29 protein-coding genes and 1 pseudogene are annotated in these 46,725 nt (G+C 42.1%); 20 read left to right on the top strand and 10 right to left on the bottom strand.

All coding sequences use genetic code 11. From position 1 onward, the window contains the following. Positions 1 to 201 precede the first annotated feature (201 nt). Positions 202 to 1,623: an NADP-dependent isocitrate dehydrogenase gene (locus HWQ38_RS38260; RefSeq protein WP_292805082.1), complete on the bottom strand. Its 1,422-nt coding sequence runs from the start codon at positions 1,621 to 1,623 to the stop codon at positions 202 to 204. Positions 1,624 to 1,898: 275 nt separating this feature from the next. Between HWQ38_RS38260 and HWQ38_RS38255 the strand changes: the two genes are divergently transcribed. From HWQ38_RS38255 to HWQ38_RS38240, 4 genes are all read left to right on the top strand, one after another. After that, positions 1,899 to 2,627 carry a GUN4 domain-containing protein gene (locus HWQ38_RS38255; RefSeq protein WP_292805079.1) on the top strand — a complete coding sequence of 243 codons (729 nt, stop codon included), beginning with the start codon at positions 1,899 to 1,901 and terminating at the stop codon, positions 2,625 to 2,627. 25 nt (positions 2,628 to 2,652) lie between these two features. Then, entirely contained in the window at positions 2,653 to 2,823 is a 171-nt protein-coding gene (locus tag HWQ38_RS38250; protein ID WP_292805076.1) for a type II toxin-antitoxin system HicB family antitoxin, read from the top strand. Between the two features lie 422 nt (positions 2,824 to 3,245). Next, positions 3,246 to 4,352: an ABC transporter ATP-binding protein gene (locus tag HWQ38_RS38245; RefSeq protein WP_292805073.1), complete on the top strand. Its 1,107-nt coding sequence runs from the start codon at positions 3,246 to 3,248 to the stop codon at positions 4,350 to 4,352. A gap of 111 nt (positions 4,353 to 4,463) precedes the next feature. Continuing rightward, complete coding sequence (locus HWQ38_RS38240; protein ID WP_292805070.1) at positions 4,464 to 5,231, top strand: superoxide dismutase; 768 nt, start codon at positions 4,464 to 4,466, stop codon at positions 5,229 to 5,231. Positions 5,232 to 5,608: 377 nt separating this feature from the next. On the opposite strand, the gene HWQ38_RS38235 is transcribed toward HWQ38_RS38240, so the two are convergent. After that, the gene (locus HWQ38_RS38235; RefSeq protein ID WP_292805067.1) at positions 5,609 to 8,266 is read right to left on the bottom strand and encodes an ATP-binding protein; all 2,658 of its coding nucleotides are present in this window, start codon (positions 8,264 to 8,266) and stop codon (positions 5,609 to 5,611) included. A 1,205-nt stretch (positions 8,267 to 9,471) separates the two neighbouring features. Between HWQ38_RS38235 and HWQ38_RS38230 the strand changes: the two genes are divergently transcribed. From HWQ38_RS38230 to HWQ38_RS38215, 4 genes are all read left to right on the top strand, one after another. Next, positions 9,472 to 9,831, top strand: coding sequence for a Mo-dependent nitrogenase C-terminal domain-containing protein (locus HWQ38_RS38230; RefSeq protein WP_292805064.1), 360 nt, complete (start codon positions 9,472 to 9,474; stop codon positions 9,829 to 9,831). A gap of 36 nt (positions 9,832 to 9,867) precedes the next feature. Further along, entirely contained in the window at positions 9,868 to 10,128 is a 261-nt protein-coding gene (locus tag HWQ38_RS38225) for a cupin domain-containing protein (protein ID WP_292805061.1), read from the top strand. Positions 10,129 to 10,301: 173 nt separating this feature from the next. After that, a complete protein-coding gene (locus HWQ38_RS38220; protein WP_292805059.1) occupies positions 10,302 to 11,048 on the top strand; it encodes a creatininase family protein in 747 nt (248 codons plus the stop codon). 245 nt (positions 11,049 to 11,293) lie between these two features. Beyond that, positions 11,294 to 12,328 carry a PDDEXK nuclease domain-containing protein gene (locus tag HWQ38_RS38215; protein WP_292805056.1) on the top strand — a complete coding sequence of 345 codons (1,035 nt, stop codon included), beginning with the start codon at positions 11,294 to 11,296 and terminating at the stop codon, positions 12,326 to 12,328. 4 nt (positions 12,329 to 12,332) lie between these two features. Here the strand turns inward: HWQ38_RS38215 and HWQ38_RS38210 are convergent, their stop codons facing one another. Further along, positions 12,333 to 14,057: a Na/Pi cotransporter family protein gene (locus tag HWQ38_RS38210; RefSeq protein WP_292805053.1), complete on the bottom strand. Its 1,725-nt coding sequence runs from the start codon at positions 14,055 to 14,057 to the stop codon at positions 12,333 to 12,335. 369 nt (positions 14,058 to 14,426) lie between these two features. Here HWQ38_RS38210 and menB point away from each other — a divergent pair, with 369 nt between their 5' ends. Then, positions 14,427 to 15,260, top strand: a complete 834-nt coding sequence (gene menB, locus HWQ38_RS38205; protein WP_292805050.1) for a 1,4-dihydroxy-2-naphthoyl-CoA synthase — start codon at positions 14,427 to 14,429, stop codon at positions 15,258 to 15,260. A 244-nt stretch (positions 15,261 to 15,504) separates the two neighbouring features. Here the strand turns inward: menB and HWQ38_RS38200 are convergent, their stop codons facing one another. Then, the gene (locus HWQ38_RS38200) at positions 15,505 to 15,813 is read right to left on the bottom strand and encodes a hypothetical protein (protein WP_292805047.1); all 309 of its coding nucleotides are present in this window, start codon (positions 15,811 to 15,813) and stop codon (positions 15,505 to 15,507) included. A gap of 713 nt (positions 15,814 to 16,526) precedes the next feature. Between HWQ38_RS38200 and HWQ38_RS38195 the strand changes: the two genes are divergently transcribed. Next, on the top strand, positions 16,527 to 18,017 hold the full coding sequence (locus HWQ38_RS38195; RefSeq protein ID WP_292805044.1) for a glutamine synthetase family protein: 1,491 nt from the start codon (positions 16,527 to 16,529) through the stop codon (positions 18,015 to 18,017). A gap of 92 nt (positions 18,018 to 18,109) precedes the next feature. Here HWQ38_RS38195 and HWQ38_RS40720 read toward each other — a convergent pair whose 3' ends face one another. From HWQ38_RS40720 to HWQ38_RS38185, 3 genes are all read right to left on the bottom strand, one after another. Then, positions 18,110 to 19,774 carry a CHAT domain-containing protein gene (locus tag HWQ38_RS40720; protein WP_366933399.1) on the bottom strand — a complete coding sequence of 555 codons (1,665 nt, stop codon included), beginning with the start codon at positions 19,772 to 19,774 and terminating at the stop codon, positions 18,110 to 18,112. Positions 19,775 to 19,780: 6 nt separating this feature from the next. Beyond that, positions 19,781 to 20,929: a tetratricopeptide repeat protein gene (locus tag HWQ38_RS40715; protein ID WP_366933398.1), complete on the bottom strand. Its 1,149-nt coding sequence runs from the start codon at positions 20,927 to 20,929 to the stop codon at positions 19,781 to 19,783. A gap of 147 nt (positions 20,930 to 21,076) precedes the next feature. Next, positions 21,077 to 21,283, bottom strand: coding sequence for a hypothetical protein (locus HWQ38_RS38185; RefSeq protein ID WP_292805041.1), 207 nt, complete (start codon positions 21,281 to 21,283; stop codon positions 21,077 to 21,079). 352 nt (positions 21,284 to 21,635) lie between these two features. On the opposite strand from HWQ38_RS38185, the gene HWQ38_RS38180 reads away from it, so the two are divergent. Then, positions 21,636 to 25,301 carry a filamentous hemagglutinin N-terminal domain-containing protein gene (locus HWQ38_RS38180; RefSeq protein ID WP_292805038.1) on the top strand — a complete coding sequence of 1,222 codons (3,666 nt, stop codon included), beginning with the start codon at positions 21,636 to 21,638 and terminating at the stop codon, positions 25,299 to 25,301. Positions 25,302 to 25,382: 81 nt separating this feature from the next. Here the strand turns inward: HWQ38_RS38180 and HWQ38_RS38175 are convergent, their stop codons facing one another. Then, positions 25,383 to 25,571, bottom strand: coding sequence for a hypothetical protein (locus HWQ38_RS38175; RefSeq protein WP_292805085.1), 189 nt, complete (start codon positions 25,569 to 25,571; stop codon positions 25,383 to 25,385). On the opposite strand from HWQ38_RS38175, the pseudogene HWQ38_RS38170 reads away from it, so the two are divergent. The 5 genes and pseudogenes from HWQ38_RS38170 to HWQ38_RS38150 form a co-directional block, all read left to right on the top strand. Next, a pseudogene (locus HWQ38_RS38170) lies at positions 25,478 to 25,680 on the top strand (ShlB/FhaC/HecB family hemolysin secretion/activation protein); the annotation flags it as partial. The gene HWQ38_RS38175 and the pseudogene HWQ38_RS38170 overlap by 94 nt on opposite strands. An 84-nt stretch (positions 25,681 to 25,764) precedes the next feature. Next, positions 25,765 to 30,054, top strand: a complete 4,290-nt coding sequence (locus HWQ38_RS38165) for an amino acid adenylation domain-containing protein (protein WP_292805035.1) — start codon at positions 25,765 to 25,767, stop codon at positions 30,052 to 30,054. 239 nt (positions 30,055 to 30,293) lie between these two features. Then, positions 30,294 to 33,566, top strand: a complete 3,273-nt coding sequence (locus HWQ38_RS38160; protein ID WP_292805032.1) for an amino acid adenylation domain-containing protein — start codon at positions 30,294 to 30,296, stop codon at positions 33,564 to 33,566. A gap of 287 nt (positions 33,567 to 33,853) precedes the next feature. Further along, positions 33,854 to 35,383, top strand: coding sequence for a glycosyltransferase (locus tag HWQ38_RS38155; RefSeq protein ID WP_292805029.1), 1,530 nt, complete (start codon positions 33,854 to 33,856; stop codon positions 35,381 to 35,383). A gap of 96 nt (positions 35,384 to 35,479) precedes the next feature. Further along, positions 35,480 to 35,887, top strand: a complete 408-nt coding sequence (locus HWQ38_RS38150) for a hypothetical protein (RefSeq protein WP_292805026.1) — start codon at positions 35,480 to 35,482, stop codon at positions 35,885 to 35,887. A gap of 21 nt (positions 35,888 to 35,908) precedes the next feature. On the opposite strand, the gene HWQ38_RS38145 is transcribed toward HWQ38_RS38150, so the two are convergent. Continuing rightward, the gene (locus tag HWQ38_RS38145; RefSeq protein ID WP_292805023.1) at positions 35,909 to 37,009 is read right to left on the bottom strand and encodes an alpha/beta hydrolase; all 1,101 of its coding nucleotides are present in this window, start codon (positions 37,007 to 37,009) and stop codon (positions 35,909 to 35,911) included. Between the two features lie 583 nt (positions 37,010 to 37,592). Between HWQ38_RS38145 and HWQ38_RS38140 the strand changes: the two genes are divergently transcribed. The 4 genes from HWQ38_RS38140 (at position 37,593) to HWQ38_RS38125 (ending at position 46,421) form a co-directional block, all read left to right on the top strand. Beyond that, positions 37,593 to 42,344 carry a non-ribosomal peptide synthetase gene (locus tag HWQ38_RS38140; RefSeq protein ID WP_292805020.1) on the top strand — a complete coding sequence of 1,584 codons (4,752 nt, stop codon included), beginning with the start codon at positions 37,593 to 37,595 and terminating at the stop codon, positions 42,342 to 42,344. A 241-nt stretch (positions 42,345 to 42,585) separates the two neighbouring features. Continuing rightward, complete coding sequence (gene argJ / locus HWQ38_RS38135) at positions 42,586 to 43,749, top strand: bifunctional glutamate N-acetyltransferase/amino-acid acetyltransferase ArgJ (RefSeq protein ID WP_292805017.1); 1,164 nt, start codon at positions 42,586 to 42,588, stop codon at positions 43,747 to 43,749. A 503-nt stretch (positions 43,750 to 44,252) separates the two neighbouring features. After that, positions 44,253 to 45,455, top strand: coding sequence for an AAA family ATPase (locus HWQ38_RS38130; protein WP_292805014.1), 1,203 nt, complete (start codon positions 44,253 to 44,255; stop codon positions 45,453 to 45,455). 129 nt (positions 45,456 to 45,584) lie between these two features. Beyond that, the gene (locus HWQ38_RS38125; RefSeq protein ID WP_292805011.1) at positions 45,585 to 46,421 is read left to right on the top strand and encodes a GNAT family N-acetyltransferase; all 837 of its coding nucleotides are present in this window, start codon (positions 45,585 to 45,587) and stop codon (positions 46,419 to 46,421) included. A 19-nt stretch (positions 46,422 to 46,440) separates the two neighbouring features. Here the strand turns inward: HWQ38_RS38125 and HWQ38_RS38120 are convergent, their stop codons facing one another. After that, positions 46,441 to 46,572 carry a hypothetical protein gene (locus HWQ38_RS38120; protein WP_292805008.1) on the bottom strand — a complete coding sequence of 44 codons (132 nt, stop codon included), beginning with the start codon at positions 46,570 to 46,572 and terminating at the stop codon, positions 46,441 to 46,443. Positions 46,573 to 46,725 lie beyond the last annotated feature (153 nt).

Below are 46,725 nucleotides of genomic sequence, written 5' to 3'. Positions count from 1 at the left end.
AGAGAGTTGATACGGCTGTTCGTTTAGCGTCCTAACCTATACTTCGATTGCTATAAAATCAGTTTGTGTAGGGATTTGAACGCAAGTATAAATATAAAGAATCGTGGGACGCACGATCTTAAAGCTCAAATTATGTCCTCAATGAGGAGTCTTTGAGAAGCCTACACTTACTCGTTAGAGAAGTGTAGGTACGTCACTGTATTAACCAAAATGCTGAATAATTGCCTCGGCAAATTCCGAACATTTTAATGGTTCAACTGGCGGTTCTAGCAACCGGGCTAAATCGTAGGTGACTTGACTATTTGCGATCGCATCGCTTAAACCTTTCTTAACTAAGTCTGCGGCTTCTTGCCAACCCAAAAATTCTAACATCATCACCCCAGACAAAATCAGTGAACCAGGATTAATACGATCTAAACCGGCGTGTTTGGGTGCGGTGCCGTGGGTAGCCTCAAATATGGCACTAGCATCACCAATATTTGCCCCTGGCCCCATTCCTAAACCGCCAACAATGGCGGCGGCGGCATCAGATAAGTAATCGCCGTTCAAGTTCATCGTCGCCAAAATCGAATACTCATCCGGTCTAGTTTGGATTTGTTGAAAAATACTGTCAGCAATCCGGTCATTCACCAAAACTTTATCTTTCCATTTGCCATCGCCGTGGGTTGCCCAAATTGAGTTAAGAATAGTTTCAACTTCCTTGATAATTTCCGCTTTTTTCTCTTCGGTGAGAGAATCAAATCCCGGATCAATCTGGCGGGCGTTTTCTTCTAAGGAAATATTCGGATTTTTTTCCTTATTACTCAAAATCCAAGATTCCCGTTCAGTGACAGTTTCTGAGCGAAATTCATTGATTGCTAATTCATAACCCCAATCACGGAAAGCGCCTTCGGTGTACTTCATGATGTTGCCCTTATGCACCAAAGTCACTTGTTGCTTGTGTTTGGGCAATAGCAAAGCGTGTTTGATCGCACGTCTGACTAGGCGCTGGGAACCAGTTTTGCTGATCGGTTTGATGCCAATACCAGAATCAAGAGGAATTCGTTTTTTCCCATGTTCTGGGGTGGCGGGGATCAATTCTTCATTGATAATTTTAATTAAGCGATCGCCGATTTCGCTACCTTGTCGCCACTCAATCCCTAAATAAATATCTTCCGTATTCTCCCGATAAACAATTACATCCAGCTTTTCGGGATTTTTATGGGGTGAGGGCGTACCTGCATAGTAACGACAAGGACGCACGCAGGTATACAAGTCAAAAATTTGCCGCAGCGCCACATTTAAAGAACGAATTCCCCCCCCAACGGGAGTAGTCAAAGGTCCTTTAATAGCTACACCATATTCTTCAATTGCCGTGAGAGTATCTTGAGGTAAATACTGATAAGTACCGTATAAATCGCAGGCTTCATCCCCAGCGTAAACTTTGAACCAACTAATTTGACGCTGACCCTTATATGCTTTGGCTACCGCAGCATCTAGCACTTTTCGAGTAGCAGGCCAGATGTCTATACCTGTGCCGTCGCCCCGAATAAAGGGGATAATTGGATCGTCCGGTACGATTGGTTCACCATTTTTGAAGGTGATTTTTGCTCCAGTTGCGGGGGGGGTAATCTTGTCGTACATAGTTCACACACTCCTAATGGATACGCTGCTAGTCAAAAAATCCTTATGTGGCAAGGCTTGCATATTTTACTATGTCTTTTGTTTACCAAGTTATCAGGCGCAGATTTTCCCCCTATTTCCCTTGTACATTATTTCGGGATTAAGTGTGGGATTCAGTGAAGCGATCGCAATTTTGTACGATCAAAAATAGTAAACTACTTTTCGCTATCAGTGCTTCACCTTGGAGAAGCCCAATAGCTTACCACTCTTTCACTGACCGCTAATACGAGAATGGCATGACAGACCCAATGATTTTATCAAGCCCTGCTAATGACATTGACTCCCTCCGACGACCGTTAATCGCTGGGTCTGAAAAAGTCCAACAGCAGATAATCCCACAGCTAGCTGAGTTGGGTAATGAAGGATTAGACGTGTTGATGGAATTTTTACTGAAACGACGTGAGAACCCAGCGACTTGGGTTGATGGCAAAGCTTACCAAGTCCTCTACAACTCTGATGCACCTCAAGCTAAAGAATTTCTATGCTCCTGTTTTCCTGAAGGAATTGTACCTCTAAAATCAGAGTGCGGGATTAACTACAATTCTTTGCAACAACTACTGGCGGCTCAAGACTTCCAAGCAGCCGATCGCGTCACCATCGAAAAAATGTGTGAACTATCAGGGACAACGGCTGTACAGCGAAAATGGTTGTATTTTAGTGAGGTAGAAAATGTCTCGGCTGTTGACTTGCAAACTATTAACAACCTCTGGTTAGTCCACTCCGAAGGTAAATTTGGCTTTTCAGTCCAGCGAGAAATCTGGTTAAGTTTGGGTAAAAATTGGGAGAATTTCTGGCCGAAAATTGGCTGGAAAGCAGGTAACATCTGGACGCGATACCCTAACGAGTTTACCTGGAATTTGAGTGCGCCTAGAGGTCACTTACCCCTCTCTAATCAACTTCGGGGGGTACGAGTCTTTGCTTCTTTACTCTCTCACCCAGCTTGGTCGGAGAATGCAGAAAAATGATTTTCAGCCTAGGTACAAATAGATTATGATCAATCCCAACAACCGAGAATTCTACGTGATCATTGAACGGGATGAAGATGGCTACTATGTTGGAGAAGTCCCTCAGTTAAAAGCCTGTTACAGTCAGGGAGAAACAATTGATGAGTTGATGGCTAATATCAAAGAAGTAATTGAACTTTGTTTAGAGGATGTCTGAAAAGTCAAAAATTTCATGCTGTAGTCTGCGATCAGAGTATGACTTAAAGAGCCTAAAAGTCAGAAAGTTCGGACCTGAACGAAAGAGCTTTGGTAAGACAACAATTCGTTTAGAACCTGATGTTGCAGAGGTTTTTCCTAATGCCGATGCTGTCAATGAGGCTCTAAGATTTTTGATTACAATTGTGCAGGAAAACCAAGTTTCTGCACTTACAAAGCAGCCTCACAGTTCCTCAGAGGGGACAAATAAAAGCCCCTAGTACCGCTTCTCTACGAGACGCTACGCGAACGCGTAATTCGTAATTACGTTATAGCAAGGGTTTCAGACATTAGAAATGGGTGGCTTATTTACGCCGTGCTGTACTAGTGCTGAGTTGGAGGTTACTTGGCGCAGATCCCAAACTGAAAATATCAAATCAGATAATGGCAAACGTTCGTTTAGAAGATATTAAGCGTCGATTTAATAATGTCACCGCGATCGAGGATATTACCTTTGAAATTCCTGATGGCGAGTTTTGGGTTTTAGTTGGGCCATCGGGTTGTGGTAAGTCTACAATTTTGCGAACGATCGCGGGTTTAGAAACCGCCACATCTGGTAAACTCTTTATTGGCGATCGCTTGGTGAATAATATCCCAGCCAGACAACGGGATGTGGCGATGGTCTTTCAAAACTACGCTCTCTATCCTCACATGAGTGTGGCGCAAAATATCGGCTTTGGCTTGCAAATGCGTCAGGTTGACCGGAAAATCATTCAAGAACGGGTGATGAATGTGGCGCGATCGCTTTCTCTAGATCACCTGCTAGATCGTAAACCCAAACAACTCTCTGGGGGACAGCAACAACGGGTAGCATTAGGGAGAGCGATCGCTCGTGAACCACAAGTATTTTTACTTGATGAACCTTTATCTAATTTAGATGCCCAATTGCGCGATGATACCAGGGCAGAATTGAAACAGCTACATCAAGAATTAGGCATTACAACTATTTACGTCACTCACGATCAAGTTGAAGCAATGACTTTGGCTGATAAAATTGTCGTGCTAAATCGTGGGCGGATTCAACAAATCGGCGATCCCCAAACTATTTATGCAAGTCCCATTAATCAGATGGTGGCAAGTTTTTTAGGCAGTCCGCCAATGAATATTTTGCCTGTAATCTATCAAAATAACGGTTTTAATGTGAGTGGACAGTTATTAGCAATTCCAGCAGTTGTGAAAGAAAAATTACAGTTGCGTCAGGGAGACAGTTTTGATTTGGGGATTCGTCCAGAGCATATAAAAATCAACACTGACTCAGAACTGAGTACTCAAAACTCAGGACTGTTATCGGTTGAAGTTAAACTGGTGGAACCTTTGGGGAGGGAAACTTTGATTCGGGCTGGTTTATCTGGTTCGGCGGTGGTGTTGAATATTCAGGTAGGCTCTGATGTGCGTTTGCGTCCAGGCGATCGCCTTTCTCTACAACTCGATTTAAATCATTTGTTTATATTTGATTCCAAAACTGGCGACAGAATCTTACCTCATGAGTGACTCTGGTTTGAAACTGCCAGAAATAATTGCCAATTCCCAATTTCTTGTAGCCATAATCTAAGAAAATAAAAATTGCAATAGAAATTTAATGGATTCGTCCCAAAAACTTATATGACTATTAATCGACGCCATTTCTTGTTCTTATTTACAGCAGGTGCAGGTACTTTTGCATTAGATGCTTGTGCATTGGCAGATAAATCTCCTAAGGCAAACACTGCAACTGCCGACACAACAGCAAATACAACAGCAAATACAACAGGTGCTATCCAACTACCGCCTTTAGCTTACGCCTACGAAGCACTGGAACCACACATTGATGCTAAAACGATGCAGTTTCACCATGATAAACACCATGCAACTTATGTAAAAAACCTGAATGCAGCCTTAGACAAACACCCAGAACTCAAAGGCAAAAGTGTTGAAGAACTGTTGCAAAAACTTGACAATGTGCCAGAAGATATCCGCAAAGTAGTACGCAATAATGGCGGTGGTCATGTCAACCACTCAATGTTCTGGAAAATTATGAAGCCGAAAGGTGGGGGAGAACCAACAGGAAGTATAGCCACCGCGATTAATCAAAATTTTGGCTCTTTTGCAGCTTTCAAAAAACAGTTTAACGAAGCTGGTGCTGCCCGTTTTGGTAGTGGTTGGGTTTGGCTAGTGCGTAACAAAGGTGGCAAGTTGGAAGTCACAACTACAGCTAACCAAGATAATCCCCTAAGTGCAGGCAAATATCCCATTCTGGGTAATGACGTATGGGAACATGCCTATTATCTAAATTACCAGAATCGCCGCCCCGATTATTTAAATGCTTGGTGGAATGTGGTTAATTGGGATGAGATTAACAACCGGTTTGCAGCCGCAAGTAGATTTGCGTGAAACCAGACAACAATTTAGAGTTATAAGCGCTGAAAAACTGGCAATAGAAATTATTTCTGCTGCCAGTTTTTTGATGTGATAGCAAATGTGGAAAGGATGTATAGCAATCCTATTTGATGTGTGAAAATCGCAAGACTCAGATCCCTGACTTCTTAGAGAAGTCGGGGATCTTGTTGTTCACGAATGATTAAGGGACTTCCAACAAATAAATTATCCAATCTTGTGGGGCGGGCAAGATGCCCACCCCACAAGAAGTAGTTGAGTATTTTTTTATTTGGAAATCCCTAAGTAGGGCTATATTGTTTCACCAAACATGAAAACTGCTGTAATAATTAATTCTAACTCCCCACTCTCATTCGGCTACGCTCACGGCAAGCCTACTCCCCAACTTTTTTCCAAGGAAGTTTGACTGTAAATCGACTACCTTTCCCTAACTGACTTTCAGCATGGACAGTCCCACCGTGCAACTCGACAATTTTTTGTACCATCACTAATCCTAAACCGGTGCCTGTAGAACGTCGCGTAGAGGAATTTTCAACTTGCATAAAAGGTTGAAATAATTTGAAAAGGTCATCGGAAAGCATACCAATCCCCGTATCTACTACGCTGAAAAAGATATATTTATTTGTGGAATTTGGCTGAACTTCAATCCAGACTTTGCCTCCTTCTTTAGTAAACTTGATAGCGTTAGTCAACAGGTTGATAAATACTTGGCGAATGCGGCGTTCATCAACTTGGATGGGTTCGAGTTCTTCCGGTATTTGTATACTCAGGTGGATATTTTTCTGGAACGCCAAATGTTTAACAAAACTTAGGCTGGAGTCACATAATCCCCGAATTGAAGTAGTAGCTAGTTGCAGTTCTATTTTGCTGGATTCGATGTCGGTAAGGTCAAGGATCTGGTTAATTAATTCTAGTAGGTTCTTACCACTAGATTCGAGGATATTTAGAGACTGGCGCTGTTCTTCACTCAGAAGGCTGTACACTTCATCTTGGAGCGACTGTGTGATTTCAAGAATGGAGTTTAAGGGAGTCCTCAGTTCATCGCTGATGTTTTTTAAAAAGGTGCTTTTGGCACGATTTGCCATTTCGGCTACTTCTTTAGCCTCACACAGAGCGGATTCTGCCCGTATGCGATCGCATACTTCTAAAGTCAGGGCGACAAATTCCGCGATGGCGCTAACGAAATTTTGCTCACTCAGTTCCCATGTCCTCTTAATACCAATCTGCTCATACAATACTGTTCCCACCACTTCGCCCCCAACCCAAAGCTCGGTATCAATTAGGGATACAATATTATTTGGTAGTAGTTCATTCCATAATTCTTGTACTCTGGGATCGGTGCGAGTGTCAGTAACGGTGATGGTACGCGCAGCCGCCAGAGCTTTAAAGTAGATCGGATAATCTGCAAGGTTGCGTTCTATATCTGTCGAATGTCTCTGTTTACTACGTTCATAGAGATTTATACATTGTAGTTTGGTGCGTTGGCGCAACCCGCCGTCGGTCTTACTATTGAATAACCACACACCCACTCGCTCTACTTCTAAAGCATTGGCTGCTTTTTCGGTGATAACTTTGAATGCTGTTTCTAGATTTCCTTCAAAAACCGCTTTGTGATTTGCCAGTTCTGCCAGTACTCGACTATGCTGTCCTAGTTTTTGCTCACTGTTGATACGTTCTTGAATCTCTTGCTGTAATTCTTGAGTTTGCTGCTTAACTTGCAGTTCTAACTCTTGATTTTTCGTAGTCAGTGCAGTAAAGGTTTTGCGTAACTGCTGCGCCATGTCGTTGAAAGATCCGCCCAGCACATTTAGTTCCTTAATACCCTGTACTTTCACCACTGAATCTTCACCATTAGTAAAATCAGCTAAATCTTTTGTCGCCCTGCTGAAGTCCAAAATTGGCTGAGTTATCCAACGGGCGGTGACAATCCCCAATATAGTAGCTAATCCCAATGCTCCCAGACAGACAAAAATTGTCGTTTGAATGTTGCGATCAATTTGTCCCATAAAGTCTGCTTCTGGGACAGCTACCACAATCAACCAGTTGATATTTGGTTCGCCTTGTAACGGTCTAACTTCTAAAAATTGACGTTTGCCGTCAAAGGAGAAATCTAGTTGCTGTAAACTTTGAATCTGGTCAAGATTACTAAATTTAGTTACTAAATATTTAGCAGTTGCTTGAGTCAAAGAATTCCCGCTCTGGGAAGCTGCCAACCTAATCGGTTTACCATTTTGTAAGCGAAATGCTTCTTCTGTTGTGGAACTTGCGACTAATAGCCCCGATCGCTCGATAATAAAAATCTGCCCAGACTTGCCAACTTTGATATTTTGCAGCAAATTCCCAATTTCTGATAAGTGAGTTAAAGTGCTGTTGACTCCGAGTAACTCACCTTGAGAGTTATAGATAGGAAGAGAAGCACTAATCAGGAGTGTTGGTTCAGTCAGGGGTACAAAAATCTGACTAAAGCTGAATTTTCTGGCGGTAACTGCTGCTTGATAATTAGGACGCGATCGCGGATCATAATTTTTGATCACCTCTGGTAGTTGAGTACGTTGACCTTGAGAATCAATTTTGTAGGTGTAGAGATCGTACCCAGTTGACTTAGAGGCTTTTCTGAGCAAAAATTGGCGATCGTTGAGCTTCTCCACCGCTAAGTATTCTTGCTGTTCATTGCTTGCCGTTAACGCCAACGCATCTGGAAAAATCTTTAACTGCTCGATTAAATATGGCTCCCAGGTTGCAAGATTCTCGATCTTCAGCAACCCCATATCAATGATATTTTGATTACTGCGTAGTACGTGACGCGGGGTTGACAGATAAGTTTGTAAATTCTGCTGGACTCCATTGGCAACTTCACGACGCAATTCGCTAGCTACCTCATAGACTACTTTTTGCCCGTTGCTGATTGATAAATATGCAGTCAATCCCACAGCTAGGAAAATTTGCAGCACAAACAACGCCACCAGGATGTAACTTAGAGGTACGCCTTTAAGCAGGGAAAAAACACCACCTTGCCCAGTATTTTTGTTCATCTGCCCACTCCCCCTGCTTCCCCTGACTGTCCTCTACTACTGAGTACAACACCTTTACTTCGCTGTCCTGTGGGCTTAAGCATAGTTTGTACTCGGTGAGGTCAAGTGCCAATATAGCACTTCTGGCAAAAGAACAAAACGTTTATATTTACCATTTATCAAAAGCATTTCCACCTAAATTGCTGTCAAAATTAGAGCAACAGAATGTAGAATATATCAGCAAATATCCAGACCGTAGCAACTTGAGATATTTTAAAAAATAAGTTTTTCATGATTAGATAGAGCAGGTGTTGCCTGATCAGACAAATATCCTACAGAAAACAACCATAGCTGATTCACCCCGGAAAGCTACGACAACTAATACTGTTATGATACAAATACGTTGGTAGGGGCACGGCATTGCCCATTGGTGTCAACTTCAGCTAGAAATCGCTTGTTGACTTCCAGTCCCGCCCAGAAATAAATTTCTTTGGCTTTTAGCTAAAGTCTACTTCAGTAGACTAAAGACTTTTCGGATTATTTAGTGATCTTTAGATGACTTTCGCTAAAAGCCAAGGAACTTCAGTTCCTTGCGGGACATGGGTTTTACGTTAAGTTGACACGTATGGGCATTGCCGTGCCCCTACGCGAAATCTATATGTATCAGGGTTTTAGTGAAATGGTATAAGGGGTAAGCCAGTGAGTTGCGGTAAGTCCAGCGCTGTAAATGAGAGGTCAGAGCCGCTTATTAGATAATATTTACGTTAGCTTGTGTAGTATATAAGACAAATTTGTGGATATTCAATACGCTAAAATCGAGAGATATTAGGAGCTAATCCTAGCAAAATGTATATGAGGTCAGAAGAAAACTATGTTTATTTACCATAAACTATATCTCTAGATACTAGGCAGTTTCCGAACTAAGCATTTATATCTAATATATAAAATTGCTATCTTCAAGATTAGAAATTTATAAGTTAAAGAAATACAATTTTTATATTTTCTTTGTTATTTTGTATTTAGCGGGACAGTTCTTAATGATTTGGTGGGTTTAAATAACAATTAGTTAAACCATTTCTCCCCCCAAAGATCCATGTAAATTATTTGCACTCTGCTACTTTGCTTCTTAATTTACAAGCACAATGCAAATTGACCCGACAGATTACATGGTAATATTCCTAATCGGCAAATAATTCATCTACACAAGGAAAACCTTGCCTACAACTATGCTTAAAACAAAGAATCAGCGTATTTTTCTGCCTGCTTTTATTAACCCTTTAGAACCAAAAAATCAAGCAGGTAGTAAAAAGCAATTTCCTCAACCTAAATTAGATTTACTGCAACCATTACGTCAATGGCTCGACAAAATTGAGATTCAGAATCGCAAATTAGCCAAATTTATTGCTAAACTGATTCCTGCTCAGTGTCCATTCGAGCGTGATATTATGCTTTTTGGTCGCAAAATAGGCCACATTCCGCCAATGTGTAAGCTGAATCCGCTTTATAACGAACTTGTTTACTTGCGTTTTCGCGCTTTGTGTTATCTAGTAGATCAGTGTGGAGAGGATATTCAATCTTATTGCTGAACATAACTAGAGAAAACACAATATGGAAGATTCAAATTGAGCATCAACTTAAGACTTGAACGTCTCAATGAATTAGGTGTCTCTAAATGGGAAATTTGGCAAAAGGAAGTCTCAAAATTCCCTTGGGCTGATGATTCTCAAGAAACTTGCTACTTTTTGGCAGGTGATGTAGTTATTACTCCTGATGGTGGACAGCCAGTGCAAATGGGTAAAGGCGATTTAGTGATTTTTCCCGCTGGTATGTCCTGCACATGGGAAATTACAAGGGACGTAAAGAAGCATTATTACTTTGAATAGTCAATAGCCAAAAGTGATGGCAGAAATAGATCCCCGACAACTTTTATGAAGTCGGGGATCTTGTGCGATCGCGGCCACTTCAAATCCAGAGAGTTCATAATCGTATTAGTGGGAGTTGAATTACAGAAAAAGGTTTCGTTCCACAGCAATTTTATTGAGGAAAATCATCAAAAATGTTACTGCATTTAAGTACTTGGCAAGAAGTCGAAGCTTATTTACAGCAGTCAAAGGGGATTATTTTCCCTATTGGTTCCACAGAACAACATGGGCCAACGGGGTTAATTGGCACTGATGCCATTTGTGCAGAAGCGATCGCTGGTGGTGTCGGTGATGCAACCCAAGCGATCGTTGGCCCTACAATCAATGTGGGCATGGCACTGCATCATACTTCCTTTCCTGGCACAATCAGTCTGCGTCCCAGCACTTTAATTCAAGTAGTGCGAGATTATGTAACTTGTTTAGCCAAAGCTGGTTTTAGCAAGTTCTACTTTATTAACGGACACGGTGGAAACATCGCCACTCTCAAAGCTGCTTTCTCAGAAACTTATGCTCATTTAGAAGATTTGCAGATTGTCAATGCTCAACAGGTACAATGTCAAGTGGCAAACTGGTTTATGTGCGGTTCTGTATATAAGCTAGCTAAAGAATTATATGGGGATCAAGAAGGTTCTCATGCAACCCCAAGTGAAATAGCCCTGACGCAGTACGTTTATCCAGAGGCGATTAAGCAAGCACCGCTTTCAGCAGAAGTTGCAAGCGGACACAGGATTTATAGTGCGGCTGACTTTCGAGTGCGTTATCCAGATGGACGCATGGGATCAAATCCGGCTTTAGCAACACCTGAACACGGTAAACAATTTTATGATTTGGCGGTGAAAGAACTTAGCAATGGATATTTGGAATTTGTGAACGCAGAATAAAACCATGCAAACGCATTGTAGAGATGCGAGTAAAATTGCGTCTCTGCATAAAATCTTTTGAGAATATAGCCCTACTAAATTATTCCTGAATAACGAGATCCCCGACTTCTTAAAGAAGTCGGGGATCTGAATCTTGTAATTTTCACAAATCAAATAGGATTGCTATAGTTATTTGATAAGTCGTAAAATGACGCAATAGAATAGATTAATTTTCTAAACAGAAAATTGCAGTTGAGAAAGACATCATGATTAACGAGTACGAAAACACTTTAACTGATTTAATCAAACTCTTAGAATCATCTCGTCGTGCTGCTGCTCGTTCAGTCAATGCAATCATGACAGCTACTTACTGGGAAATTGGGCGACGGATTGTAGAACTTGAACAGCGTGGAGAGAAGCGAGCAGAATATGGAGCAGCAGTCATAAAAAGGCTTTCAGAAGACTTAACAGCCAGATTTAGCAAAGGTTTTTCTGAGCGTAATTTAGAGTTAATGCGTCGTTTTTATCTGGAATGGCAAATTTCGCAAACACTGTCTGCGGAATCTAATTTATCTACTTTAGCTCAAAAATTTCCTTTGCCGTGGTCACATTATGTTCGTCTTCTTTCAGTTCAGGACTTGAAAGCGAGAGAATTTTATGAAACGGAAGCACTACGCGCAGGTTGGAGCGAAAGACAACTAAAAAGACAGATAGAAAGTAAATTTTATGAGCGAGTAGCCCTGTCACAAAATAAAACTGCGTTGCTGAAGAAAGGTGAAGAAAAGCAGGTAGAAGATATCTTAACTCCTGAACAAGAAGTTAAAGATTCATTTGTCTTAGAATTTTTAGGATTGAAAGATGAATATTCAGAAAGTGATTTAGAACAAGCATTAATCGATAAGCTGGAATACTTTCTCTTAGAATTGGGAAGTGAATTTGCTTTTGTAGCTCGTCAAAAACGTTTGCGCGTTGGCGATGAATGGTACAGGGTCGATTTATTATTTTTTCATCGTGTGCTGAGATGTCTGATAGTAATTGATTTGAAGCTGGGAAAATTAACGCCTGCTGATACTGGACAAATGAATTTTTATGTGAATTATGCTAAAGAACATTGGATATATCCTGGAGAAAATCCTCCTGTTGGGTTGATATTGTGCAGTGAAAAAGATGAAGCTGTTGCACATTATGCATTAGAAAACTTACCCAATATTTTAGCTAGAGAATATCAACTAAAACTACCAGATGGAGAAAAGCTGGCAGCACAGATAGAAGAAGCCAGAAAGTCTATAGAAGAAATGTAAGTTGTCAGCCGGGTTTTGAAGCCCAAGTTTCGAGTTCTGAAGGTGAAAGTTGAGGGTTGGAAGGCGATCGCTTTTCCTTCGGCTCAAACCTGTCAACAACTGACAACTCTTCCTGAATAACACGAGCAATACTACAGGTATGGGAGAGAATACGACTTATGGCATTAACCATCTCCAAATGAATGGAACTGGCATTAAGACTCACAGAATCTCCTGAACTCAGATGCTGGAGATGCCGGAGATAAATTTCCCGCTTAATTTGGTTGAGCGACTGGCGCTGGGACAAGACTGCATCTGCGATAGTTGGGTCTTGTGCTGCCAGCCCTGTCAGTGTTTGTTGCAGCAGTGCCAGCACATCGCCGTGATAAGCAACAATGTCGTTCCACTCTTGCGGAGAAAAAGCAATTTGCTTGCGTCGTTTGCGTCTAGCTAATCGCATGATTTGTCGATCAATGATGTCCCCAATTGCCTCTAACTCCGTACTGATATGAAGCAATGTTAACTCCCGTTGCGACTGTTCCTCCGTCAGCAATTCCTCATCGAGTTGAATTAGGTAATGCTTGATAGCAGTTTCCAGATCGTCAAGCTGGTTATCGAGTGCCCCAATTTGTTTAGGCAAATCTTTCACTCCCTCTTCAAACGCCTGAATACTAAGCTGTAGCATCTCTGTTGCCAAATCTGCCATCCGCAGAATTTCACGCATTGCTTGACCGAGTGCGATGGCGGGTAATGTCAATGCATTGGGATCAAGATAGCGCACACTCAGTTTCTTTTCTGCCTCCGGTTCTGGTAACAGTCTGGTAGCGAAGTTTGCAAGTGAATTTGCTAGTGGGACAAAAACGATCGCCAAAATCAAGTTGAATCCCAGGTGTGCCAATGCTACTTGTGTTGATGGATTGGGCAGCAGACGAGTCAATAATACCGCCAAGGGATTCAGCAATACCAATACCAATACACCCCCAGCCAGCCTGGTGCCAACATAGATGAATCCTAGTCGGCGTGCAACGACGCTGCCTTGGTTGAATGCAGTGAGTAAAGGCATCAGTGTTGTGCCGATATTGGCACCCAGTGTTACTGCCAGAGCAGCTTCCAGTGGCAGGGCATGTGCCCCAGCTAGCACCATTACGATTCCAATCGCCGCGATGCTGGAGACAAACACAGCTGCCAGCAGCACCCCTAGTAGTATCAACACCACAGGAGACTGGGAAAGTACCTTCATAATCTCATTCGTAATGGAACTATCAGCAATGGAGGCACTACTGGCGTCAATCATCGCCAAACCCTGCAACACCAATCCAAAACTGAATACGCCACGCCCAAGATCCCGCAGAGCCTTGCGTCGGCTCAACAAAGCAAATGCTGCCGCTAAACCCAGGAACTCTTGTGCATAGTCAGTGATGTGGAAAGCCAGCAGTTGTACTACCAATGTAGAACCAACAGCAGATCCCTGTAGGATGATCGCTGCTGTTGCTAATGGCACTAACTGGGTGCTGACTAGTCCCACCATCACCGAGGCAGTTGCTGTGGAGCTTTGGGTTAGCATCGTGACGATTATACCTAACACAAAAGCTACCATTGGCCGCTTCGCCAACGTCATCATCGTCAGCCGCAGACGTGAACCCAATACCCGCTCCATTGCATCGGTAAGTTGTTTCACACCATAGAGAAGCAGGGTCGAACCCCCAATTAACAGTATGAGAATTTGTGTAGGGTCGTGAGTCTTGAGCATCAGCACACTTACCTTGTCAAGGTTCAAAAACAGACAAAAAATTGATTAACTTCCCGTATTTTAATAGTAATTTAAGAATAAGTTAAAAGAAAGTTAAATGAACCTAGTACGGTGTATTCAATGAAGATTCCAAATACAGAATTCTAATTAAAATAAATATTCTAAAACTTACGTATTGACAGAAAAGCTTTTCAAGGCTTTTAGCTAGATTTCAACTACCTTTTTGCCATGCCTGCGGCGGGATTGGGGGCGGCGATCGGCTGTGTTTTATGGCAAATGGGATTATTAGGAGGGTTGTTTTAATTGTGGCGATCGCTTGTCCCTAAGACCGCGATAAAATTTTCAAGCACAACAGCGCACTCCATACCAATGCAAATTAACTGGCAAACTGCCAAAACTTACGAAGATATTCTGTATCAAAAAAACGATGGCATTGCGAAAATCACCATCAACCGCCCCCACAAACGTAATGCCTTTCGTCCCAAAACTGTCTTTGAACTCTACGATGCTTTCTCTAATGCTCGTGAAGATACTACTATTGGTGTTGTCTTATTTACGGGTTATGGCCCACACACTGATGGCAAATATGCTTTCTGTTCTGGTGGCGATCAAAGTGTGCGGGGACATGGGGGTTATGTGGATGATACTGGCATCCCCCGCTTGAATGTCCTAGACTTACAACGCCTGATTCGTTCCATGCCGAAAGTGGTGATTGCCTTAGTGGCTGGATATGCGATCGGTGGTGGACATGTCCTACACTTGATTTGCGACCTTACCATCGCTGCCGATAACGCCATTTTCGGACAGACTGGCCCCAAAGTCGGCAGTTTCGACGGTGGTTTTGGAGCCAGCTATCTCGCCCGCATCGTCGGACAAAAAAAAGCCAGAGAAATTTGGTTTCTCTGCCGCCAATATGATGCACAACAAGCTCTAGAAATGGGCTTAATTAATTGCGTCGTCCCAGTGGAACAACTAGAAGCCGAAGGTATTCAATGGGCGCAGGAGATTTTAGAAAAAAGTCCGATCGCAATTCGGTGTCTCAAAGCCGCCTTCAATGCTGATTGTGACGGACAAGCTGGTTTACAAGAACTCGCTGGCAATGCCACCCTACTCTATTACATGACAGAAGAGGGGTCTGAAGGCAAGCAAGCCTTTCTCGAAAAGCGCCCACCAGATTTTCGCTCTTTTCCTTGGTTGCCTTAGAATTACAAAAATCGCACCTGACTAAAGGGTGCGATTTTTGTAATTCAGGACTTACGCAAAAAAGTTCCGAAGTAGCGGTAATACCCTGCAGGAAGCTAAAGCTACATGAATTACCCTACGACAAATCAGGTTTTGGAGATAATTTTGCGTAAGTCCTATAAACGTCAACTTTTACAGTACGAAAAATCTTAAAAAAAATCTTATTTTAAGCAGACTACAAACTCAGTCCAGTAATAATGGATGACTAAATAACCCCTACTTTAGTCTTTACCTGTTCAAAGATAGAGGGAATTGTTTCCTCTACAGGGGCAGCATTGTCTAAATCTGAGGCTAGAGATTGAGAAGATGTTAAAACTGGGGCTGCGTCTGGCAAAATCCAGGCATCTTCCAAAGTTTCCCAAGAAGGTGCAAAAGGTGGGAGTGCCAAAGAGCAAGCTTTCCAACTTGCTTTAACTGGTGCCCCCAACTGCTGGCACATTCCGCCACGGCGACCCTCTGGCTGGTAATGACGGCAATATCTACAGGCAGATGCTAAAAATTTGATGGGTTTCATTTGGATTTATCTTTAGTGTCGTTTCCGGCTGAATTTCATCCTTATATTTTGCTTCTATATATAAATACGGATAAAAGCCAAAAAGCCATTATTTTGTATAGGTTTCAGCGATCCCAAGGAAAAAATAAACTTTAGGATATTTTTATAATCTTGTCATATATTTAAATAATCCTTAGAGTGGCTACATATATATTTCGGCTAAAAAATATTAGGGATCAAGACTAAAACAAAAGCTTTTGATTTATCCAGCCTTTTAAATTAAGGCAGAGAGTTTAAGATAAATAGTCTGCTTTGCATACGACATTCAGTATAATCTCGCAGTAAAATATCTTTTTTATCAAGAATTAGAACTATTTTATATGATAGGAGCAAGTTACTTTGTAGCGTCATAGTTTGATCAAGGCGGAATTTGTCAACACCACAACGACAGAAGATTTTGAGGTAAACAAGTGTCTGAGCGAATAGAGGGGTAGAGGGTAATGCCTCATGACTTTTTTCTAGAGCGACTGGACACTATCCGAAGCTGATATACCTATAAGAGAAAGATATTATTATCCTGCGCGATCGCCATCATATAGATGAAGATGGTGTAATCACCGGGCTTGTAACAGATGAGTTAGGAATTCGCGGTTATTACCAAGAGTGGAAGCGACTGATGAAAGCTAATTTCAAACTAACCGCACTCTTGAGTTGAACATGATTAGGCAATCCAAATGAAAAAACCTGGATTTATTGAGCGTCATCACCTGTGGACAGAAATCCAAAAAGAAGCAGCTGAAAAGATCAAGGCTGTTATCAAAGAACGGGATCTATTGTTGATTCGTACCGCTTGGTCAGACCAGCATGGCATTGTTCGCAGTAAGTCGCTCTTACCCCAAGCGTTTTTAAGCGCCTTAGAAAACGGTATGCAAATCAGCACAGGGACATTCCTGTTTGATACTGGTGGTGCAATAGTATTTAACCCCTTCGTTCCCGGTGGGAGCTTAGATATGTCTGAGATGACAGGTGCGCCAAATCTTGTGGCTGTTCCTGACCCTCATACCTTCAAAATTGTGCCTTGGGCAAAACGCACTGGCTTTATCCTCTGTGACGAGTACTTTCAAAATGGCCAGGTAATGCCCTTTTCCAGTCGCGGTATTTTGCGCCAATCATTGGTAGAGTTACATCAAAGAGGGTTGGAGCATATTGTCGGCTTAGAAGTTGAGTGGTATTTGGCAAAGTTGTCAGATCCGATGTTAGCGATCGCTGATGTTGGGACTTCTGGAAAACCTGGTGAACCTGCCAAAGTTAGTGCTGTAGAGCATAGCTTCCAATACCTTTTAGAATCTCACAATCCAGAGATTCACGACTTACTGCGCGTTTTGGCAGAAAACTTAGTTGAAATGGAATTGCCTTTAAGGAGTGTGGAAAACGAAGGAGGTGCCGGTCAATTTGAATTTACCTTTGACCCAATTCCGGCATTGCAAGCTGCGGATACAATGATCATATTCCGAATGGCGACGAAGCAAATCTGCCGTCAACAAGGTTACATCGCATCGTTTATGTGTCGTCCAGGACTGCAAGGTTGTTCTTCTAATGGCTGGCATTTGCACCAATCGCTTGTATACCGAGCCACAGGCGTGAACGCTTTCATGCCTGTAAACACCAAAACCCTAATGTCAGATTTAGGTAAACACTTCGTTGGTGGTCTTCTCAAACACGCCAATGCTGCTTCTGTGTTCACAACCCCGACAATTAACGGCTACAAAAGATTTAGACCTTATTCCCTGGCACCTGACCGTGCTGGGTGGGGGTTGGAAAACCGAGGGGCAATGATTAGATTACAAGGCGGTTTTGATGATCCCACAACCCACATTGAAAACCGAGTTGGAGAACCAGCAGCCAATCCCTATCTGTATATGGCATCGCAATTGATTTCTGGGTTAGATGGTGTAGATCATAAACTTGACCCTGGCTCGCCAACAGAGTCACCTTACACTACAGAAAGTCCGACCTTACCTAAAAGTTTGCCAGAGGCGATTTCATCTTTGAGCCAAAGCGAACTTTTTTCTCAAAAAATGGGGCAGCAGTTCATAAACTTCATCATTAAGATGAAACAGAGTGAAATTAATCGCTTTTTGCAGTCCGTCGCTGATCAGCCACCAGAAGACTATTTATTGCAGGTGACTAACTGGGAGCAAAAAGAATATTTTGAATTATTGTGAGTTGAGTTTATGGAGTGCGGAATGCGGGTTCCAAGATCCGAAACGGAGAGAGATTTTCCAGACCCATGAAAAGTCAGGGGGATTTGTGGGTTTCAAAGCCAATTACCGATCGCAATCATTGGCGCCCAATATACTGGATTATCATACTTGATATTTATACCTTCAGATGACGGTAATTTCTTAGCATTAATCATTCTAATTTGGGCTTTTTGCAGTGCTTCTGCAATACTCATACCTGCGTTGCGGTAGTTGGTGTAAAATGTTTTGACTAGTTCGGCTGTCGATGCATCTGTGACACTCCACAAAGATGCGATCGCACTTTTAACGCCAACTTGTAATGCAACTCCAGCTAATCCTAGTGTGGCCCGGTCGTCGCCAACTGCGGTTTCACACGCTGTAAGTACGAGAAGTTCGACGCTATCTAATTTGCTGTTGAGGTTTTGCAGTGAGTTTTCTAATTGATTGATGGTAAGTTTTTGGTTTTTACCTGTGACAATGAAGGTGTCTTCGGGAATGATGCCAAATTGAGCGTGACTAGCTATATGGACAATGGGGTATGTTGTTTTCTCAAGTTTTTGTTTAAAACTTTCCGGGACAAAGTTATCGTCGATCAGGTCGGTATAATTGGGAAATAGACTTTTAATTGCACTGACTTCTTCGGGAACTGAAAAAAGCTTACCAAAAGACTTTCCATCAATTGTGGCTTGTTGTGTCAAACCCAAAATTAACGCCTTTTGCGTACTGCGATCGCCTACTTTTGGTGTGGTAAGTCGTAAACTAGGAGTTGTGGCAATTGCGTAGGTTTCAACTAAGTATTTTTGTTGTTGGCGATCGTAAAGTGCTGCCATTGGCACACTACGCAAAAACCCATCCTGAATAAACACAAGGGTTTTAACTGTCTCAGGTTTAATATTTTCAGCAAAGGGGCGAATTATCCAATCATAAAGCTCTGCCGCAGTCGTTGTATCGTAGTTAACTTCTTCTTCTCCTCTAATTAATCCACTACGAAACTCGGCAATTTTTTTCTGTAGCCGATCGCTGCTAACTATCTTACTTGTACCTTTTTGATTGGGGTCTTCAATCCACTTAAATTTGGTTGTCTGATTGGGTAATTGGAATAATATCCCGGTTTTGCCATCTAAAATTATCGAACTCAAAAACCCAGTATTCTTAAACGCTGCACTATTATCTTCGAGAAGTTCCCCCACCTGTTTGGGATTCAACCCACTCAAAATGCAATCATTACCAAAATAATTCTGTAATTCTGCGAGTTTCAATGCATCAATGGTTTCGACTACTTGCGATAATTCCTTCGCCCGTCCTTTATCTGCAATTGCCCCAACTTCCAACAGATCGAGCCGCGATCGCGCCAATGTGCGGTACAATGGTCGAACAACATCGCGGAAGTCAAACTGGACATCACGTTCTGCGGTCAAAATATCCTGCCGAATATCTTCCAAGATTTCAAATGCTCTTTGATAAGATGCGATCGCTTCTTCTTTGCGATTTTCATGATCTAAAATCCGTCCAGCTTGCCACTCCCACAAATACAAGCTATCTTTTGCACTCAAGTTTTTATCTGCGGCAATAATTGCAGCTTGGGTATATTTTAATGCTTGTTTACTATCTTGATGGCATTCCCAAAAATGTCCTAAAGCACCATTAGCATAAGATTGGAGACGATTGTCTTGTAAGTTATTACTAATTAATACTGAGCTTTTCAGCAAATTTAATGCTTCGTTATCCGATGAAAGCATCTGAGTTTAACAGTAGGTAAAAGGCGAAGTTCCTTGAGAATGGCGCTGCAAGTATGCTAAATCAATTGCCCCATAGACTTTTGTTGCTGAATCGGCTAAATCTTCGAGAAGCTTCAAAGCATCTTGATGGGCATTATTAAAAGTTTCATCGCTGATAACTTTCGTCTGATTTGTCTGGGAACCCAACTGAATTAAATTTAATAATCCCCGCATCTCTGCTAAAGGTTGTTTTTGGTTGTGGGCAAGTTTGATACTATTCTGAAAATATTCGCGGGCTTGGTTGTAATCTGCCGCCGATTTATTAATAAATTCCTTTTCTTTGCTAAAAATACCAGCTTGGTTTGCAGAATTTGCTTGTAACTCATACAATTGAGCGCGACTTCTGTAAGCATTACCCAAACTATTTAACACCAAAAAGTCATATTCTGGCGAGACTTGTTGCGTGGCGTCTAAATATTTAATTGCTTGGTCATAATTTCCGATTAACCGATATGCCTCACCGAGAATTCCCAAAGCCGCAATCTTACCGCGTTTGTCGTTGTGTTTGGCGGCGATTTGTTCGGCACTTTCGGGAGTGCATTCTATTTGCTGACTCCCTTGATTTTCTGAGATTTTCGACTTTTCTACCAGTTGACCACATAAAAGTGCGATCGCTTTGCGAGGTTGTCCCAAATTGCTGTAAACTTGGGCGAGTTCTGACTGCATTCGTCCGACTTCCCGGAAATTTTCCACAGCAGTATAGTCACGAATTGCCGCCGATAACGACTCAATAGCTTCTTTGTTTTGTCCTAGTTGTTGGTAGACACGCCCCAAATTTTCATTGACAACCGCCGCATCTGACGGATTATTTTTATACTGATTTAATGCCTCTTGCCAGTGTTTTACCGCATTGGGAAAATTTCCGGCATTATAGTCTTTAATTCCTTGCTCAACGAGTAAACTAGCATTTGGAGTTTGTGCGGATACGACTTGTCCAAAGAATAAACAGATTAGGAGAGTTGCTAAAAATAATACTTTGATAAATCGATGACGATTTAGCTTTTGGTGTTGCTGGGTAAAGAGATGAATTAGCATCTTGCCAAGATTTCCAACCTTCAGCAAGATGTGCATCCGCCGAGGCACAGAGAGTAATATCTTTTTAATTTTGGTTTTCATATTGAAAATGCGATAAACTTATTCTTATTCAAATTAATTAAAACCTCACCCCCAGCCCCTCTCGTTATTAAGGAGAGGGGAGATAAAGCACAGCTTTATCGGGGTGAGGTTAAGCCCATTGGTGTCAACTTAAGGTTAAAAGGGCGGTTATAAACCGCGCGCCAGGTGCTTCTCCCAGGGGGAGACGCTGCGCGAACAAGTCGGCGGAGCCGCCCAACGCACTGGCTTGTCTACACAGGCAAAACCCACCTTTCCTGCGGAACGCCAAGGGCGAACGTGGGTTAAAAATCCGTGATTTTGTATTAGTCCACGGAGGTGGACTTTGTTTGTGTAGCCGCGAATTCTATTCGCCATTGCTCTAAGTTGACTAGATTAGGAAACGCTATAACTTTTATTGTTTAAATTACCATAAATCAGCAGAACAAACTTAAAGTTTCAAAAGTGTGCAGTTTTGTGCAATTTACCTAAGCTGCTATCTGCTGGTATTATTGAATGATCATCTAACCTGGACTTCTCACAACTGATAAAAAACATTTGCATAAGCAATATCGTGGATTTGATTTTAATCAGGACTTACGCAAACAATAGCTGAAATCCTGATTTTTAGGTAGGGGCAATTCATGTAGCTTTAGCTGACCGCAGGGTATTGCCCCTACCGCGTGTAGTTTTGCGTAAGTCCTATTAATTTCTTCAAGGTAAATTACTTATGAATCAAGTACATCACTCGGAAAAAGCCAGTATTAAAAGTATTATTTATTTATTATGCCTCGTATCCACTGCATTCAGGCTTTATTCACCAGCCCAGGCACAAATTATACCCGATAATACATTGGGTGCAGAAGCTTCTCAACTCAAGCAAAATGTGTTAATTAATGGCGCACTGGGCGACAAAATAGAGGGTGGTGCAGCACGAGGAAGCAATCTTTTTCATAGTTTCAGTGAGTTCAATATCCCAGATGGGCAACGAGTGTATTTTGCCAATCCCATTGGGATAGAAAATATATTGACGCGGGTAACGGGTAGAAATGCGTCAAATATTTTCGGGACATTGGGAGTTGCTGGTGCAGCAAATTTGTTTTTGATTAATCCCAATGGGATTTTATTTGGGCAGAATGCGCGGTTAGATGTGCAGGGGAGTTTTGTCGGGACAACAGCCAATGGAGTGCAGTTTGGGAATCAAGGATTGTTTAGTGCGACAAATCCGCAAGCGCCGCCATTATTGACTATTCAGCCTTCGGCGTTGTGGTTTAATCAGCTTAATCAAAATGCAGCGATTCAAAATAACTCAGTTGCAGCAGCAGGAATAGATTCATCGGGGGTTAGTCGGTTTGGCTTAAGAGTACCTGATGGTAAAAGTTTGCTGCTAGTGGGCGGTAATGTCAGCATAGATGGTGGAGAGTTATTTGCTAATGGTGGACGAGTTGAGTTAGGAGGGTTAGCAGCACCTGGAAATGTCAATCTTCTTTTTAATGGGGATAATCTCAGCTTGAAATTTCCTCTTAATGTGACTCGTGCTTCGGTATCCCTGACTAATAAAGCAGGTGTATATGTAACTGGGGCTGGTGGCGGTAATATTGCAGTCAATGCCCGAAATGTAGAGATATTAGGTGGAAGTGTCCTTTCTGCTGGTATAGGGCAAGGTTTGGGGAAACCTGAGACTGTTGCTGGGGATATTACGCTTAATGCTACCGGGGAAATCAAAGTTGCTGGTGGGAGCATAGTTCGCAATCTTGTGCGCTTGGGGTCACAAGGTAATGGTGGTAACATTACTATCGATTCTGGTTCTTTCTCATTACGAGATGGCGCTAAACTTAATGCCTCAACTTTTGGACAAGGAAATGCAGGGAATGTGACAGTGATTGCAAAAAATGCTGTTTCCCTTGCAGGTCAAGCAACTGACATCTTCAGTAATGTGGAAACGGGAGGTGTAGGCAACAGTGGAGGTATCAACATCAGAGGTAGTTCCCTTTCCCTCACTGATGGCGCTCAACTGCAAAGTGGAATTCGTGGAGCAGATACCAACCAAGTTGCAGGAAAGGGGAATGGGGGAAGTGTCGATATTAATGTCACTGGTGCAGTAACTATCACTGGAACAAAAAACGATTTTCCCAGTGCAATTTTCACCGATGTGGAAACGGGAGCAAGAGGTAATGGGGGAAATATCAACATTTCCAGTGGCTCGTTCTTCCTAACTGATGGCGGTAAACTGATTGCTAACACTGGTGGGCAAGGTTTAGATTCACCTAGGAGTCAGGCAGGAAATATTACCCTCAATACCACAGGAAAAGTAGAAGTTGCGGGGGCAGACAGTGGTATCCGCAGTACTTTGCTCACGGGAGGAGTTGGCAATGGCGGTAACATTTTTATCGATTCTGGTTCATTCTCATTACGAGATGGCGCTCAACTTAATGCCTCAACTTCAGGAGTGGGAAATGCAGGGAATGTGACAGTGGGTGCAAAAAATGCTATTTCCCTTGCAAATAGTAACAATTTTAGCACCGTGGAAGCAGGAGGCGTAGGTAAAGGAGGCAGTATCGACATCAATGCAGCAACCCTGTCACTCACTGATGGCGCTCAACTGCTAACCATTACTCGTGGCGCATCTGCTACCCAGCCAGCAGGAAGAGGGGATGCGGGGAATGTGAATGTGAAAGTTATAGGTGCTGTTGATATTGCTGGGGAGAAAAACGGTTTTCCCAGTGGGATTCGCAGCTTGGTGGGCACAGGGGCTGTTGGAAATGGAGGTAACATTTTTATTGATTCTGGTGACTTCTCATTACGAGATGGCGCTCAACTTAATGCCTCAACTTCAGGAGTGGGAAATGCAGGGAATATTGCAATTAATTTAACTGACAACCTGAATTTAGAAAATAACTCTCAAATTAATACAGCTACTTATGGACAAGGAAATGCAGGCAATATTTTTATAGATGCAAAAAATTCTATTTTCCTTGCAAACAATAGCTTTATCAACAGTAGTGTAGGTTCTGGAGGTGTAGGTAAAGGTGGTGATATTGATGTCAACACTCGGACTCTGGCTTTAGAAAGTGGTTCTCAACTTGGCACGGCTGTTTTTAGACAATTTGGAAATATTCCTGGTGGTAGGGGAAAATCAGGCGAGCTTCGCATTAATGCTGCTGATTCTGTGACGTTATCAGGTAGTGGTTTACTGGGATTTTCCAGTGGTTTAATCACCCTAACTGAAAGAGGAGCGTCAGGGGATGCTGGTGACATTACAGTTACTACAGGTAATTTTCGAGTAGTAGATGGTGCAGTTGCCACAGCCAGCACTTTTAATGACAGTAAACGTGGTGACATTACCATAAACGCCAACACTTTTGAAGCTATTAACGGCGGACAAGTAATTACAAATACCCGTGGTGCTGGAAATGCAGGCAATATCAGACTCAATGTTAAAGATAACATCACCATTGCTGGTAGTGACCCAAATTTTGCTCAACGACTAACCCGCACTGCCGAAGGAATCAAAAGTATTGGCTCAACAGACCGAGTAACTGATGTTATTGATAACGAAGGAGCCGCAAGTGGAATCTTCGCTAATACTATTGCTGGCTCTACTGGACAAGGAGGCAGCATCTTTATTGACCCTGCCAGCTTTATTATTAGAGATGGTGCGAAAGTATCAGTAAATAGTGCGGGTACTGGCAATGCAGGTAATATCACGGTAAAAACAGGGACTCTCACTCTTGATAATCAAGCCTCAATTTCTGCTCAAACCGCCAGCAGCCAAGGTGGAAATATTAACATTAACGCTGAAGATTATTTACTCATGCATCACGGTAGCCAAATTTCCACTACCGCAGGCACAGCCCAAGCAGGTGGCGATGGCGGTAACATCAATATCAACTCCAGATTTATCATTGCTATCCCCGAAGAAAACAGCGATATCAGCGCTAACGCCTTCACCGGAACTGGTGGAAACATTCAAATTAACTCGCAAGGTATCTTTGGTATCGAGTCGCGTCCAAAACTAACCAATAAAAGCGATATCACAGCAAGTTCGGAATTAGGCGTTTCCGGTGTAACAAATATCAATGCACCCGATAACAGTTCTATTCAAAATAGCTTCACCCAATTATCACCAAACGTCATCGATACTAATGCACTCATTGCCAATAGTTGCATTTCACGCGGCACTAAGCGACAAGAAAACTCTTTTACCATTACAGGTTCCGGCGCTTTACGCAATAGTCCTGAAGATGGATTAGTTTCAACTTACACAACTGGAGAGGTGAGAGGTGTTGAACCAACATCGCGGACTTGGAAAAAAGGCGACCCAATAATTGAACCACAAGGATTATATCGATTACCTAATGGGCAATTAATCTTAAGTCGAAGTTGTTCAATTTGACACTCCCCTGTGTTATCTACGGTGTACACACAAGTCATGGAATTACCCAAAAATCTTGAAAAACCTCAAAGATTGGTTCTGCTACGCTTTCGCCTGTCCCTCTCCGTGGGTTCGGAGAGGGAAAGATTTACCTTTGGTAAAGGGAGGGTGAGGTTTTGATTTGTGGGTTGTAGAGTCAAAATCAACTTGTGGCTGACAATGGGGTAGTTGGAGGTGTAGAAGTTCGTATTCCTCTGGCATCGAATGTGGAAACACTACAGCTAATACCATTTTGGTATTGCGTGCAGACTACGTTGTACCATTAATGGGAACAAGCGATCGCGGTAATTCACTGCAAGACAATGGCTTTAATTTTTCAGTGCTATATCAGCCGTTTTGATTTCTTCAAGCCGTACACTCGTGACTGTAATTCAGGCAGAGATCGTTGAAGCAGGAATCACGCGACTTTTAGTGGTGTTTACTTATGAGCCAATATATTCTCAGTAGTCTCACAGATAATCAAGAACTTAAATTTTCTGAAGAAGCAGAGGTTTTCGTTTTTCCGACTTCTTTCGCCCAGCAGCGATTGTGGTTTATCGACCAGTTAGCACCGGGAAATCCATTTTACAACGTGTCAACAGCACTTCGCCTGACAGGTTCTCTCAACTTCACCGCCTTAAAGCAGACATTCACCGAAATTGTCCGTCGCCACGAAACCTTACGCACTACGTTTGCGATCGTAGAGCAGCAACCAGTGCAAGCGATTCCTGCGGAAAGCGGCGCTAACGAACCCAGCTTAAGCATACCTCTTCCCCTAATAGATTTACGCAATTTCGAGAGCCAAGAACGCGACATACAAATGCAGCAAATCGTAACCGCAGAGGCTCAACATCCTTTCAATCTCACCACCGGGCCATTGCTGCGAGTAAAGTTGCTACAACTAGATGAAGCAGAATATATGCTGCTGCTAAATCTACATCACATTGTTGCCGATGGCTGGTCAATTGGAGTACTAATTAGAGAACTGGGGATATTATACAAAACCTTTGCAGAGGATAAGCCACATCTGATTTCTACGCATCTGCCAGAACTACCCATTCAATATGCAGATTTCGCAGAATGGCAACGGGAGTGGCTGCAAGGATTGGCGGCAAACGGCACCTCGCCCTTACAAACCCAGTTAGCTTATTGGCAAAAGCAATTAGACGGGATTTCAGTACTGAATCTCCCCACCGACCGACTCAGACCAGCAGTTCCTACCTACAGGGGTGCAAAACAATTTCTAGAGCTACCACACTTCTTAACTCAAGCGCTAGAGGCACTTAGCTATCAAGAAGGCGTTACCTTGTTCATGACAATGCTTGCAGCGTTTCAGACTTTGCTCTATCGCTACACGCAGCAAGAGGATATTACAGTAGGTTCACCTATTGCTAATCGCAATCGTAGCGAATTAGAGGGGTTAATTGGTTTTTTTGTCAATAGCTTGGTGCTACGTACAGATTTCTCCGGGAACCCGACGTTTCGAGAATTATTAAATCGAGTCCGAGAAGTAACTTTAGGAGCATACAGCCATCAGGACTTGCCTTTTGAAAAGCTGGTGGAGGAACTGCACCCAGAGCGAGATTTGAGCTATCATCCTTTTTTTCAGGTTGTATTTAGCCTCCAAAACACTCCCATTGAAACGTTAGAGTTACCTGGGTTAACGCTTTCGGTATTTGAGTTCGACACTAAAACCGCAAAGCTTGATTTAGAGTTCCATCTTTGGCAGGATTTGGATAGTTTGAAAGGACAAATGGTTTATAGCACCGATTTATTTGATGACACAACCATTACCCGGATGCTGGGGCATTTCCAAACGCTGCTAGAAAGCATTGTTGGCAATTCAGAACTGCGTCTTTCAGATTTGTCTTTCCTGACTGAAGAAGAACGACAAGAGTTATTAATTGATTGGAATGACACTAAAAGAGACTACCCAGAAAATAAGTGTTTTCATCAGTTATTTGAAGCGCAGGTAGAGAAAACTCCCGATGCAAACGCGCTAATATTTGGCGATGAACAACTCAGCTACAAAGAGTTAAATATACGCAGCAATCAACTTGCACATTATCTTAAAAAAATAGGTGTAGAAAATGAATCTTTAGTTGGTGTTTGTGTAGAGCGTTCGTCGTTCGCGCAGCGTCTCGTTGGCGCAGCCTCTCGTAGAGAAGAGAAGACGTTGCCGAAGGCATCGCTAGAGATGATCATCGCACTATTAGGCATCTTCAAAGCGGGTGGAGCATACCTACCTTTAGATCCGAGCCTACCTCAAGAGCGTCTTAACTTCATGCTAGAAGATGCACAAGTTTCAGTCTTGCTCACACAAGAAAAGTTGCTCAAGCATTTTGATGACTTCTCGAATCCAATTATTTGCATAGATAAAGATTGGGCAACTATTACACAACACAGCCAAGAAAACCCAACCAATTGTGTAACATCTGACAACCTAGCTTATGTTATCTATACCTCTGGCTCAACAGGAAAGCCTAAAGGCGTTTTGCTCCAGCATCGAGGATTATCCAACTTAGCAAAAGCTCAGATTGAGGTTTTCAACTTACAATCGAGTCACCGCATTCTGCAATTCGCATCATTAAGTTTTGATGCCTCTATTTTTGAGATTGTCATGGCACTGCAAACCGGAGCAACTCTTTATTTAGCAAACAAAGAATCTCTTCTCCCCGGACAATCTTTGCTGCAATTATTGCGCGAAAAAGCTATTACTCACGTCACCCTTCCGCCAGCAGTATTAGCAGTCCTACCTACAGAATCACTTCCGGCATTGCAAACTATTATTTGTGCCGGTGAATCTTGCACCGATGATATTGTAAAACGTTGGTGGAGTTCTAGCCGGAGGTTTTTTAACGCTTACGGGCCTACAGAAGCAACGGTTTGGTCAACCGTTGCCGAAATTAGTTCTCTGAGTGAAAAACCGCCTATTGGTCGCCCTATTGCTAACACTCAAATTTATATATTAGATAAGTATTTACAACCTTTACCAATTGGAATTACTGGCGAATTATATATATGTGGTGAAGGATTGGCACAAGGCTATATTAACCGTCCAGAATTAACTACTGAAAACTTTATTCCCAATCCTTTTAATCATCAAAAGGGAGCGCGACTTTACAAGACGGGTGATTTAGCTCGGTATCGACCAGACGGTAATATTGAATTTTTAGGACGGATCGATAATCAAGTAAAAATTCGGGGATTCCGCATTGAGTTGTCAGAAATTGAAACAGTGCTAAGTCAGTATGAAAATGTGCAAAAAGCAGTAGTAATTGCTAAAGAGAACGTATCTGGTGATAAGTACTTGCTCGCTTATATTGTTCTGAATGTAGAGATGCCACGGCAGTCGCTACAACGGGGAGCCACTGCGTTGGACGGGTTCCCCGGCTTGAAGCAAGTGGCGTGGGAACCCCCGCAACGCGCTGCCTCAAATTTGGCATCTCTACTACGTAAATTCTTAAAAGAAAAATTACCAGAATACATGGTGCCAAAAGCTTTTGTAATGCTGGATTCTCTGCCGCTAACAACTAGTGGTAAAGTGGATCGTTGGGCACTAACAGAACTTGATAGTCCGGCTAGCCGCTCAATAGATAAAGCATTTATCGCTCCTCGGACTCCAACCGAGTTAACCTTGGCACAAATTTGGGTTGAAGTCCTTAATGTTGAGCGTGTGGGTATTCAGGATAACTTCTTCGACTTGGGCGGAGATTCGCTGTTAACTGTACGTCTGTTGAAGCAGATAAACAAGCAGTTTGAGTACGAATTGCCGCTATCTAGCTTATTTTTAAATCCAACAATTGAAAGTTTAGCAACTTCTCTATCCTCAGAAACAGATTCTCTCCCGTGGTCGCCCTTGGTTCCAATTCAGCCTGCTGGTTCAAATCCAACTTTCTTCTGCGTCCATCCAATTTTTGGGGTTGTCTTTCCTTATTACCAATTAGCTAATCATTTGGGGAAAAATCAACCATTTTATGGGCTACAACCTATTGGACTTGACGGAAAAACTCCTCCACTAACTAACATTGAGGATATGGCTACCCACTACATTGAAGCATTGCGGAGAGTGCAGCCCAAAGGCCCTTATTTTTTGGGAGGTTGGTCTTTTGGAGGTTGGGTTGCTTTTGAAATGGCTCAACAACTCCAAAAGTCTGGGGAAGAAGTGGCTCTACTTGCTGTGCTTGATACTTTAGCACCAATTCCGGGGAATATACCTTCTTTGGGTAATGGTTTTAAGTTTATGCTGACTACAGTGGCACGATATATATGGCCTTTTTTCCTCGATTATTTATATCTAATTATTGCGATCGCTAAGAATCGAATTAACAATTTAACTAATTTTAATAAAATTGGGTGGCTCCCAAAAAATCTCTTCTCCAACTTCATCCTCAAAGAGGATGCCACAGTTAAGGTTATATCTGAAAAATCCAAGTTAAGACTTTTAAGCGAGTTAGCAATTCATCCAATGCTTCGTGTTTTCTATGCCAATAGCCAAGCAGTTCTCAACTACGTTCCCCAAACTTACCCTAAAGGAATTAATCTTTTCCGAACAAAGGTTCAATCAAGCATTGCCAACGAAGATGCGAGTATGGGTTGGGATCAGGTAATTGTGGGAGGAACAGAAATTCATCATATTCCTGGGAATCACCTAACTATGCTGAGAAAACCCCATATTCAAGTTCTCGCCGCACAGCTAAGAGCCTGTATTGAGAAAGCGCAAACTTTAAAATAAGGATCAATATAGCGGTTCTCGATTGAGTAAGCTACAAGAACCCTACCCCCAACCCGCTAAGAGCAAGCGAGGAGGGGACTATGATGTACCTTAGCGACTGACAAATAAAAAAATATCCAATTATTTATTGTGGGGTGGGCGTCTCGCCCGCCCAGTAACCAAAGGCGGGCGAGACGCCCACCCCACAAGATTGGATAATTTATTTCTTGGAAATCCCTTATGTGATTAGGAAACGCTATATGTCTTCTGAAGAGGTCTTTGTCTTTCCAGCATCTTTTGCTCAACAGCGATTATGGTTTCTCGATCAGTTGATCCCCGGCAATGCTATTTACAATGTGCCGACAGTAATTCGCTTGACAGGTTCGCTGAAGTTAGCTGCACTAGAACAGACTTTTAACGAAATTGTGCGTCGCCATGAAACCTTACGCACTACATTTATTGTGTCGGATGGGCTACCCCTACAGGCGATTGCACCCAGCTTAATAATACCTCTTTCTGTATTACATCTCCAGCAATTATCAGCTGATGAACAAGAGGTTAAAATAAAGTGCATTGTAACCGCAGAGATAGAACATCCCTTCGATTTATCCTCCGGCCCATTGCTGCGAGTGAAGCTGCTTGTGCTTTCCGAGACAGAACATATTCTATTATTGAATATGCACCACATTATCTGTGATGATTGGTCTATGGGGGTACTGATTCGGGAACTGGGAACGCTGTACGCAGCTTTTGCACAAAACCAGCCTTCGCCTCTATTAGAACTGCCTCTTCAGTACGCCGATTTTGCTCACTGGCAGCGCGAGTGGCTGCAAGGAGAAGTACTCCAAACCCAGTTAGCTTACTGGCGGGAGCAATTAAAGGCTATTTCCATACTGCATTTGCCTACCGATAAACCAAGACCAGCTATACAAAGCTATCAAGGAGCAACACAATTTCTAGAGTTGCCGCTCAAGCTAATTGATGCACTAGAAAAGCTATCACAGCAAGAAGGTGTCACCTTATTTATGACGCTGCTGGCAGCATTTAAAACGTTACTTTACCGCTACACACACCAAGAAGATATTGCGCTAGGTTCGCCAATTGCTAACCGCAACCGCAGCGAAGTTGAAGGCATAATTGGTTTTTTTGTCAATAGTTTGGTGCTACGTAGCAACTTATCTGGAAACCCCACTTTTCGGGAACTACTAGGCAGAGTTCGGGAGGTAACGTTAGGAGCATACAGCCACCAAGATTTGCCGTTTGAAAAGTTAGTTGAAGAACTCCATCCAGAGCGGAACTTGAGCTACCATCAGCTATTTCAAGTAGTGTTTGGTTTCCAGAATGCGCCAATGTCAGCGCTAGAACTGCCTGGATTAGTACCTAGCTTTATGAATATTGACTTGAAAAAAACACGTTTTGATTTGGAACTGCATTTGTGGAAGTGTTCTGAGGATTTTAGGAGCTTACTGGGTGGAAACTGGGAGTATTCGGAAGGTCTCCGGGGGATAATGGTTTACAACACAGATTTGTTTGATAAAGCCACTATTAGCCGGATGCTGGAACATTTTAAAACTTTGTTGTCAGGCATTGTTACAAATCCCGAACAAGGAATTGCGAATTTACCGTTATTAAGTGAAGTGGAGCTACATCAGCTATTGGGAGAATGGAATCATACCCAAGCGGATTATCCTCAAGATAAGTGTATCCATCAATTGTTTGAAGAAAAGGTACAGCAGTATCCTAATTCTATAGCAGTAAACTTTGCTAACGAGCAACTGACTTATCAAGAGTTGAATATTCGCAGTAATAAACTAGCACAACACTTACAAAAAATCGGAGTAGCTTCAGAAGTTTTAGTGGGTATTTGTATTTCACAGTCTATAGAAATGATTATCGGCTTGTTGGGCATTCTGAAAGCAGGGGGAGTTTATGTTCCATTAGACCCCAGTTATCCTCAAGAACGCCTAAACTTTATGCTTGAAGATGCACAAGTTTCAGTATTATTGACACAAGAAAACTTGCTTCAGCATTTTGAAGGTTTCTCAAATCCAATTGTTTCTATAGATAAAGATTGGGAAATTATTGCTCAAGAAAAGGAAGAGGATCTCAACAGCGATTTAAATAGTGATAATTTAGCATATATTATTTACACCTCTGGTTCTACAGGAAAACCCAAGGGAGTTGCTGTACCTCACAAAGCTGTAAATCGGTTAGTGTGCAATACTAATTATATAAAATTGTCACCATTCGATAAAATCGCCCAAGCCTCAAATGTTTCTTTTGATGCCGCTACATTCGAGATTTGGGGAGCGCTACTTAACGGCGCTCAACTTGTGGGAATTAGTAAAGATGTCACCCTTTCGCCTCACGAATTTACCTTACAACTAGGAGAAAAAGGTATCAGCGTTCTGTTTTTGACTACCGCCTTGTTTCAACAGATTGCTAGAGATGTTCCGCAAGCTTTTGCAACCTTGAAATATTTACTATTCGGTGGCGAAACTGTTAATACAAGATGGATTAAAAAGATTCTTAAACATGGTGTGCCAAAGCATTTAATTCATGTTTACGGTCCTACAGAAAATACAACATTTTCCTCTTATTACTGCGTAGAAGAGTTACCATTAGCCGCATCTTTTCCTATTGGTCGTCCGATTACAAATACGCAAATCTATATATTAGATACCGATTTACAACTAGTGCCTATTGGCGTTACTGGCGAATTATATATTGGTGGTGAGGGATTGGCGAGAGAATATCTTAATCGCCCTGAATTAACTGCTAAACACTTTATTCCTCATCCTTTTAATAATAAACCAAAAACACGTCTTTATAAAACGGGTGATTTGGGTCGCTATTTACCAGATGGCAATATTGAATTTTTAGGTCGGATTGACAATCAAGTGAAAATTCGCGGCTTCCGCATTGAGTTGTCAGAGATTGAAGCGGTGTTGAGTCAACATCTAGCAGTGAGAGAAACTGTTGTTATTGCTGCTGAGGATGTACCTGATGATAAGTACTTGGTGGCTTATATTGTTCCTAACCTGGAACAGATGCCGACGCCAGATGTGCAAAGCTTTGCGTCCTTACTTCGTCAATTTCTCAAAGAAAAGTTACCAGAATACATGGTACCGAGAGCCTATATGTTACTGGAATCTCTACCTTTAACATTTAATGGCAAAGTTGATCACCGGGCTTTACCTATACCTGATACAATTACTTTGAATAATCAAGATTATGTGGCACCGCGATCGCAAGTCGAAGAGTTACTTGCCCAAATTTGGACTAAAGTCTTGGGAAAACAGCAAGTAGGCATTCACGACAATTTCTTTGAATTGGGCGGTCATTCTCTACTAGCGACTCAGCTAACTTCCCGCATCCGCGATACCTTCCAAATAGATTTGCCTGTACGCAATTTGTTTGAAGCACCGACTGTAGAACAACTTGCTAGGTACATTGACACAATGTGTTGGGCAGCAAAAGGTTTCGATAAAGTCGCAACTACTGGTCAGGAACGAGAAGACGTGGAATTTTGAGAACCCTTTGAGTCAGGGAATCATCATACCATTTATGCCATCCGGTATATGTGCGCGAGCCGCAGTAGCGATTAACTTAAGCATTAGGAAAATGCGCGAATTGGCTGGGTTTAAGTTAAAGGGAATAAATAAAAGCCCTTTGACTTGCTTTTTGATGGCATTTATCTACAGCCTCGCTGCCTGCGTTTTTCAGTTTTGGGAGTTTTTAACAAGCTCACTAAGCTGTTTTACTGCTGTCTTCAGGCAAAAATCTCTAGTAGAAATTAACCTGTATTAGGAAGTGGGCGATGCACATTGGATTTCTTAACCCTCAAGGCAATTTTGATTCAGCCAATAGTCACATAACGAAACACCCAGATTTTGGGGGTCAACTAATCTATGTTAAGCAAGTTGCCATAGCGATCGCTCAAATGGGTCATAAAGTTGATATTCTTACCCGTCAAATCATTGACCCGGAGTGGCCAGAGTTTGCCGAAGCAATTGACACTTATCCAGGGGTCGATAATGTCCGCATTATCCGCTTACCAGCAGGGCCAAAAGAATTTCTCTCTAAAGAATTTTTGTGGTCTCATCTGGTTACTGATTGGGTACCGAACATCTTGAAATTTTATCAACAGCAGGGTAGCTTACCCGATGCAATGACTGCCCACTACGCCGATGGGGGACTATGTGGCGTTCTAGTTGAAGACCAGATAGGCATACCTTTTACCTTTACTGCTCATTCTCTCGGCGCTCAAAAGATGGATCAACTGGAACTCACCCCAGAAAATCTCACCGAAATAGACGAGCAATTTAATTTCAGATATCGGATCTTAGCCGAACGCCTAAGCATGAATCGCTCGGCTGTTAATATCACCAGTACACGACAGGAACGCTTTGAACAGTACTCTCATCGAGTCTATGGTGGTGCAGTGGATGTGGAGAATGACAACTGTTTTGCAGTGATTCCACCGGGAGCAAATTTCTCGATTTTCGGTGCAAAGGCGCGTTCGGAAAACGAGGAGGCTACCTACCAACTCGTTCAGGAACGATTGGCACGGGACATTGCAGAACCACGTCGAGATTTGCCCGTCATCATAGCATCCAGTCGATTAGAGCTTAAAAAAAACGTATTAGGGCTGGTGCAAGCCTTCGCAATGAGTCCAACACTTCAGGAACGAGCTAACTTGGTGCTACTTACAGGGGGGCTGGACGATCCTTTACGAGAGCAAACTAGCGACGACACGACTGAAGAGGTATTAGCCCCGATTCGGGAGGTCGTTGAAGAAAACGACTTGTGGGGCAAAATCAGTGCATTTGGCTTGTCAGATCAGTCTCAAGAGTCACTGGCAGCAGCCTATCGGTTTATGGTTAAACGCCGCTCGGTGTTCGCGCTAACCGCACTCTACGAACCCTTTGGGCTTGCTCCCTTAGAAGCGGCAGTTGCAGGTTTGCCAGTAGTAGCAACCCAGAACGGTGGCCCCAGCGAGAGCTTGCGACAGGGAAATAAGGAATATGGCGTGCTTGTTGACCCAGAAGATCCTGCTGATATTGTTCGGGGCTTAGAGCGGGTGCTATGCGATGCTCACGAGTGGGAGTATTTTGCCCAAGCTGGTCAGCAACGGGTGTTGAAGACGTACACTTGGGAATCTACTGCTGAAAACTACCTGACTTTGCTTGAGCAAATTCTGTCTTCACCGGAAACCCGCGATCGCGCTGAACTCCTTCCCATCCATCCCTATTTCTGTAATCCAGAATTGCAGACCGATGTTTCTTTGGAAGAATTAAGCGACCTCTACTTTAGAACTAATCAAAAGGTAGTGAAGAAGGCGGATTAGATAAAGTTACCAACCCTGGCGACTAGAAGTCGCGGCTACACAGACAAAACCCACCTCCGTGGGTTAAAACCCTTGATTTTGTATTAGTCCACGGAGGTGGACTTTGCTTGTGTAGTAGCGAATTCTATTCGCACAATACTTTTTAAACATCCTCTTAAAGCGGAAGTTGCTACAGACTGCGCGAAATACCGAAACCTCAAAGCGGAAGTTGCTACAGACTGCGCGAAACACGGAAACGTCAAGGCGGAAGTTCTTACAAGAAAGGCGGAAGTTGCTACAGACTGCGCGAAACACGGAAACGTTAAAGCAGAAGTTCCTACAGACTGCGCGAAACACGGAAACGTTAAGGCGGAAGTTCTTACAGGGAAAGCGGGAGTTGCTACAGACTGCGCGAAACACGGAAACGTCAAGGCGGAAGTTCTTACTCTTAAAGCAGAAGTTGCTACAGGCTGCGCGAAACACGGAAACGTTAACCCTGGAGCAATATTTTTTGATGGATGCTAAATGTGGAATTCAGGCAACTAGTTATAAGCAGCTAGCAGAAAAGGCGCTGACTGCTTCGGAAAACTGCTGATTTTGTTCCATTAATGCCATGTGTCCACCTGGTTTGAGGGTGACTCTTTGAGAGTAAGGCAATTCTGCTTTCATGCGATCGCTGGCAACAGGTTTAGTTGCGATATCTGAATTGCCGCAAACAACCAACACAGGTACGTTAATAGTTGCAAGTGTTTCTGTTTCATCAAAGTTCAACATTCCCAGTGTGCCACGCGCCAGAACCCCAGGCGAACCCAATGCTGATAATAGACCGGCAAAACTTAGTTGACCCCGTGTTTCAGTACCCGTAAATCCAGATAGTTCGACGGTGATGTACAATGAACCATTCAAATAGGAGAGCCAAGTCATCAACCAAAAAATCGGCCACAGCACGGTAGTCAGGTACAAGACAGGTTCGAGTAGCGGTTTCTGTAATTTTCGTACCAGATTGCTAAAGATACAAGTTTTTACCGGATTAGTGTAAGTAGTATCTACAAGAATTAAGCCAGCCACCCGACTCCCTAATTGCTCTGGAAATAGGCGACAGAATGTCAGGTTAATCATTCCACCCATGCTGTGTCCTACCAGAATAACAGGTTTATCCCCTGCAATCGCAACCACAGCTTCCAAGTCACGGGCATATTTTTCTATAGAGTGATCATTGTTTTTCGGTTTAGTGGATTTTCCTAGCCCTGGTAGATCCCAAACAATTACTCGGAAGCGATCGCTCAGTTGTCGCTTGGCATAATACCATATAGTACTGTTCGGTCCCCAACCGTGTGAAAGGATAATCGGTTGACCATCCTCCGGCCCAAAAAACTCTATTTGCAGTACACTACCATCCGGTCGTGGCAAACGCTCCACGGTTTTGCTACGCATAAACTTAGGTTCATCGCCTCCAGGACGGCGCAGCAGTGGCAAACTGATAAAACGACCCCCAACAGACCACAGAACCATTACTAGCCCAGCCACTAAGTAAAATGTTCCTACAAGTTCTCGTTCGTACCACTCATAGAGAATGTAGCCCCCCCCGCCAATTACCGCAATCGACAGCAGTTGAACCAGCCATATAAACAGAAAATTATGAGGCATGAATATCATGAGCCTAAACCTTGCGATACCTTGTTAACTGCGTTGTCTTTTAGCTTCATATCATAGTTATAATCATCTAAGTTTCATTCCCAAGAATGATTTATACAGTCTTATAAGTGTGATAAAAATGCTGAGTTAGCTAATAAGCAGTGCAGCTTGGCGCAAATAAACCACGTCTATCTTGAAATCTGTAGTTCTGGATTTGCCCTCATCCCCCAGCCCCTTCTCCCAGATTTGGGAGAAAAGGGGAGCCAGAATTTCAAAGTCCCTCTCCCAGATTTGGGAGAGGGATTTAGGGTGAGGGCGAAAACTACGCTTATAAACTTAGATGAAGTTTAACTATCCAGTTACAAAACGTTAAAAAGCTGGTGTTGCTGAATCAAGGGATGATTCTTGTGGGGTGGGCATCTTGCCCGCCCCAAAATACAAGGGACGGGCAAGATGCCCATCCCACAAAACTAGCAAAATCATCCCGCAAATATGCAACGCCAAAAAGCTTATTAAACAATCTCAAATCTAAAATCCTTGCATTGAGTGCCTGCTGCCTTGTATTAAGTAATAACAGTTGCGAAGGGGTGTAATTTTGAATACGGTTAAGTTTTTATCTTATCTTCGCAGCTTAGATATTCAAGTTTTTGTCGATGGTGAAAAGTTTCGCTGTAACGCCCCGGAAGGAACTCTTACAGCAGAACTGCGTGCAGAAATTCAAGAGCGTAAAGCAGAAATTATTGAATTTTTAGAAGTAACTAATCGTACTAATAACCACAGCTTTAGACCTCTAGTACCTATTTCTCGGTCAGCAAATCTTCCCCTTTCTTTTGCTCAACAAAGGCTATGGTTTCTTGACCAATTAATCCCAAATAATCCTTTCTATAACATTCCACTTGCATTACATTTAACCGGTTCGCTAAATAAAGCCGCGCTAGAGCAAACTTTTAACGAAATTGTGCGACGACATGAAGCTTTACGTACCACTGTTGTCATGCAGTCAGGACAACCAGTTCAGGTGATTAATCCAACGCTAACTATTACTTTACCAGTAATAGATTTACGGCAACTCTCACAAGCCGAACGAGAAATACAAGCACGACGACTCACTACCCAAGAAGCTCAACGTCCTTTCAATTTATCAACTGATTCGTTGCTGCAACTAAAACTGCTGTGGTTGGATGAGACAGAATACATCCTGCTGCTGACTATGCACCATATTGTCTCTGATGGTTGGTCTATTGGGGTGTTGATTCAAGAGATAGCAGCACTTTACACAGCTTTTTCCAGTAATCAGCCTTCTCCTCTACCGGAACTTAGAATCCAATATGCAGACTTTGCATACTGGCAACGCCAATGGTTGCAAGGGGAAGTATTAGAAAAGCAACTGAATTACTGGCAGAAGCAATTAGACGGCATTTCGATGCTAAATCTGCCAACCGACAGACCAAGACTAGCTGCTCAAAGTTACCAAGGTGCAAGGCAATCTCTGCAATTATCAAAAAGTTTGAGCGAAGCACTTTTAGCTCTCGGACAGCAAGAAGGGGTAACTTTATTTATCACCCTACTAGCAGCATTCCAAATTTTACTTTACCGCTATACACAACAAGAAGATATTACTATTGGTTCACCTATTGCCAATCGTAACCGGAGTGAAATTGAGGGATTAATTGGTTTTTTTGTCAATAGCTTAGTATTGCGTACTCAACTAAGTGGAAACCCAACTTTTCGGGAATTATTGAATCGAGTCAAAGAAGTAGCTTTAGGAGCTTATGCTCATCAAGATTTACCTTTTGAAAAGCTGGTAGAAGAACTGCATCCAGAGCGGAATTTAAATCAAAATCCGCTATTTCAAGTTGTTTTTGCGCTCCAAAATGCGCCGATGTCAGCCTTAGAGTTACCTGATTTAACTTTAAGTCCGCTACCATTTGAAACGGAAACAACGCGCTTTGATTTGGAGTTGCACTTGTGGGAGCCAAATATTCAAAATGGGTTATGGGCAGATAGCTCAGAAGGAATTAGTGGTTTTGTAATTTACAGCACTGATTTATTTGATGATGCTACCATCACGCGGATGCTAGGACACTTTCAAATATTACTGTCAGGTATAGTTGCAAATCCAGAACAGCGAATTGCCCAATTACCGCTTTTAAGCGAATCTGAGTTACATAATTTACTAGTTAAATACAATAATACTCAGTTAGATTATCCTCAAGATAAGTATATCCATCAGTTATTTGAGAGCGTTGTAGAGCAGAATACTGATGCAACTGCGTTAGTATTTGGTGATGAGGAACTCAGCTACAAAGAGTTAAATATACGTAGCAATAAACTTGCACATTATCTAAAAAAATTAGGAGTTGAAGCGGAAGTTTTAGTAGGACTTTGTGTAGAACGGTCTTTTGATATGGTAATCGGGATGTTGGGCATTCTGAAAGCAGGTGGAGCTTATGTACCTTTAGATCCGAGCTATCCATCTGAACGTTTAAACTTTATGCTTGAAGATGCTCAAGTCTCAGTTTTATTAACTCAGGAGCGATGGCTTGAACTTCTGAAAAACTATAATTTACAAATAATCTGTATAGATAAAGATTGGGAAGTTATTGCTGAAGAACTTGAAGATAATCTGACCAGCCAAGCTAAAGTAGATAACCTTGCTTATGTTATTTATACCTCTGGCTCAACTGGAAAACCTAAAGGGGTTAAAATTGAACATAGAGGATTGTTAAATCTAGTTTTTTGGTATCAAAAAGCGTTTCCAATTTCACCTCTTGACCGAGCAACGCAGATTTGTGGAGTTGGCTTTGACGCTTGTGGTTGGGAAATTTGGCCTTATCTGAGTGTTGGGGCAAGCATTTATTTTGTAGATGATGAAATCAGGCAAATACCTGAGCATCTACGAGATTGGCTAATATTAAAAGCGATAACAATTACTTTGTTACCAACTCCTTTAGCAGAGAAAATTCTCCGATTAGATTTTCCTAAAAACGCAGCTTTACGAATATTACTCACAGGTGGCGATAGACTAAATCAATATCCTTTAGCTGACCATCCTTTCCAGTTAGTTAACAATTATGGGCCAACTGAGAACACGGTTGTGACAACTTCTGGTCAGATTTCTGTTAAGAATAAAGATAATTTAGCACCTCTAATTGGTCGTGCGATCGCTAATACACAAGTTTACATATTAGATCAACATTTACAACCTGTACCCATCGGTGTATCAGGAGAGTTGTACATAAGTGGTGATGGATTGGCGCGAGGTTATTTAAACCGTCCTGAATTAACTGCTGAATGCTTCATTGAGCATTTTTTTACTAATAAGTTAAAAGCACGACTTTATAAAACAGGTGATTTAGTTCGCTATCGAGCCGACGGCAACATTGAATTTTTAGGTCGCCTTGACGAGCAGGTAAAAATTCGCGGCTATCGCATTGAGTTGGGAGAAATTGAAGCGGTACTAAGTCAGCATCCAGCAGTGCAGGAAACTGTAGTAATAAGTCGTGAGGATAAAGGGGAAAAGCGCCTAGTAGCTTATGTAGTAGCAAAAACCGAATACAGCAGCGAGCAGGAGAATATGCAATTAATCCAATTGCAGAATGAGCAAGTTTTGCAATGGCAAATGCTCTATAACGAAACTTATAATCAACCTGCTGATTCCGATCCAAAATTGAATATTGTCGGCTGGAATAGTAGTTACACAAATCAGCCTATTCCCGCAGAACAGATGCGTGAGTGGGTGGATAACCAAGTCGAGCAAATTTTGGCTTTGCAACCCAAACGAGTATTAGAAATTGGTTGTGGAACAGGTTTGATTTTGTTTAGAGTTGCACCTGACTGCACAAAATATTGTGCAACAGACTTTTCCCCAGTTTCACTTGACTACATTCAGCAGCAACTACAAAGGCCAGAAATGCCGCAGGTAACGCTATATCAGCAAATGGCTACTGACTTCGAGAAAATAGAAACAGCAGCTTTTGATGTAATCATTCTGAATTCGGTTGTACAATATTTCCCTACTATTGATTATCTAATTCGTGTATTAGAAGGTGCTGTGCAAGCAACTGCTCCGGGTGGCTTTATCTTCATCGGAGATGTGCGTAGTTTGCCACTATTGCAAGCTTTCCATGCGTCAGTGCAACTCTATCAAGCTGAAGCTTCCCTTACCCGGTTAGAGTTGCAGCAACGGCTACAAATGCAAATATTTCAAGAGACAGAATTAGTCATTGATCCAGCTTTTTTTACTGCAATCAAGCAACGCTTTCCGCAGATTAATCATGTAGAAATTCAACTGATGCGGGGTAAATATCACAATGAGTTAACTGACTTTCGTTACAATGTGATTCTTCAGATTAGTGGCGAAACTCTTAATAATCCTAGAAATTATTCAGTGCTGAACTGGGCTGAAGATAATCTCACAGTCTCAGCAGTGCGTCAGTTATTAATTGAGAATCAACCAGAAATATTAAGGATTATTAATGTACCTAATGCGCGGGTGATATCAGCAGTTAAAACAGCAGAATGGCTATCACACGTAGAAGGTTTTAAAACTGTAGGTCAAATACGTAAAGCTTTGCAAGAACTCAAAAATTTTGGAGTAGACCCAGAAGATTTTTATGGGCTGAATCTAGCTTATAAAGTTAATATTAGCTGGTCAAATTCAAGTATTGAAGGACATTATGATGTGGTTTTTGTCCGGCAAGATAGATTAGATAAGAGAAGTATTATTCCAGATAGCACACCTCACCCTCGCCCCTGGCAATCTTACGCCAATAATCCCCTACAAGCCAAAGCAGCGCGTAAGTTAGTGCCGCAGTTACAGACTTACATAGTACAAAAACTGCCTGAGTACATGATGCCATCAGCTTTTGTGGTATTGGAGTCTTTACCCCTAACAGCGAATGGTAAAGTCAATCGCCGCACCTTAAAAGCATTCCATGATGCAATCAAGCCCCAATTGCCTGAAAATTACATTGCACCTCGGACTCCGGTTGAACAAGTGCTGGTAAAAATTTTTGCTGAGGTTTTAGGACTTAAGCGCGTAGGAATTTATGACAATTTCTTTGAATTAGGCGGTCATTCATTACTGGCAACTCAGCTTGTCTCTAGAGTGCGCGACGCCTTATGTGTGGAGTTACCTTTGCGTAGCGTATTTGAAGCATCGACAATTGCACAACTATCGAAAGTGGTGGAAAGCTTTAAAGAAAGCAATCCTCAAAGTCAAGCCCCAGTTTTAGTACCACTATCGCGTGAAAGTCGGCGGATTAAGTTATCTTCCTTAAACGCTTTGGATAATAAATCTCTTGCGAAAATACTTGAACCGCCTAGTAATGAATTACTAGGCTAATAGCGAAAGTCATCTAAAGATGACTGAGAAAAGATTTCAGTCCATTGAAATGGACTTTCGCTATATATGGCTGTGGCTTTGATGTTTGCAGTGCAATCAGTGGATTTCCGTACATACACTGTTATAAACCCCTGCAAAAAGTTTTAAATAATCTATTGATGCTCAACCAGGACAAGCGATTGTCATAAAGATTTTTGGAAATGGTATGAGATAATTAAAGCAAATTATTAAATTCAGAAAAATGTCATTAACTATATCTGCCGTACCTCAAGGTTTTAGTGCGTTTATTACTAATTTAGGAATACGAGATACAACTGATGATTTTGTATTTATTAAATCATCGGTTCCTTGTGTTGCTGATGGAGTCTTCACTCAAAGTCTTTTTGCTGGGCCAAGTGTTACTATTAGCCGTGATCACTTAAAAGATTCACAAGCACAAGGAATTGTCGTTATATCTAAGAATGCAAATGTAGCTAATGGTTCTGTTGGCATCGCTGATGCCGAAGAGGTTCTGCAATTAGTTGCAACTGAAACTGGAATTCCTGCACATAATATTGTCATAGCTTCTACAGGTGTAATTGGTAGACGTTACCCGATTGAAAAAATCCGGGCAGGTTTATTAGGATTGGGGAAAAAATTCACTGATGCTGATTTTAATGCCGCAGCCCGTGCTATTATGACCACCGATACAGTACCGAAACTAGCTATACGGCAAATAGGAAATTCCAAGCTGGTAGGAATTGCCAAAGGTGTCGGCATGATTGAGCCTAATATGGCTACCCTTCTAACTTTCTTTTTTACTGACGCTGCAATTTCTGCAAATAGCCTTCGTACTATTTTTCGCTCTACTATAGATAAAACCTTTAACTGCTTGAGTGTAGACACTGACACTTCTACTAGTGACTCCGCCGTGATTCTAGCTAATGGAATAGCCGGTGAAGTTTCCGAACCAGATTTTGCTAGTGCATTGCAAGAAGTTGCACAAGAATTGGTGCTGAAAATTGCCCGAGATGCAGAAGGTGCCACCAAAATTATTCAGGTAACTGTAGATTCAGCTATTAACTATGCACAAGCTAAAAAAGTAGCTAAAGCAATTGTGAATTCACCATTAGTAAAAACCGCCGTCTATGGAGCAGATCCGAATTGGGGACGAGTTGCTATGGCTATAGGCAAATGTGAAAATGAACACCAGATAAATCCAGATCGAGTTGTTATCAGTTTTGATAACGTGAAAGTTTATCCTAATAGCTTAACTGATGAAAATCTGCAACAGTTGCGGCAAATTATGTCCAAAGAGCAAGTAGATATCCATGTTAGCCTCAATATTGGTGAAGCTTCTGCAACTGTATGGGGTTGCGATCTTTCAGAGGGTTATATAGAAATTAATGGCAAATACTCAACTTGATAATAACGCGTAGTCAGGGCTGAAGTCTTTAGGGATTTCCTAGAAACAAATTACTACTACTTGTGGGGTGGGCATCTTGCCCACCCCACAATAAATGGTTACATATTTTTTTGTTTGCAAGTCCCTTACTACCAGCCAAGCCAGTAGGGAGAGTAACTTTGGCGTCAGCCAAAAGTGGGCTTAGGTGCTTTATCTTATGGGCAATTCCACGGACATCATATTAGTCTTCATCTAGAGATGGATAATTAGCGCAGGTACATCAATAGCCAAAAGTAAACTCCCACTTACCAATTGCTTTGTAAAAAAAGTTGACAGGGGTAGTTAACTTGTAATATAGTATATTACATAAGAAATGAGTTAGATTAAAAAGACTTCCTAGCTAGTACAGCACGGTGGAAATAAAATTACCATTTGTACGCAGTTAGTTTAATTTACGAGAAAACTTTTTCAAAATCTCCTACTTCACCCAAAATAACTCGATTAACGCTGCATAACTAACAAATATGGATTTTGACTATTTTAGAAGCAATGAAGGCACTCCTACAAATAATAGCCGGCAAAGCTTGCTTGCTAGCGGTTGGCGACCGTTTAACCGAGAATTAGACTGGGGGTTTTTGTGGCAACTGTTGGCTAATGACTCCCGCGAATTAACTCAAAAAAGTTTTAATTTAGTGAGTAATGTTGCTGATGTTTTGGGACGAAATAATTATGCTTGGTGGGCAAATTTATTAAATGTTGTATCTGATAATACGCGCTACGAAGTTGAAAAGTTTTGGAATTACATCACGCCAGATCCTCAATCACCAAATCATCTCTACAAAGATATTTTGAGTACGGAAACGCCCATCGTCCAATTTGTCAGTCGTAGTAGCATTCCCATTGATTATGTTCTTAACCGACTGCAAGAAATTACTGTCCTGCGAGTTTTAGCTGTGTTGGGTAGTCCCGATATTATTACCCAGTATTACTCAGAAAGAGATTTTTATTTTCCGATAAACAAATTTATTAACTGGGAACGCTTAGACGTTCTCAATACTGTTTATGCTTACTGGTCGAAATCTGACGTTTGGTTGCAAATTGACCCCTACGATCGCGGGCGACGACAATATACTTTAATGGCGAAAAATCTCGTGCCACTAATTAACAAAGCGACTTACGACTTAGCAGTTATGTTGAGTGGATATCAAAGTCGTGTAGGCAAAATTCACAGTCAATTTCCCATTCGCACATTTCCCGCAGATATCCAAAACTTTACTGATTCTGTACAGCAAGCGATTCTTAATCAAAACCAGTTAGCAGTTGTTATACATGGGCAACCAGGTACAGGTAAAACAGTCTGGACACAGGCAGTAGCAAAAGAAATTCTTCTACCTTTAGGGTATGTAATTTTTATTTTAGATCATGATGCGATCGCTAATTTTGTCCCACCGACTTACATAGAGCGTATTTGTATCGTGATTAACGAAGCTGATAATCTAGCGCAAAATCGTGCTTCTGAGGTAGCACAATACAATAACAAAACCGAACACATTCTGAGTTTACTGGATGGCACTTTGTATCAGAGTGTAATTGATGACTCTGGTATTCAGATCCAGCAACGGTTAGTTGTTTTGATGACTTGCAACACTACTGAAAGATTAGATCCAGCCATGTTACGTAAAGGCAGAGTGGATTTAATGTATGAGTTTACGCAACTGTTTGTGTAATATCAATCTGTAGCAACACGCCGTAGGAGTGTACATCTGTGCATTGGGGTTATATGCTTTCTCAAGTTGTAGTTTTGCGAGAACAAATGAGCAGCACAACTATTGATAGCCAACGCTTAAAAAACTAGGATGAAAGTTTATCGATTTCAAAATGCTACTCAATTTTATGCAACGGTGAAAGACTACTTGCTGAATCAGGAAGCACTGCATAACCTGCTGTTGGGAATTAGCCATGCCTTGATTGAAAATCCCGAACGCTTTGACGAAAAGCCTTATTTGGCAACAGTGGAGGCAAATGGAGATATTGTGGCTGTAGCCATGAGAACACCACCTAGACTATTACTGCTCTCACAGATTAAAGATTTCAAAGCAGTGGAGGTACTCGCCCAAGATTTATCTATCTGCTACCAATCACTACCAGGAGTAAATGCTCCCACAGATGAGGCGCAAGCCTTTACTCTGGCGTGGCATTCCCTGACTGGTCAATCCTACCAGTTGAAAGTAGCCTTGCGTGTCTTTCAACTAAAAAAGCTACAGCCGATTTCTCAAATCACAGGTTATTTACGTCTAGCTACGGAGGATGATCAAGAACTTCTTAAAAATTGGTATGAAGCCTTTTCGTTAGAAGCTTTGGGCAGTATTGAGTCGGATACAGAACACTGGGTTAAACGAGTTTTGCAGCAAGGTACTGCTTACCTTTGGCAGGATGAAGTACCGGTTTCAATAGCTTGTGATGTTGGAATCACGCCTAATGGTGCGCGGATTAGTATAGTTTACACACCGCCAGAGTATCGGCGGAAGGGCTACGCCTGTGCTTGCGTGGCAGCGTTAAGTCAAACTTTATTGAACCAGGGAAATCGATACTGCTTTTTATTTACCGATTTGGCAAACCCAACATCCAATCATATATACCAGGAAATTGGCTACCAGCCAGTAGGCGATTGGGATAATTACTCATTCGTCTGAGAATAAAGAGTAAGAATCTTTAAATAATTTGTAATACTTCTCTACGAGAGGCTACACCAACGGCTGCGCTACTTCGACGCCGCTCAGTACAAGTCAGTACAAGTTCGTAATTCGTAATTAAGTAATGCATAGGGGATTTAGATTTAGACATCAAAACTTCCTGCCTGTCTTCCTGGGGAATTAAATAGGGAAGGGGGGAAAATTCAAAGCCTTTCCCCTTGTAGAGCTACGTGTACACACAAGTCATTCGTGCGATTCGTTGATTAGTGAATCACGGTAATCAGTCCGTAAATAACTAATCCAG

The sequence above is a fragment of the Nostoc sp. NMS7 genome (genome assembly GCF_017115085.1).
Lineage (GTDB): Bacteria > Cyanobacteriota > Cyanobacteriia > Cyanobacteriales > Nostocaceae > Nostoc.
The sequence above is the reverse complement of the archived record's forward strand: the minus strand, read 5'-3'. Positions and strand labels throughout refer to the sequence as shown.

Coding starts and splice junctions, on each gene's coding strand:
- HWQ38_RS38260 (WP_292805082.1), bottom strand. CDS start 1,623: ATGTACGACAAGATTACCCCCCCCGCAACTGGAGCAAAAATCACCTTC.
- HWQ38_RS38255 (WP_292805079.1), top strand. CDS start 1,899: ATGACAGACCCAATGATTTTATCAAGCCCTGCTAATGACATTGACTCC.
- HWQ38_RS38250 (WP_292805076.1), top strand. CDS start 2,653: ATGATCAATCCCAACAACCGAGAATTCTACGTGATCATTGAACGGGAT.
- HWQ38_RS38245 (WP_292805073.1), top strand. CDS start 3,246: ATGGCAAACGTTCGTTTAGAAGATATTAAGCGTCGATTTAATAATGTC.
- HWQ38_RS38240 (WP_292805070.1), top strand. CDS start 4,464: ATGACTATTAATCGACGCCATTTCTTGTTCTTATTTACAGCAGGTGCA.
- HWQ38_RS38235 (WP_292805067.1), bottom strand. CDS start 8,266: ATGAACAAAAATACTGGGCAAGGTGGTGTTTTTTCCCTGCTTAAAGGC.
- HWQ38_RS38230 (WP_292805064.1), top strand. CDS start 9,472: ATGCTTAAAACAAAGAATCAGCGTATTTTTCTGCCTGCTTTTATTAAC.
- HWQ38_RS38220 (WP_292805059.1), top strand. CDS start 10,302: ATGTTACTGCATTTAAGTACTTGGCAAGAAGTCGAAGCTTATTTACAG.
- HWQ38_RS38215 (WP_292805056.1), top strand. CDS start 11,294: ATGATTAACGAGTACGAAAACACTTTAACTGATTTAATCAAACTCTTA.
- HWQ38_RS38210 (WP_292805053.1), bottom strand. CDS start 14,057: ATGCTCAAGACTCACGACCCTACACAAATTCTCATACTGTTAATTGGG.
- menB (WP_292805050.1), top strand. CDS start 14,427: ATGCAAATTAACTGGCAAACTGCCAAAACTTACGAAGATATTCTGTAT.
- HWQ38_RS38200 (WP_292805047.1), bottom strand. CDS start 15,813: ATGAAACCCATCAAATTTTTAGCATCTGCCTGTAGATATTGCCGTCAT.
- HWQ38_RS38195 (WP_292805044.1), top strand. CDS start 16,527: ATGAAAAAACCTGGATTTATTGAGCGTCATCACCTGTGGACAGAAATC.
- HWQ38_RS40720 (WP_366933399.1), bottom strand. CDS start 19,774: ATGCTTTCATCGGATAACGAAGCATTAAATTTGCTGAAAAGCTCAGTA.
- HWQ38_RS40715 (WP_366933398.1), bottom strand. CDS start 20,929: ATGAAAACCAAAATTAAAAAGATATTACTCTCTGTGCCTCGGCGGATG.
- HWQ38_RS38185 (WP_292805041.1), bottom strand. CDS start 21,283: ATGGCGAATAGAATTCGCGGCTACACAAACAAAGTCCACCTCCGTGGA.
- HWQ38_RS38180 (WP_292805038.1), top strand. CDS start 21,636: ATGAATCAAGTACATCACTCGGAAAAAGCCAGTATTAAAAGTATTATT.
- HWQ38_RS38175 (WP_292805085.1), bottom strand. CDS start 25,571: ATGGTATTAGCTGTAGTGTTTCCACATTCGATGCCAGAGGAATACGAA.
- HWQ38_RS38165 (WP_292805035.1), top strand. CDS start 25,765: ATGAGCCAATATATTCTCAGTAGTCTCACAGATAATCAAGAACTTAAA.
- HWQ38_RS38160 (WP_292805032.1), top strand. CDS start 30,294: ATGTCTTCTGAAGAGGTCTTTGTCTTTCCAGCATCTTTTGCTCAACAG.
- HWQ38_RS38155 (WP_292805029.1), top strand. CDS start 33,854: ATGCACATTGGATTTCTTAACCCTCAAGGCAATTTTGATTCAGCCAAT.
- HWQ38_RS38145 (WP_292805023.1), bottom strand. CDS start 37,009: ATGCCTCATAATTTTCTGTTTATATGGCTGGTTCAACTGCTGTCGATT.
- argJ (WP_292805017.1), top strand. CDS start 42,586: ATGTCATTAACTATATCTGCCGTACCTCAAGGTTTTAGTGCGTTTATT.
- HWQ38_RS38130 (WP_292805014.1), top strand. CDS start 44,253: ATGGATTTTGACTATTTTAGAAGCAATGAAGGCACTCCTACAAATAAT.
- HWQ38_RS38125 (WP_292805011.1), top strand. CDS start 45,585: ATGAAAGTTTATCGATTTCAAAATGCTACTCAATTTTATGCAACGGTG.
- HWQ38_RS38120 (WP_292805008.1), bottom strand. CDS start 46,572: ATGTCTAAATCTAAATCCCCTATGCATTACTTAATTACGAATTACGAA.